The following is a 57671-nucleotide window of genomic DNA, read 5'->3' on the forward strand; positions in this document are numbered from 1 at the left end:
GATTTATATCGTTGGGAAGTATGTCTGCGAGAAACTGTTATTGTTGGTTTAGTCGGTGCTGGTGGTTTAGGAAGGTTACTCACCGAACAACTCAGTAGTTTTGATTATCAAAAAGTAGTAGTAACTTTGGGCTGTTTTGTCTGGTTAACTTTTGTGGTAGATTGGCTGAGTGGGCTAGCTAGACGAGGGCTGCGCTGATAACTTTCGGTGTTGCTGAATTGAAGACCTTGGTCTATTTTACTGTTATCCGTATTCTCTACGCTATTCGCTTCTTCCGCAAGTTCGATCTGTTTTTGTCCCGATTTGAGGTAAAATTCTTTCTTAAGCAAGAAAGCGATCGCACTTAAGTGCGATCGCCTTCTGAAGTTAGATTTAGACGCATCCCATTCTTAACAATTCTCAATTAGCATTCCTTTTGCTTGCGCTTGATTAATCCGGTAGCACCTAAAGCACCAAAAGCGAGTAAACTTAAGACAGTAGCGGGTTCGGGAACTGTTTCTGCTTCTTGGTATTGCAAGTAAGCAACAGCACCACTTCCAGGAAGGGTAACGTCGAGTTTAACTACATTCTCCAAGTTAAAAGCATACTCTCTCAAAGAGTTGTTTTTCGGACGACTGGGGTTAAGAAGAGTTACTCCAGCATCGCTGTCATTAAGATTACTAAAGACTTGTGTTAAACCATCAGCGAAAGTAAACTCAAATTTAGGCAGACCAGCTTCATCCAAATCTAGCAAAGCAATATTTTCAAACAAAACACTGCCTAAGCTAGAAAAATCAAAGGTAAATGTACCTCTACCATTATTATCATCCGGTTCTGCACCAGCACCAAGATTTTCTTGGATAATTAAAACATTACCTTGAGAGTCAGTACCAAAAGCAGCACCAGTTGCTAAGTCAGGATCGTCACCAGTACAAGTATTTCCTGAGCAATCACTATTGTACAGCCATAACTCTTTGGTACTAGAGCTAAATTTAACGCCATAATCAGCTTCCCACTGGTCGGTAACAGCAACGCCAGTACCAGGTGCAACTGCTTCGTCAAAATCAATTTTAACAGCTAAAGCCGAGTCTGCACCGAAAAGACCTAGTGCGGCGATCGCACTTCCTACTGCTAACTTAGTTAATTGCTTTGCTTGACTCATAAACGTTTGTTTCCTTGTTTTTCAAGTCCCTTAAATCCTTTGTATCAGGAAATCGAGGCTAATAAATCAAGTTATTGTAAAGATTCAGTGAAAATACTATCAAGTTTGATTTTTTCTTTGACCATAAATCTAACTAAATTTAAAATTATTTGATTTAATTAGGCGATCGCTTTAACTTAAAACTACTTGACAATTTTAGTCATTTTTCAGCTAGATTAGCAAAATCAACCAATTTTCAACGATATAGAAACCAACTAAGGTAATCTCCCCAAGCCACTCACCAACTGAGTTTGATACATCTAGCTTAAATTGTCGCCTGCAACCGGGCTGATAACAACCTATTTTACTTTGGTCAGAATTTTCTCTTCTAGTTAACAAAAGTAAGCAATTGACAACGGGAAAACAACAAAATTCAGCTTACTTGATGGTTGAGCCAAATTCAGTAATTTTGCTTAAACACTAGCTTAAAACAAACTCAGGAAGCATACAACTGCATCACCTCGGTTAATCCCATCCGCGAAGAGACACCGAGAGTAAGAGGTGAAACATCTCCTTTCTGGAAACGATCTGCGGCTGCACAAGCGATCATTGCTGCATTATCCGTGCAAAGCTTTAAAGGTGGGAAAAAAACGCGCAAGTCATGAGTTTCTGCTGCTGCTTGTAAATGCTGTCTCAAACCACTATTCGCGGCTACCCCACCACCAACAACAATCGTCTTTAAACCATAGTCTAAAGCACAAGCGATCGTTTTCTTCGTTAGCGATCGCGCCACTGTCTCTTGAAAACTAGCCGCTACGTCAGCCACAGGGACTTCTCCCCTCTCTTGTGCTAATTTTTGCACTAATCGCAAAACAGCCGTCTTCAAGCCGCTAAAACTCGAATCATAGGGATGATATCCACCATCGGGTAAGGAAACTCTGCCTTCGGGTAAAGCAAAGGCTCGTGGATTCCCCTCCTTTGCCAATTTATCAATTACTGGACCTCCCGGATAACCCAAATCCAACAATCTCGCTACCTTATCAAAAGCTTCACCTGCCGCATCGTCACGAGTCCTCCCCAAAGTTTCGTATATACCACAATCTTTGACATAAATCAAGCTCGTGTGACCGCCAGAAACCAATAAACATAAAAAAGGCGGCTCTAGATCGGGTTGGGCAAGATAAGAAGCGTAAATATGACCTTCCAGGTGATGAACGCCTAAAAACGGCTTTTCACGAACTATAGCCAAACTTTTTGCTGTCATTACCCCCACCAATAAAGCCCCCACCAACCCTGGCGCACAAGTTGCTGCTATACCATCAATAGCATCCCATGTCAAGTCAGCTTCAGCGAAAGCGCGATCGACACAAAAATTAATACTTTCTAAATGTTGACGAGAAGCCACCTCTGGAACCACGCCCCCGTATTGACGATGAATCTCAATCTGCGAGGCAACGACACTACTTAAAACTTTACGATTATTTACAATTGCGACGGCTGTTTCGTCACAACTTGTTTCTAATGCTAAAATTGCTGCCATTTTTGAAGAACTTAAATAAAAAAGCTACATTTAGTGACTGTTACTTTACTCAATTAACCACTCAGAGTAAGATTGCTTCTGTGTACAAATGATAACTCGATCTTTTTGTACAAATAACTTATTGTTTCGTAACAAAAGGAAACAATCTATGGCAAAAATATTGGCTTTCTTACTTGCATTCGTACTGTGGTTTGGCTTTGCGCCCACAGCAAATGCTGATGTGGCAGGATTAGTACCTTGTAGCGAATCTCCGGCTTTTCAGTCACGAGAATTCCGCAATACCACGGCAGACCCAGCATCCGGACAAAAGCGCAAAGAGCGTTACTCCGAAGCATACTGCGGTCCTGAAGGTTTACCCCACTTGATTGTAGACGGTCGCATCTCTCGTGCTGGCGACTTTATCATTCCTAGCATCCTCTTCCTGTATATTGCAGGCTGGATTGGTTGGGTTGGTCGTGCTTATTTGAGAACAGTCAGAGAAGATAAGAACTCTGAAATGAAAGAAATCATCATTGATGTGCCTTTAGCAATCAAATTTATGCTCAGTGGTTTCGCTTGGCCCCTCGCAGCGCTAGGACAACTAGCTTCTGGCGACTTAACCGCCAAAGAAACCGAAATTCCCGTTTCACCGCGCTAATTCTTTTCTTGAGTTTATATTTCGGAGCATAAAAGATGAAAAATTTCTTGACCTTTCTTTCCACCGCACCCGTGTTGTTCATGGCTTGGATGACAATTACTGCGGGAATTTTGATTGAATTTAACCGCTTTTTTCCAGACTTGCTTTTCCACCCAATGCCTTAGAGGTATTTGGTTAATGGTTGGGAGTCGAGAATAGAGAGTTTGTTTGCTGAACTCGCGATCGCGCGATCGCGAGTTTTTGTTATGATTTGGTAATTGGGAATTAAAATGACGACATTTTGGTAATATCAATAATCGAGAACGATCGCTGTTTTTCGAGTTGGTAAATTCGCTGGCGTAAATTGATGATTTCCTGAGAGTAATATTCTTGGCGCGATCGTTCAGTTGCTAAGTCTAATTTGTTCCACATTTCTACACAGTAACGTTTCCTTCCTTCCAAAACTGCTTGTTCGAGAGAATTCAAAGCAGCACGCATAATTAAAGGTGTACGGTCGATATCTTCTCCTTGTTTCCCGGTAATCTCTTCATCAATGTAAAACAATTGACTTACTTGGGTCATTTCTTCGGGATATTCTAACATTCGGTTTTGCACTTGAGAAATTAATTGATTTTCTTTATCTCCTAATAACTCTGGTTGTTCTGCTTGTAATTCGAGGATTTTTTCCCACAAAAAACTATGAGCATAAGAAAGGAAATTTAGGTCTTTTTCTTCAAGATTATTAATAATTTCTTCGCGATATTTCGGACAATGTAAATAAATTCTCAGCAATAAAGATTCCGCGACTCGAACCAAACTTTTTTGCTTATCAACGGGACGATTGATTGGTTCGCGCTCTTTCTTAATTTCAGGACGTAATTCGGGTTTCTTCAGTTGAATTAGTAAGTTTTTCCGGTTAAAATCAACGAGTTGAGAGTCTTTACCAGCAAGCAATTCAGCGCACTTTTGCAGATAATAGGTGCGTCCGTGAGGATTTTCCATACGGTTAAGTAACTTAACCATCGCCGCAGCCACTTGTTGATATTCGTAAGCATCTTTAAGATTTTTATCTACCAATAATTGCTGAAGTTGCCAATCCAACCACAAAGGAGAATTAGCGATTAAATAACGATATTTATCCACCGCGTCAGGACTAGATTTAAGAAATTCATCAGCATCTTTGCCATCAGGAAGATGAAGAATTCGCAATTGAACTTGTCCCGAATAAACTAAAGATTCAATTTCCGTAATTGCTCTTTGCGTCGCCGTAGTTCCCGCCGAATCCGCATCAAAATTAAGGATAACTTGTTTCGATTCGCTGTAGCGCAAAAGTAACTTAAGTTGATTTTCCGCTAAAGCAGTACCAAGAGAAGCAACCACATTAGTAATACCTACCGCATGAAGCGCGATCGCGTCAAAATATCCTTCCACAACGATCGCACAATCTTGCTTACTAATTTCATTTTTCGCTCGATTTAGCGCAAATAACGTCTTACTCTTATCAAAAAGTTGAGTTTCCGGAGAATTGAGATACTTAGGTTGTTCGTCACCGAGAGATCTTCCCCCAAAACCGATAATTCTCCCTTGATAATCATTAATCGGAATCATCAAACGATCTCGAAAGCGATCGATATAACCATCCCCCGACTTACGCGGTTTAATCAACCCCGCTTGTTCAACCAAACCCACCGGATAACGTTTCGCTTCCACCAAATAACGAGATAAAGTATCCCATCCCGCAGGTGCATAACCCAAACCAAACTGCTGAATAGTCGCTTCACTAAATTTTCGCTGAGACTGCAAATAAGCTAAAACAGACTCTCCCTGTGGTTGACGTAAAGCGTGTTGGTAAAAACTTGCAGTGACAGCCAAAATCTCATAGAGTTGCTCTCGGATTGATAACTGACGCTGAAATTCTTGATGTTCTTCCGGTGCTAAAGTTTGGATCGGGACTTGGTAACGTCGCGCGAGATCGAAAACTACCTCAGCAAACGATCGCTTATCGAGTTCAGTAAAGAATTTAAAGACATTCCCACTCGCACCGCAACCAAAACAGTGATACAACTGTTTGCTAGGACTGACAGTGAAACTCGGAGTCTTTTCCTCATGAAAAGGACACAAACCCTTAAACTCCCGTCCACTTTTACGCAGAATTACGCGATCGCTAATCGCTTCAACAATATCAACTCGTTGCTTAACTTCTTCAATTGTATTGGGATGTAGCCGAGGAACTTCCATATTGATTAGGGATTAGGGATTGGGGATTGGGGATTAGGGATTGGGGATTAGGGATTAGGGATTGGGGATTAGGTTCAGTTATCAGTTTATCTTCCCCATCCTCCCCATCTTCCCCATCCTCCCCCTCTCCCCATCTTCCCATCTTCCCCTCTTCCCCAATGACGTAGATTAATCTAAGTTAGAAACAATCTATTCCTTCTTGAGTGAACTAATGTTAAAGATTTACTATCCGGCTGGGGGTTAAAAAGAAAAATATGGGTAGAATTTTCCTTTCCGCAGGACATGGTGGTGTTGAAGCAGGAAGAATCGATCCGGGAGCGATCGCGGGTGGAACTACTGAAGCACAGCAAATGATCTTACTCCGAGATCAGATTGTACCGGAATTGCGATCGCGTGGTTTTGAGGTTTTTTACGTCCCTGACGATCTTAGTTTACGCCAAACTATCGACTGGATTAACATCCGGGCGCGTAATGATGATGTAGCTTTAGAAATTCACGCTGATGCTTTTTCTAATCCCGATGTACGCGGCGCGAGTGTATTTTACATTGCTGGTAACAATGCCCGCAAAAAACACGCTGAATTGCTGCTAGTTTCCTTATTACGGCGCGTCCCTCAGCTACCGAGTAGGGGGGTAAAGCCCGATACAGCTACGGCGGTAGGAAGCTTAGGTTTTTGTCGTCAAGTGGCGATTCCCTCGCTACTGATGGAAGTTGGTTTCCTGACTAATCCAGAAGATCGGGCGTTACTGAGAAATCAACGTCGGGAAATTGCGATGGGTATCGCTGATGGGTTAGCTGGTTGGAGTCGCGATGTTTCGGGAGTCGAACCACCTCCTGCTTATCCAGCGATTAATATTCGCGTGAACGGTCAAACTTACGCCGAACAGGGAATTCTCATTAACAATAACTCCTACATCCCCATTGATTTAGTAGACCGTTTGGGAGTCGATTTAACTCAAGAACCGACAATTCGTTTAGTTGAGTATCGCGGTGTGGTTTATGTCAAGGCTGTGGAATTACGCGATTTCAATGTTTCCATAAGCTGGGATAATGCCACTCGCAGTGTAGTTTTGCGTACCAACTTACAAATTTGTCCTGGTCAACTCGACCGCATTATGGGACATGGAAACACTTCTGAGGTACAGTTGATTGTCTTTTTGAAAGCGAATAACGAAAACGCCTTAACTTTGTTTCCCGACTTACCGAAACTTTACCGCGAAGAAGCTTCTATTGAGGGTGTGAACTACGATATCGCTTTCTCGCAAATGTGTTTGGAAACTAATTTCCTACGTTTTGGTGGTTCTCTCAGACCTTCTCAAAATAATTTTGCCGGATTGGGGACAGTTGGTGGCGGTTCCGAAGGGGCAACTTTTCCCAGTGCGAGGATTGGTGTTCGGGCGCACATCCAACATTTAAAAGCTTATGCTAGTGTTGAGCCTTTAGTGCAAGAGTTGGTTGACCCTCGCTTCGAGTTTGTCACTAGGGGAATTGCGCCATTGGTACAACAACTTTCCGGACGTTGGACAGCAAATCCGAACTACGGCGAACAAATTATGGCGATCGTGCGTCGTCTTTATGAATCGGCTAATTTGTTGTAATCATTCTGTCATTTAATTTTGTAGAGACGTAGCAATGCTACGTCTCTTTTAAATCATAATTAAGTTCACGCTTCTTTGAAAAATCGGACTAATTCGCGGGCGTGGTTGAGAAATTGACTGTCTTCGGTTAATTGCGCGATCGCGTTTTGATTCTCTCTGGAAAGGTTACGATGTTCGACTTCGTTTTTGGCTTCTATTTGTTCGACATTCGCCCGCAGTTGATGCAATTCTTTACGAGTTTCTGACCAGTTTCGTTGTATCGTAGCTACCCAGGAGTAAGGTTCTTCAGGATCTAGTTGTTCTTGGATACGTTTGACGGTTTCTTCGAGGGTATGGAAACGCTGACGTAGTTCAAAGATGTCTTCGCGAGGATATTTTACTTCTTGACGAATCATATTCAAACGCATGGCTAAGTATTGATAGCCGCGAATTGTGGGACGCAGGGCAGTTAAAAGGATTGTTGCCGCAGAACTAGCATAACCGACAACGCTGATTCCTGCGGCTGCTAACCAGTATAAGGCGATCGCGGAAATTAGATGCAGTGCGATCGCTACTACTAATGACCAGCGAGAAACTATTTTTACATAGTTAATTTTCTTTTGGTCAACGGGAATATTTTTTTCCTCCGATACCGCCGCTTCTGCTAATACTTCCCTCGCATCAAAATAAACGTTCCAAGGTACAGTTACAATTACCAATAACCACCAAAAAGAAGCAATTCCAATCAACCAATCAACTAAACTTCCCGCCGGAATATGCAGCCATTGCAAAATTCCATAGGTAAGTAAAATTATTATCCCGAAACCTATACTCGAACCGATGTAAGATAAATACATAAATCTTGTCCTGAAACTTAACTCTTCTCCCCGATTTTGAGGAGATTTTTCGTCAATATTTCCGAGTTATGTGATACTTTCTCAACTTGCACCTCAGTTGATAACTTCTCCCCTAACCCCTCTCCTGAAAGCAGAGGAGAGAAGTCGATTATTAAGCTATTCAAACAACAAATCTCTAATTTCGATAATTAACTATAATTAAAAACTATTTCAACCATTTTGGTAGTGCAGTCACCTCGATCTAGAAATAGTTAAGCCGATTTCATCTAATTACTCTCTCTTCCCTGCGAGGAAAGGTGGTTGGGGGGTTAGGTAATTCCTATTAGAAAATGAAACAGCCCTGACATTTTGTATTCTTACAAAAAACTTGCTCATGTGACAATCAAATAAGTGACACACCACAAACCAGATTTTTCCCATCGATGTAGTTTAGGCTATAGTCAACAAATACTAAACTTTAGATTGATGACAGAAATCTTTTTTTACCTTTTCGGTGAGTTAATTTTCTGGGGACTTTGTTATCTCACCGGACGAATTTTAATTCGCTTAATTTCTTTCGGAAAAGTTCGTGTCGCCCACAAACCACCTCGTCGCAGTTTAGTCAATAGTCAGTTAAATAATCTTAGTAATAATTCGCAGCTTTTAGTCAGAAATCGCGATTATATTTTACTCTCATTTACGGCAACTTGCTGGCTGGGTTTAATCGTTTGGTTATTAGTTTTTTTAACTATTATTTTCTCAATTCTTCTTAGCTAAATTCAGCGAATTATGCTAATTTTCTCTCAAAATTACCAGCCGCGAATTAAATAACTTCTCCACAAAGGTTCCTTATCGGGATCGCTTGCATCTCTTTTCAACAAACGCCAAGTTTTCCCTTCTATTTGTCGCTGTAAATAAATATCAAATTCATTTTGTTCTTGCGTAACTTTTTGATTCGGCAAATCCAGCTTAACTTTATAAATTCCTTGGAGATGATAAGTAGCTAACTTATTCACATAAAGTGGTTCCAAAAGATTCACCTTAACTCCAGCAATTTCAAACTCAGGATTTGCCGCATTTAACTGCTGACCAATTTGCTTTTGTACGAGTTCCAACTGAAGCGCGATCGCCTTTTTCACCAAATTCCCATCCGGTGCAGATTCAATCGGTGGTTTTGCCGCCCCGCAAGCAGTTAATAGTATAATTAAAATACCCGTTATCATCAACCGAAACCAGCTATTTTTCATCATAATTACCTCCGAAAAAATCAATGAAAAGAATTCTTGTAATTAGTCTACTTATTTCTTTAACTTTCAACTGCTTATTTACCTTACTAGGGGGAATATTTTTAGCCAAACGAGGCGGTTTACCTTACTTGTTCGATTACCTTTCCCGTTCGACCAAAAATAACTCTTCACCCCCATTATTAACTTCACCCACTTACCTGCATCAAACCAGTCAATTCGAGCTACTAACAATCAATAATGATAGCATAATCTTTTTAGGAGATAGTCTTACTGCTGAGGGAAAATGGTCGGAGTTATTTGCTAACCCAAAAATCAAAAATCGTGGTATTGGTGGCGACACTACAGTTGGCTTGTTAGCTAGATTAGATAAAATCATTGAATCTCAACCGCAGAAAATCTTTTTAATGATTGGGGTGAATGATATTTATCAAGGCGTTTCAGCAAATACAGTGTACAATAATTATCGCACAATTTTAGAGAGATTCACTCAAGAAACACCAAGAACTCAAGTATATATTCAAAGCATTTTACCAATCAACAAAAACTTAGTAATTTATCCCACAGCCGCCAATAATCAACAAATTAGCCAATTAAATAGTCAACTGAAACAACTAGCCGCCGAATTCAGTTATACTTATGTGGACATCTTTGACTCTTTAGCAGACGAAGAAAATAACCTCAAGCCAATTTATACTCATGATGGCATACATTTAAACGGTCAAGGATATCGACCGTGGAAAGAAATCCTCGCCGAATATGTAAACGATAATTAAGCAAGATTGCAAAAATTGAAAATATGAGCAAAAAAACTCTTAATTTGAACGAACAACTATATGATTATCTGTTAGCAACATCTTTGCGAGAGCCAGAAATTCTGCGGCAACTACGAGAGGAAACAGATAAATTACCTGGTAGTCAAATGCAGATAGCGCCCGAACAAGGTCAATTTATGGCTTTATTAGTGCAATTGTTGGGTGCGAAAAAGACTTTAGATATTGGTGTCTATACAGGTTATAGTTCATTAAGTGTAGCTTTAGCGCTTCCGGCTGAGGGAAAAGTCATTGCTTGCGATACCAGCGAAGAGTCTGTTGCGATCGCGCAACGTTATTGGAAACTAGCCGCAGTTGCCGATAAAATAGACTTACGCCTCGCACCAGCATTGGAGACTTTAGAAACACTGTTGGCTGGAGGAGAAGCAGAAACCTTTGATTTTGTCTTTATTGACGCAGATAAAGCTAATTACCCGAATTATTATGAAAAATCTTTGCAACTGATTCGTCAAGGAGGATTAATCGCCGTAGATAATGTTTTGTGGGGGGGAAAAGTCGCTGATTCCAGCATACAAGATCGCCGTACCCAAAATATCCGTGATTTTAACCAAAAATTACTTCAAGATGAACGAGTAGTTATCAGTTTAGTGCCGATCGCTGATGGACTTACCCTAGCATTAAAGAGATAAGCATATAAATTAATAAATGTCAAGAGCAAAAATGGCGTTGAAGAAATTAGCTGTCAAGTTTCTCGAACGATAATTTTCGCGTAAAAAATGGGCAAAATAAGCTCGTATCTACATCAGAAAAACCCACTTCACCTAACCAATATTTTGCTGAAGAGAGAGGCATCTAGCCATGCAACCACCCATTCCCACCGGAACAATCTTACAAAACCATTACCGGATTAAAAAAGTTCTCGGTAAAGGAGGATTTGGTCGAACTTATATTGCCGAAGATATCACCAGATTCGACGAAATTTGCGTTCTCAAAGAATATAATCCCGGGAAACAAGATGCTTATGTCTTAGAAAAATCGAAAGAACTATTTCAGAGAGAAGCCCAAGTTCTCTATAAAATTGACCATCCCCAAATTCCGAAATTTCGAGGTACATTTGCGGCAGGGAGACGATTATTTTTAGTCCAAGATTTTGTCGAAGGAACATCTTATAACAACTTACTCAAACGCCGACGTAAAGAAGGACAAACCTTTTCCCAAGTAGAAGCCTTTGAATTTCTCCAGCAAATGTTACCAGTATTGGAACATATCCACAGCAAAGGAATAATTCACCGCGATATCTCCCCAGATAATATCATTTTACGAAAACGCGATCGCCTGCCCGTACTGATCGATTTTGGCGCAGTCAAAGAAGGTGTCGCCAAAATTCAAGAAGGAGGACAACTCGAAGGAACAACCCTAGGAAAAATCGGTTATTCCCCCGACGAACAACTGCGAACCGGGAAAGTTTTCCCCAATAGCGACCTTTACGCATTAGGAGTAACCGCAGTCGTCTTAATGACCGGACGAGAACCCCAAGACTTACTCGACCAAAATACAATGACTTGGCGCTGGCAGCAATGGATACCCACACTTAACGTCCATTTTGGCGGTATTTTAAATCGAATGTTGAGCGCCAGACCACAAAATCGCTATCAGTCAGCCACCGAAGTAGCCCAAGCTTTGCGTTCCATTGCTTCCCTAATTACCACACCAACACCACCACCCGAACCAAATGCGGCAACTGTCATTAACAACAAAACTAAACTTTCACCTACAACTACTTTAAAATCTGGTACTCAGACAACTTACCAAAACCATACCCGGATGGGTACTTCCATCAGGAAAAAGAACTCCTTAGCCAGTCAAACGAAAACCCTTTGGGCTATTGGTATAGGTTCAATTTTATTCGTTATTGTCCTTTTTGGAGTATTAGTCAAAACCTTAGTCCCAACTGCGGAAGTAGCTTCCTCCAACCAGCCAAAAGTTGCCGATAATTCCCCATCCGAGTCAGTTAATCCCGTTGCAGAAAATTCTACCTCAACTTCAGGTCAATCTCCTGCCAAAACCTCCGAACCGAAAAGTCTTACTCCTTCCCCCGAACCCACTGTCACCATCAAACGCTTACCCTCAATACGTCTCAATTTGCAACCAGGTATCAATAAAGTAGCAGGTAGTTTAAACAAAAATGAAGCTAGATTTTACATTCTCTCTCTCGAAGAAGGACAAAACTTAAAAATCCAAAGTAGCGGTAGCGCGATTATGAATGTTTTAGCACCGAATCGAGAACCTGTAAACGACCGAGCCAACCAAGTGCAAGAATGGCAAGGTATTTTACCTACCAGTGGTAGTTACTATCTGGAATTGATTCTCCCAGAAGGAGTAAATGATAGCGATTATAAATTAGAAATGACTTTAAGTGAATAATAATTCACCAATGACCAAGAAATTGGGCGAACTAGGGGAAATACTGGTAGCCCAGTGGTTAAAAACCGAAGGCTGGACAATTTTACATTATCGCTGGCGTTGTCGCTGGGGAGAAATTGACTTAATTGCCCAAAAACAAGCTACTTTGTTGTTTATCGAGGTAAAAACGCGCAGTCGAGGAAATTGGGACGCTAACGGTTTATTAGCAATTACTCCTAGTAAACAAAGAAAACTTTTGCAAACCGCCGAATTATTTCTTGCCGAAAATCCCGATTTAGCTAATCTCAATTGTCAATTTGACCTAGCTTTAGTGAAAAGTAAAAGAGAATCAAAGTCATTAAATTCTAACTTGGAGGCTGATTCTTTACCCGCTCGAATTAAGCTAGGCAAACCTCTAGCTTACGGTGGCTATTTGCTGACCTTGGATAATTATATTCCGGCAATTTTAGCACAATAATTTTAGGAAAATTAATTAGCAAGATAAATCCCCTTTCCTAGCTAAGAAAGGGGATAAACTGTTTTTCTCCAAACCATCAATTTAAGAAACTTTGTCAGATAAATAGGTTGTACCAACACATCCTACCACGACCAAAAAAATTATCCACGCTTACTCTTGAGGCAGAAACTTAATTTTCATGATTTTCTCACTTAAGAAAAGCGTGGTGAGATCAAAATAGGCAATATGACTGAGACAATTTCACTTTTTAGGCTAAAGTTTCTGGACAATAGCCCAAGCCACGGGTAAACTGTTGACGGAAGGCTTCGATGTCACTGCGATCGGGAATTCCATGAGAAACTACAGCCAGTTGATAACGACGCATGACATCAATTGGAGATTGTCCGGTTTCTAAACTCCAAAGTGCCATTTGAAGGCGAATTTCTGGTTGGTAGGCAATTCCTAGTTCGTTCATATAAGCGCGAAAATCGCCATCATCTTGAGGAGAAACGGGGTTTTCAAGCTTTACTTTGACTATCCAACCATCAATTTTGTGAATGACAGTGATAAATTTAACGCTGAGACGATTGGTTGCACGTAGATGTTCTACGACTCGGAGAGTTAAGCTAGCATTTGCTAAAAAATAGAGGTAATCCATAGTTGCCTTTTTTGCTTACAGTCTGGGGAGGTGGTATATTTCTAGTTTCGCGGAAAAACCCTTGTAGCACTAGGGGAGAAGCCCCCGATTTATCATGGGGGAATTTACCCAATTAGTAGAGTAAACTAGGAATAATGAGTAGCGATCGCCTATTATCAAGTTACGATTACAATCTCCCTTCAGAGTTAATTGCCCAAACTCCAGCCGTCCCTAGAGATAGTTCCCGTTTGTTAGTAGTAAATTCCCCGACGACTCACGTTGATGCTGTTTTCCGGGATTTACCTAATTGGTTACAAGCTGGTGATTTACTGGTTTTGAATAATACTCGCGTGATTCCTGCGCGTTTGTTTGGGCGTAAATCCACTGGGGCTGAGGTAGAGGTATTATTACTTGAGGAACGGGAAAATAACTGTTGGTTGGCTTTGGTGAAGCCTGGTAAGCGTTTTAAACTGGGTACGGAGATTATTTTTGCTGCTCCGGGAGTTAATGAGGAGTGTCGTTTAAAAGCTACGGTAGTGGGTAGGGATGAGGAAACTTCGGGACGATTGTTAGAGTTTAATGTCAAATCTCGTCAGTCGTTTTTCGAGTTACTTGATTTACAGGGTGTTGTCCCGCTTCCGCCTTATATTACTTCTTCTGAGTCCCAGCCGGAACAATATCAAACTGTTTATGCTCGTCAACCGGGTGCGATCGCGGCTCCTACTGCTGGTTTACATTTTACCGCAGAACTGCTGCAACGACTTGAAGCCCAAGGAATTAAGACTGCTTATGTTACGCTTCATGTTGGTTTGGGGACGTTTCGCCCGGTGGAGGTGGATGATATTACTACCCACAAAATGCACCAGGAATGGGTGGAAGTACCCCACTCTACTGTAGAGCAAATTCGCGCAACTAAAGCTCAAGGTGGTCGGGTTATTGCTGTGGGGACAACGGTTGTCAGGGCTTTGGAAGGGGCGGCTGCTGCTTCAGAAGGCTTGACAATTGAAGAGTTTTGTGGTAATACGAATTTATTTATTTATCCTGGTTATGAGTGGCGGGTAGTCGATGGTTTAATTACCAATTTTCACTTACCGGGATCGACTTTATTAATGTTAGTCAGTGCGTTGATTGGTAGAGAGAGATTATTGTCATTGTATGAGAGTGCGATCGCGCAACGCTATCGTTTTTATTCTTTCGGCGATGCCATGTTAATTTTACCAGCAGCAGTAATTAAGTGATTGGGGACTGGTGATTGGGGACTGGTGATTGGGGATTGGGGACTGGTGATTGGGGATTGGGGATTGGTGATTGGGGACTGGAAAAACAAGGAAAAATTGTGGCATAAACTGGTAAACGTGATAACTGGTCACTGTTCACTGTTCACTGTTCACTGGTGTAGAGACGTTGCATTTTAGTCTCTACATACCCGAATCCCTAATCCCTAATCCCTAATCCCTAATCCCCAAACCAAGATAAACTTTAAATCGTAAAGCCTAATGTAGGGTTTTGGAGCAATGTGGAAACAAGACAAGGCGATAAAATTGTTAGCAGCGATCGCTATCTGTGTCGGAATGAGTGGTGGAGAAGCGATCGCGGGTAAACTTCCCCAGACATCTTCACCGGGAAGCAAACAAATAATTAACGGTATCTATACAGAAAATCTCCAAGCTGCGGAATATTTCCAACGGGGAGTATTGCAATACAAACAAGGAGACTATCCAGGTGCAGAAACAGCACTGCGTCAAGCTTTGCGCTTCGATCCGTTTATGCCTTTAGGATACTATTTATTAGCGAATTCCCTCGCCGAACAAGGAAATCTCGACGAAGCGATCGCCAATTACCTCCAAGCGATCGCCTACGATCCCAATTTGGCAGAAGCTTATTATAACTTGGGTCTGGCTTTATATCGCCAAGGAAATCCTTCGGCTGCGGCGGCTCAATTTCAAGAAGCCCTGACAATTAATCCTAAGTTTCAGCAAGCTTACTACAATCTGGGTTTAGCCCTAGAAGCACAAGAAAGATATGGGGAAGCATTGAGTGCTTACGAACAAGCATTAGCGCTCAATCCCGACAATGCCGCAGCTTATTATAATTTAGGCAGGCTGTTGGTGCGGGAAAATCGGGAAGCCAACGCGATCGCTACTTTCAAACAAGCGATTCGTGCTAACCCAGAATTCGCTAATGCCTATTATCAACTCGGATTGCTGTATTTGAAACAAAACGACCTCGAACAAGCAGCAGAGGCGCTAGGAACCGCCGTAGAACTCGATGCCAACAATCCCTTATCCCAATACGCTTTAGGCTACGTCTTCACCCAACAAGGCAAATATTCAGCCGCTAGAGATCGACTCGAAAGAGCAGCCGAACTCGATCCTGCCAACGCCGAAACCTTTTTACAATTAGGAGTAGTTCAAAGCCAAAGATCCGCCCCCGAAAACGCGATCGCCGCCTTAGAACAAGCCGTTCGCCTCGATCCCGAAGATGCCGAAGCGAGGTACAATCTCGGAGTAGTTTACCAACAACAACAGCGTTACGAAGAAGCGATCGCTCAATACCAAGAATCAATTTTGCTCGATCCTCGTCAGCCAGAAGCCTTTTATAACCTCGGCATAATTTTACAAGAGATTGGGCGATCGCCAGAAGCAGCCAGACTTCTCAACGAAGCCAAAGAACTTTATCTCCAGCAAGACAACCTCGTCAGAGTCGGCGAAATCAACCGCTATCTCAGAGAAATTGTTTTACCCTCGATTCTAGTTCCCAGTAACAACAACCAGGAAAATTAAATCGGTAAACGCTGAAGATCCTTATTCGAGCCAATTACCACCATTGCCGTACCTTTGTGTAATTTTAGATTAGGCAATGGATTGATCTCAAATTTCTCTCCCTCACCCACAGCCAGAATATTCAAACCATAACGGTTACGCAACTGCAATTCGGCGATCGTTTTACCATGAAATTCTTCAGGAACCAAAACTTCCACAATACTATTGTCAGGATCGAGATCGAAGCGATCTAAAATAGCTGGTTTAGTTAAAGTATGGGCAAGAGCGCAACCTGCTTCGTACTCTGGAAAAACGACTCGATCTGCCCCTACTCTCTCTAGCAACTTACCATGAATTTCCGAAGAAGCCTTAGCGACCACGTGAGCAACTCCTGCCTCTTTCACATTTAGAGTAGTGATAATACTTTCCTGGAGAAAATTCCCGATCGCAATAATCACCGTGTCAAACTCAAAAATCCCTGCTTCTTTCAGCGCAGTCGGTTCTGTCGAATCTAACTGTACCGCATGAGAAGCAATTCGATCTGTTAACACCTGAGCTACCAGCTTTTCGTCAATATCCGTACCCAAAACTTCATAACCCATTTTATGCAGCGACCCACAGACAGCGCGACCAAAACGTCCCAAGCCAATCACGGCAAACTGGCGATTTCCTTGGTTCAGGTTACTCAAAAAATTTAGCGATCGCACACTTCACTCCTACCTTCTTTGCCTGAGCAAACTAGAACTAATCGTTTACATCATTTATCTATCTTATTTCTACGTCGCCTTGCTTACAACTAACTTGAGCAGGAACAGTAGAGTCTCGCACCGATAACTGATTTCTAGCCAACTAAGAGAGTTTCTTCTGGGTATTTAATCACGCTAGGAGGCGAATCACCTAAGATTGCCGCCATAAACAGTAAAATGCCCACCCTACCCATATACATCATCATAATTAAAAGTAGTTTCCCTAGTCCAGAAATACTTGCTGTGATCCCCGTAGAAAGTCCTACCGTTGCAAAAGCCGATACCACCTCAAATAACAGAGAAATAAAGTCAAAATTAGCATCAGTTATCGAGAGGAAGATTGTCCCAGTCGCAATAGCAATTACCGAACCAACTAGAACGCCAATTGCTTTTAAAATCAGACTTAGAGGAACTTCACGTTGATAGAGAATTATCTCTTCTTTTCCCTGCAAAATTGAACGAGTACAACTGCTTAAAATCCGAACTGTTGTAGTTTTTGTCCCGCCACCCGTGCCGCTAGGACTAGCACCAATAAACATAAAAGCAATTGTGATAAATAAACCAGCAGTAGATAGTTGACCGATGTCGAGCGTATTAAATCCCGCAGTTCTCGTCGTTACCGATTGAAACCAAGCTGCAATTAACTTTTCTTGGAAACTTAGAGAACCGAAAACTTCTGGATTGCGTAACTCGGTAAAAAAGAAAGCGATCGTAGCTAAAATCAACAAACTTAAGGTCGTGCTGGTGACAACTTTAAAATTTAACGAGAAAACAAATCTAGCTTTTTTGCGACGAAGATTTTTGAGAATCCAAGAATAAAGTTCCATAATTACTTGATAGCCTAAACCACCAAAAATAATTAAGGCTGGAATAATTAAATTTATCGGAATCGAGGAACGATAGCGAACTAAACTATCGGCAAAGAGACTAAATCCGGCATTATTCCAAGCGCTAATACTATGAAAGATTGCTAACCAAAGACTTCGAGAAAAATCATAGTCAGCCGCAAATACTTGAAACAGTAAAATTACGCCTGTTAGCTCAAAAACTAGGGTGGTGGCAAGAATTGAACGGATTAGATTCTGACTTCCTTGTAAAAAAGGTCGGTCAAAAGATTCTTGAATAGCAAATTTTTGCCGCAAGTCAAATCGGCGTCCGACTAACAAAATTAAAAAGGTAGTAGTGGTCATATAACCTAATCCTCCTACCTGAATTAGCAGTAAGATAAATAACTGCCCCCAAAAGGAAAAATAACTGCCTGTATCAACGACTATTAAACCTGTGACACAAACCGCAGATGTGGAAGTGAAAAAAGCAACAATTGGGTCATTCCACGTGCCGCTACTGGTGGAAATGGGCAACATTAATAAGAAAGTTCCCATTGTTATGAGAGTAAGAAAACCTAAACAAATCGTTCGCGAGATACTCATGAGTTAGAGAGGCTAATTTTAGTTAGTTCCTAGGAAGCATTGTAAGTGAGACTGAGAAGATTTTCTTTCTTGTCTGCCTTTTTTGGTTATCTTCTTCCTCGGGTAAGATCTGTTTATTTTACTTTTTCTCGATCTCAAAATTTACTGCATAAAATTTATAATTTGTCAAGTAACAAATAAGTTTTCATTGTGCCTTTACCTTTAACTTCGATCGCACCTCGCTCTTCAAAGAGAAACTTATCTCGTAAGAGAGCATAAGTTGTCTGGCTAACTTGAATAGTACCGGGGATGCCGTGAGATTCCATGCGGCTAGCGGTATTAACAGCATCGCCCCAAAGATCGTAGGCGAATTTTTTGGTTCCGATTACCCCAGCGATGACTGAACCAGTATTGATCCCAATCCTTATGTTTAAATTAGTAACATGAGCCGCATTAAATTGATTCATGACTTGCTGCATATCCAAAGCCATTTGGGCGATCGCCTCAGCGTGGTTTGGCTTGGCAGTAGGAACTCCACCAACTACCATATAAGCATCACCGATCGTTTTGATTTTCTCTAAACCATGCTTTTCCGTGAGGCGATCGAAAGTAGAGAAAATATTATTAAGAGTGGAAATTAGTTGTTGGGGATAAACTCGACTTGCTAATTGAGTGAAATTAACTAGATCGGCAAAGAGAATGGTAACTTCTTCAAAAGTATCGGCAATTAAACTTGGTTTTTGTTTTAACCTTTTCGCGATCGCTTGAGGCAAAATATTCAGTAACAAGCCTTCAGTTTTGCGTTTTTCCAGTTTCAAAGCTGCTTCAGTACGCTTACGCTGAGTAATGTCATGAAAAAAGACTGAGACACCTTCATAAGAAGGAAAAGCTCTTACTTCCAACCAACGCTCGATCGGTTGGTAATATTCTTCAAAAGTAACGCTTACTTGTTGGGTAGCGGCTTTCCGATATTCCTGTTCCAAAGTTGAACCTAAAGTTTCGGGAAATTCTGCCCAAAGTATCTTACCTAAGAGTTCTTCTGGCTTTCTGTGGAGAATTTTGCTAGCAACTTGATTGACGTAGGTAAAACGCCATTGTCTGTCCAAAGCAAAAAAAGCATCAGTCATTCCTTCGAGGAGTTCGACAATTTGGCGATCGCTAGCGCGCAGTTTGTCTTCAACTTGCTTGGTTGTCTCGATTTGACGCTCTAAACGAGTTATTTTAATTCTTAACTCCATTTGCGCGATTACTTGACGACCTAATCTTTGCAGCGCTTCTAATTGTTCCGAACTCAGGTGACGAGGAATGCGATCGATCGCGCATAGTGTTCCTAAAGGATAACCATCGGGAGTCACTAACGGAGCACCTGCATAAAAGCGAATATTTGGATCGGAAGTTACTAAAGGATTGCCAGCAAAACGCTCGTCTTTGAGAGCATTGGGAATGACTAACACTCGATCGGGGTTGAGAATTGCATGAGCGCAAAAAGCTAACTCTCGTGGCGTTTCTTCGGCTTCTACACCCACTTTCGACTTAAACCACTGACGATTAGCATCCACCAGACTGACAAGCGCGATCGGTGTCCCGCAAATATAAGATGCTAAGGCGGTTAGATCGTCAAAAGCTTCTTCTGCCGAGGTGTCGAGTATATTGTAACGCTTCAAAGCTTCGAGTCTTTCCTCTTCATTACTCGGAAAAGGAGCCACTTGGTGTTGCGGATCTCGCCGAAAGTACGAAGTCTGAGGTCTTTTTATACCACTTTTCAGTTTCTTTGTCAAGCTTTTGACCAACTGAAATAAATTTTTCACTAACTTCGCCACTTTTTTATCTACCTTTCGTTGGCGAGTTTTGTGACGATAATTTGGCATTACCAACTTTGTTTACTCCCTTCTTTGCTGTTTATTTTCTTGGAAATATTCACCCTGAAATAAATTTAGACTGTAGTTTTGCCTGGTAAAAATCCATTATCTCAAAACTAAGAAAGCAGAATAACTCTCCCTTCACACTTTTTTACCCTCATTCTCGACTATCAGCGATAATTTTCCAACTTAATTAGGAAAAACTGGGGAAGATCTCGAACCTGGGAGCAGTTTTTTCAACTACTAAGATTTTAGACAATATTTTTCCCATAATGATTAGATTATTTTTTATTATCCCAAGGAAGATGTGTAGTTAGTAGCTACCGAAATCGATCGCTCTGATTTTCCCAATCGGGAATAGGTGAGGATCTCAGTCCCATCTGATGCTACGCTAAATCCGGTAAGGCTATGCGGACAATCCACGATGACATCTACCCTTTATCAACAAATTCAGCAATTTTATGATGCTTCTAGCGGACTTTGGGAACAAGTCTGGGGCGAACATATGCACCACGGTTACTATGGTAAGAATGGTAACTATAAGCTTAATCGCCGCCAGGCACAAATTAATTTAATTGAAGAACTGTTAATTTGGGCTGGTTTGACAAATTTAGAGAAACCACCGCAAACAATTGTCGATCTCGGTTGTGGGATTGGTGGTAGTACCTTGTATTTAGCGCAAAAGTATCGTGCAACAGCCACGGGAATTACTCTTTCGCCCGTACAAGCCGCTAGAGCCAAGGAAAGAGCGATTGAGGCTGGATTAGAATCAAGAGTGCAGTTTCAGGTCGCTGATGCCCAAAATACACCATTTGAGGACAATTCTTTTGACCTGGTATGGTCGCTTGAAAGTGGCGAACATATGCCGGATAAGGAGAAATTTGTGCGCGAGTGCGATCGCATTCTCAAACCTGGGGGAACTTTTATTATGGCAACTTGGTGTCATCGTCCCACCAATTCTTTAGCGGGTGAGTTAACTGAAAACGAAAAACGTCATCTAGAAAAGATTTATCAGGTTTATTGTTTACCTTATGTAATTTCTTTACCAGAATATGAAGAAATTGCCCGTAATTGTAACTTTAAAAATATTCGTTCTGATGATTGGTCGGAGGCGGTTGCTCCTTTCTGGAATGTGGTTATAGATTCTGCTTTCGATCCCCAAGCTATTATCGGTTTAATTAGTAGCGGTTGGCAAACTGTTGAAGCCGCTCTTTCTCTTGGTTTGATGAGTCGCGGTTACGAGCGCGGTTTGATTCGTTTTGGCTTACTTTGTGCGACTAAATGAGTTAATTGTCAGTGTTTCTTTTGAAAAAAGAAGGACTTAAGTCTTGATTATTTACTTTGAATAAAGAGGACTAAAGTCCTCACTACGAACTAAGTTGAAAGAATCAGGTCTTGATTATTTACCTTGAATAAAGAGGACTAAAGTCCTCACTACGAACTAAGTTGAAAGAATCAGGTCTTGATTATTTACTTTGAATAAAGAGGACTAAAGTCCTGAATACGAACTAACTTGAAAGAATCCGAGAATAATTTTGCTATGAGTCAAATTTCTGCAACGCCGAAAAACCTATTTCGAGAACCTTTTGCTTGGCTATACAGCCTGTGGAAATTTTCGCGTCCCCATACAATAATTGGTACTAGCTTAAGTGTATTTGCCTTGTACGCGATCGCCACAACTCTCACTACTAATACTGTCACTATAGCCAGTTTACTGCATCTACTCGGTGCTTGGATTGCTTGTCTGGGCGGTAATGTTTACATTGTCGGACTAAATCAGTTAGAAGATATTGCTATTGACGAAATTAATAAACCCCATCTTCCTGTGGCTGCGGGAGAATTTACGCCTCCACAAGCGACGCGGATTGTCGCGATTAGTGGCATTTTAGCATTACTATTAGCAGCATGGTTGGGATTTTGGCTGTTAGCAACGGTAGGAATTAGTTTAATTATCGGTACGGCTTATTCTTTACCACCGATACGTTTAAAACGCTTTCCCTTTTTAGCAGCTTTATGTATTTTTACCGTGCGAGGAATAATTGTCAATGTCGGGCTATTTTTCTATTTCAGCAAAGTCTTTGGCTACAGCGAGTTTTTCCCCTTAGAGGTATGGACGCTAACTATTTTTGTCGTCGTGTTTACAGTAGCGATCGCTATTTTCAAAGATGTCCCTGACATGGAAGGTGATAAGCAGTTTAATATTACCACTTTTACTTTACTCCTAGGCAAATCAACAATTTTTAATCTTGCTCGCGGAATAATTACAGTTTGTTATCTGGGTACGATTATCGCGGGAGTTTTCTGGTTAAATAACGTTAATCTACTTTTCTTGACTATTTCTCATTTCGTCTTGCTAGGATTACTTTGGTGGCGAAGTCAGAATGTAAATTTACAGTCAAAGCCAGAAATTGCTAGCTTTTATCAATTTATCTGGAAATTATTCTTTTTGGAATATCTAATTTTCCCGCTAGCTTGTTTTCTAGCTTGAATGCGATAAGGTGGTAAATGCGGGTACGCGATAACTGTTAACTGTCAAGAGGAATTGCTAACACCCAATCTTGATAATCAGGATCGCGATTTTCGGTAATTGCCGTTAGTTTTTCCCGCAGTTTCTCAGTTAGGGGACGCTCGGTTGATAATTGATAGTTTTCAACTTTTTTAACTGGACTAATTTTTGCCGCCGTTCCACAAAGAAACACTTCGTCAGCAATAAAAAGTTCTGATTTATCAATTGGTCTTTGGATGGTTTCAATTCCTAAATCTCGAGCAATTTTAATGACGCTGTCCCTCGTAATTCCTTCCAAAATATCTTCTTCAAAACCAGGCGTAATTAACTTGCCATTTCTGACAATAAAAACATTCATTCCTGAAGCTTCGCAAACTTTTCCGCGAGAATTCATTAAAATTGCTTCGTCAAAACCGGATTCTACAGCTTCAGTTTTTGCTAATGCCGAAGTTATATAGGCGCCACTAATTTTACCTCGTAAAGGTAAGCTGCGGTCTTCTTGACGATACCAAGAACTAATGCGACAACTAACTCCGTTGGGAGACATATAATCTCCTAATTCCAAGCCATAGACAAAAAAGTCTTTTTCAATATTATGAATTCTCGGAGAAAGTCCTAAACCGGAATTATAAACAAAAGGTCGGAGATAAAAAGATTGCTTTGGCTGATTTTTCTTGACAAATTCAACTAAAATATGCCGTATTTTATCTGCTGGTAAATCGTAGCCAAGAAATTTCGCGCTGTTGCTCAATCTTTGACAATGGTCGTCTAAGCGAAATAACAAAATCTGTTGGGAATTTTGGGGATCGCGAATGCCGCGCATACCGCCAAAAGCTCCTGTACCATAGTGTAAGGCGTGGGTAGCTATGGAAACTTTGGCTTCGCTAAAGGGGACAAATTGGTTTTCAAAGTAGGCAATTGGTAAAAAATTAGGCATTTTCGGCATTAATGAGGATTTGAGTCGTGAGGATGAAAATGTTGCACTTGGGCATTAATTTATTAATTTACCTTATCCGCAGTTCTATTCCTAGTAGCGATCGGTTGGCTAACAAATGAATAATCAGCAAAAAGGCAAAGTTTACTTGGTTGGTGCGGGACCGGGAAGCATCGGCTATCTTACCCTGAAAGCACGAGAATTACTCGCTGAGGCGGAAGTTTTGGTTTATGATGCTTTGGTAGACCCACAGCTATTAGATTTGGTTTCTCACGATTGTCTCCGGTTGAATGTGGGGAAACGTGGTGGAAAACCGAGTACGCCTCAAACTGAGATTAATCAAATTTTAGTTAGGTATTGTCAAAAAGGCAAAAATGTGGTAAGACTCAAAAGTGGCGATCCGTTAATTTTCGGACGCTCTCGCGAGGAAAGGGAAGCTTTGAGAGCGGCGAATTGCGAGTTTGAGTTAGTTCCGGGCATTTCTTCAGTGTTAGCCGCACCTTTGTTAGCAGGAATTCCTTTAACTGATAAACACTTGAGTAGTGCTTTTGCGGTGGTTACGGCACATCAACCAGAAATTCTTGATTGGGAAGCACTCGCCCGACTCGATACTCTGGTAATTTTAATGGGAGGTCGTAATTTGAGAGAAATTGTTTCTCAGTTACGCAAACACGGACGGGATGAGTCTACTCCCGTAGCGATCGCGCGAGCGGTTGCTCGTCCCGAACAACAATTTTGGTTTGGGACTTTGGCTGATATTGTCGAGCAAACTGCTGGTATTTCTCTCTCCCCGACAGTCACGATCGTTGGCGAAGTCGTTTCACTAAGCGATCGCTTAACACCCGATCTCTTTTAATTCCTTCTTGTCTTCATCTCACCTCTAACCTCTTATGAAACAACCCTTAACCGGAAAAACCGTTCTCGTAACTCGTGCGGCACGTCAGTCAAGTAAATTTAGCGAACTTTTGCAACAACAGGGAGCAAAAGTTGTCGAAATGCCTGCGTTAGAAATTCGCCCCCCTTCGAGTTGGGTAGAGTTAGATCGGGCGATCGCGCATCTCGATGATTTTCACTGGCTAATTCTTACTTCTAGTAACGGTGTAGAATATTTTTACCAACGCTTGACAAATTGTGGTAAAAGCGAGCGAAACTTAGCAAATATTAAAATTGCTGTTGTTGGCAAGAAAACTGCTACGAGTTTAAGACAACAAGGTGGGCAGCCAAATTTTATTCCACCAGACTTTATTGCTGACTCTCTTGTCGAGCATTTTCCCGAAGCTTTAGCCGGCAAAAAAATCCTCTTTCCTCGCGTGGAAACAGGCGGAAGAGAACTTTTAGTTCAAGAGTTAACTAACCAAGGTGCAGAAGTAGTAGAAGTTCCTGCTTATCAATCAGGATGTCCAGAACAAATTGCCCCAGAAGCTTTAGAGACATTACAAAAACAAACAGTAGACTTTCTTACTTTTGCGAGTGGAAAAACCGTCAACAACTTCTGTAAATTATTAGCTAACGTTACTCCTGAATTGCTAATAAGCTCAGAAAAATTATTGGCAAATGTTTGCATTGCTTCTATTGGTCCGCAAACTTCTCAAAGTTGTCGTCAATTGCTCGGACGAGTCGATCTAGAAGCTCAAGAATATACTTTAGAAGGTTTAACGCAAGCAATTTTAGACTATGTGGAAAATCAAAGTTTTGCTCGTCATCTCTAAGCAAAATTAACGATCTTAATAAGCGTAAATCTCGTAACTTTTTGATAGGAAAATCAGTTATTAGGATTTTTTTACTCTTAAATAAGAGATAACTATGCGACTAAATTTCGGGCAAACTCAAATCAGTATAAGAGGTTACAATTATCAACATTACCTTTAAGGTTAAAAGATAGCATCCCCCTTGGGGGGAGTATTTCCAACCATGTGAATGTAGAATACGAATAAGTTATTTCCTAAGATCTTTCTTCAGATGGTTAGCTCGTTCAAGATAATCTGTATTTAACCCTTGTCCAATAAAATTATTGTTGATCTGTCTCACAGCAAAAAAAACCAAGAAGCCGTAAGCTTTCAAGAAAGTCGAGTGAAACTCGTGAAGACTGAACAAAAGGTCATGAATAACCTACCCCTCTTTAACCTACGGCTTACTAGCTCTTGCTATATTGTCGGTATTTATGCCTTCTTAGGTAGTCTCTGGATTAGCTTTTCTGATGCTCTTATAGTTAAATTGACAAATGATATGGTTTTGCTGAGTAAATTACAGAGTATTAAAGGTTGGGGGTTTGTTTTCTTAAGTAGTTGTTTGCTTTATTTACTTTTAAGTCGTAAGGATCGCACTAAGTCCGAATCAGCAATAGTAACTGAGTTAGAATTAGCAGCTTGGGTAGGGGCAATGACTGATATTGTGCTAATTTTAGACAAGCAAGGTTGCTGTCAAAAAATACTTTCGACACAGACAATTGCTTCCGAGCAACGCAGACAAGAATTAATAGGTAAAAGTTTCCGCGAAGTTTTATCTTTAGAGCAAGCAGAATTATTTGAGGAGCAAATTTGCCAAGTCCTAGAAAAGCAACAAATTGCGCAAATTAAATACAGTTTATTAGTAGAAAGTAAGTTACTTTGGTTTGTTGCTAAAATTGTGCCACTATCAAAAGATACGGTAATTTGGGTAGCGAGAGATATTACCGAACAAACACAGACAGAAGCAGAATTAGAACAAAAAGAACAGCAATGTCGTTTGCTAGCGAACAACTTTCCGGAGAGTTTAGTGATGTTTTTTGATAGAAATTTACGCTACACCCTTGTCGAAGGTACTGGTTTGGAGATAGGAGATTTAAGTAAAAATAGAATAGAAGGAAAAACAATTTGGGAAGCTTTACCAGTAGACATTTGTGAGTTAGTGGAGCCATTGTATTGGAAAGCGATCGCGGGAAAAACAAGTTTTGCTGAAATTCCTGACGGCTCTCGCGTTTATTTACTTCAAGTACAGCCAATTACTGATAGTCAAGGGGAAATTTTTGGGGGAATGACGATCGCTCAAGAAATTACGGCGCAAATCGAAATTGAAGAACATTTACAAGAATATGCTTTTTGTGATTCGCTAACAGGTTTACCCAACAAAACTTGGTTTTTAGAGCGTTTGAGTAGAACTTTAGAAGAGACTTTATCGGGCAAAAATGACTTATTTGCGGTTTTTTACATTCAATTAGAACGCTTTTCCATTGTTAAATATAGTCTCGGACACGAACTCGCCGATAAATTGGCGATCGCGACTGCTCACCGTTTGCAAGGATGCTTGCGTTTAAGGGAACCAGTTGCACAGGTAGGAGACAGCGCTTTGGCAATTTTGCTGGCAAATCTGGAAGATGTTAGCGAAGCTACTTGCATCGCGGAGCGCATTCAAGAGCTGTTAAATTTACCTTTAAGTTTGCGCGGACATGAAATTTATTCTCCAGTCACGATTGGTATTGCTTTCGGAAACTATCAACTTCGAGATCGCGAGTGGCATTTTCAACGCCCAGAAGATTTGCTGCGCGGTGCGGATACGGCGATGAACCATGCTAAGAGTAATGGCAAGCTGCACTATGCCGTTTTTCACCCAGAGATGCACAGTTTGGCGATCGCACGCTTGCAGTTAGAAACTGAGTTACGCAAGGCGATCGAATCTGGTCAATTGCAAATTTTTTATCAACCAATTGTCTGTTTAAAAACTGGCAAAATTATTGGTTTTGAAGCTTTGGTACGTTGGTTACATCCTCTTCGCGGCAAAATTGCTCCCAGTGAGTTTATTTCTTTAGCTGAGGAAACAGGATTAATTGGTGCAATTGATTGGTGGATGCTGCGCGAAGCTTGCCAACAATTAAGTATTTGGCAGCAAGATCGGCAGGAAAGCGAACCTTTAACCATGAGCGTTAATATGTCCCACAAAATCTTATCCCAGGTTAATTTAGTGGCTGAGATTAAGAAAATTTTGTCCTCGACTGGGATTGCTCCGAGTAGTTTGAAACTAGAGGTTACGGAAAGAGCAATTATGGAAGATGGCGCTGCGGAAGCTAACACTCTTGAGGAATTGAAAAGTTTGGGAATCAAACTTTCGATCGATGATTTTGGTACGGGTTATTCTTGTTTAGAACGCTTGCATCAGTTGCCGATTGATACGTTAAAAATCGATCGTTCTTTTGTCAGTCGAATGCTCCAAGATCCTAATAATTGGCAAATTATCAGCACAATTATTACCCTAGCTCATAGTTTAAATATGGACGCGATCGCTGAAGGCATCGAAACTGCTGCGGAGTTTGCTGAATTGCGATCGCTTGCTGCTGAATATGGACAGGGTTACTTTTTCTCCAAACCTCTCTCCCATCAAGAAGCAGAAGCTTTACTCAAACAAAAATTACAATGGTAATTATCATTGATCAGCGTAAATGAGATGAAAATGCAACGCATCATTGGTTTAACAGGTGGTATTGCCACAGGCAAAACCACTGTCTCAAATTACCTTGCTAATAACTATAATTTCCCCGTTTTCGATGCCGACATTTATGCCCGAGAAGCAGTTCAATCGGATTCTTTTATTTTGACAGAACTTGCCCAACGATACAGCCCTAATATTCTTTTATCTAACGGCGAACTAGATCGTCAAGCTTTAGCGAAAATTATCTTCCATAATCCTCAAGAACGTAGTTGGGTGGAGCAAAAAATTCATCCTTACGTGCGTCAGCGCATCCAAGCTCAACTGAGGACATTTTCTGGTTATATAGCAGTCTTAGCTATTCCTTTATTATTTGAAGCTAAAATGACTGATTTATGTAACGAAATTTGGGTGGTAAGTTGCCACTTACAACAGCAAATAAAACGCCTGATCGAGCGCAACAATTTTACTTTAGCACAAGCACAAGCTCGGATCGATAGCCAAATGCCTCTAGGGGAAAAAATAGCTGCTGCTGACGTAGTTTTAGACAACTCGGCAACTTTAGATTACTTGTATAAACAAATTGATGCTCAACTAATTTCCCGGCAATTATGATATAATTCATTTGCTTTTAGTTTCCTAGAGAATTAGGCGATAAATGTATTTTTTGCAGGACACTAATATCAGAATACCGATCGCTATAGAAATTGTCCGGTCAACCCCGACACAACTTTTGCTCAGAGTTCGCCCAATTTATTTATGGTTAGTGGGAATTTTTGTCGCGATCGCGGCATTATATCTAATTATTTCTTATCGCTATGAAGTCGAACAACTGTGGTTGCTTTATTTGCTTTTAGGTGGTTGGTTGGTTTTAACTTTTCTCTTTCTAATCTCTAGCGAAGTTATAACCTGTCGCTTTGATAAAGTTTTGGGTATGATGACTCTCAAACAAAAAACATTGCTAGGTACTAAAGTTACCAAATACCCACTTTGGGAAATTCGTCAAGTAGGTTTAGACAAATTAGTCTCTTCTTATCGAGTAGTAATCTTATTTCATGACGGTAATTATGTCTTCCTTCCTGGCTATTACAGCAGCGAGAAAAACACTAAACAACACGCCGTTCTCTCTATTGCTAAGTTTCTCAACATCGAGGCTTTGTTTGACTTATCTTTAGCTGTTAAGTCATAAGCGGGTGCGTTAAATAACCCACCCTAGTTACTTAACTTGTTGTCGTTGTCATTATTTCATTATACTTGTCTTTTCCTGCTTGATAATTTTTACTTTCGTAGCCTAAAATATTATGGATAATCCATTTTTGGGGATATCCCTCCTTCAGCAATAAAGAAATTCCTCTTTGCAAAGTTTTTTCTTCGTCCAAAAATTTATTTGCCAACCATTCGCTTGTTTTCGCAAAAGCGGTTTTGTCGTTTTCGGTATGGTAATCAACGTAAATTGCACCTAATAAGGGCTTAAATGGCTTGACGGGAACTACTTCATCTCCTAGTTTAAGTACGGCCAAATCCTGTTTAGTTAGTTGGGAATTGTACTCATTTACCTTTTCTTTTTTGAGCAGATTGTTTGCTAACGAACTTAATCCTTTTTCCTTCATTCCCGGTAAAAGATTGTACAAATATTCGGCAACAATTGCTTTTAACAGAGCATTACCAAGTAATTGCAACTGCTTGTTGTGAGAAAAACGTTCTTTGATATCTTTTTGATAACGCTCTAACAAGGGTGCAATTAAATGTTTATCGATCCATTTTCGAGTTTGGAGATAGCCTCGATCTAGATAAATTGCACCTACTAAAGCTTTGAAGGCACTTGCAAAAGGATTGTTACTTTTTTGACGTAGTTGATACCTTTCTTCTTTGAGTGCTAAAAAAGGGTAAGAAGCGCCTAATTCCATTTGAAACCACAGTTTGGTTAACCTTTCTCCTTCAACCAATTTGTCCCGTAATTTAGAAAGTTTACCAGCTTCTAGATAAGGACAATTACGATATAAGTAGTCAATGCAAGCTAAATTAAGCATTGACTTACCTAAAAATTCTAAGCGTTCGTTGTTTTCTTCGGGTTTTCCAAGTTGTTCTGCGTAAGAGGGATGCGTTAAAGCAAGTCGTAGGTAGTCACTATGTTTAAATTTGATGCCAATTTTACTTTCTACTTGCGACCAGTTGATTTCCATTTTGATACCACTTATACAACAAATTTAGCGATAGTTAAGTTACGATGAGATCGGGATAAAGCCTTGACTGGGAACTGGCGATTACCAATTAACTCTGAATCTATTTTTGGCTTGCATTCACAATTGTAACTGGATTGAGGGGAGAAAAGCGAGTTAGTTGGGCTACTGGGGTTGAACGTGCGATATTTAGTTGTAAAATACGGTAATTCCAATTGCGATTTTGCAACCAATTGAGGGTAAGATTGAGGTGTTCTAAGGTGGCTAAGGCTAAGACTAAAATTCCTTCAGTTAACAGTTTAGTTGCACAAAAATCTAGAATTGACTCTAAGTTGCCGCCGCTCCCGCCGATGAAAATGCGATTTGGGGCGGGTAAATCTGTTAAAATCTTGGGGGCAATACCGTGGAGAGAATAAACGTTATTTACTTGTAAGCGCTGACAGTTTTGTTCGATTAAGGCTTTTCCCATTGCGGTTTTTTCGATCGCGTACACTTGCGAATTTGGACATAAACGCGCTATTTCGATCGCTACCGAGCCGGTACCTGCTCCAATATCCCACACGGTTTGTCCGCATTTTAAGGCTAACTCTCCTAATATTACCAGACGCACTTCTCGTTTGGTCATGAGTCCGGGGCGATCGCGTAAACTTAAAAAGGTTCGATCTGGTAATCCAATTAGCGGTAATTCCTTGACATTTAACTCATTTTGTGCAGTAAGTTCGCCTTTAATTAGAACAACGACATTGAGTTTAGCAAAGGTTTTTCTCTCTAAGGTTTCAGGGGAGTAGCAATTAACATTTTCTTCAGTAGCGCCCAGATTTTCACAGACCCAAAAATCGTAGGAAGTTGGTAAATCGAGAGCTAGATAAAGATTCGCGATCGCGCCGGGCGTATTTTTCCCATCGGTGAGGATAGCAATTTTGTCAATACCTTGTTGTAAAGCTTTACTTAACTCATCGAGGGAACGTCCGTGAGCGCTAATAATTTTAGCATCTTGCCAGGGAACTTTGAGGCGATTAAAAGCTAATTGGACGGAAGATAAATGAGGATGAAAATGCAGTTTTTCTGGTGGTAACTTCGAGAGTAACAAACGTCCCAAACCGAAAAATAAAGGATCGCCAGAGACTAAAATCACAATCGAATCAGAATTATCGAGACGCTGACGAATTTCAGTAATTGCGGTAGTAAAATTTCCCAGAACTAGACGCAGAGCCGGATGTTGAGGAAAATAAGTTAAATGGCGATCGCTACCTACTAATAAAGTCGCCCGCTCGACAATTTCGCGTACACTTTCAGTTAAGCCCGCAGCACCATCCAAACCAATTCCGACCACATTTATTTCACTCATCAGAGTCAAATTCGCTCGCTTCCCAAGCTAAAATAATTAAAGCATTAAGAATAGCTGCGGCAACAGCAGAACCACCTTGACGACCTTGAATAAGAATATGAGGAAGAGAGGTTTCCGCCAAAGCTTGTTTCGACTCTACCACATTCACGAAACCCACAGGCGCACCAATTACAAAAGCAGGTTTTCTAGTTAAATGTGGTAACTGAGAACAAAGTGCAAACAAAGCAGTTGGCGCATTACCAAAAACGTAAATCGCTTGGGGAAAACTGTCAAGACATTGTAATAAACCCGTTTCCGTGCGAGTTTTTCCCGGAATAGCAGTCGGTGCGAGTTCAACTGCGGAAATCAAAGGATTTTGCCAAGTTTTTTTAACTAAAGTAGCCACGCCAATTTTAACCATTGTCACATCAGTAACAATCGGCACAGCTTGACGTAGAGAAGAAATAGCAGAGGCGATCGCACCAGGAGTAAACTGAATTAAGCGGGAATATTCAAAATCCGCCGTAGCGTGAATAACCCGCCGCGCGATCGCGTATTCCGCAGCAGTAAAATTATGTTTGCCAATTTCGCGATCGATAATGGCAAAACTTTGCTGAAGAATAGGATGGTTTAAATCGTTCAAAACTCGATCGCGGGTAAATCCGAATCTCGATAATAACCTGTCATGTTAGCAAATTTACGCAACTCAGCTCGACGGACAGTTAAAATTTGTGCTTCAGCTTCGAGCAATTGGTCATTTAAACTGGTTAAAATTTGTTGGAGACGATCGCGGTCAAGATCGGCAGGAATCGTGCCAAAATAGCCCAAAGTAATATGACCCATAAAAGTATATTGCTGTTCGACACCCAAACCAATTAGACCAGGATTTTGATAAATTGAGCGACGTAATTGGAGGATGCGCGTATAACCCGCTTCATCAACAGGGATAAAACAAACAGCGATCGCGCGAGGTCTAACAGTTAATCCTAGCAAACGCAATTCAATCGGTTTACCAAGACTAACCAACTCCTGAGACTGCTGAAAACTTTCAGCAATGCAATCTCGTAACTCCCGTTCAAAATTAGGATTCTCCTTAAGTGCATCTCGATAAGCACTGTCCCAAATCAAATCTGCTAGCGTCAAGTGAAAACTTTCTGGTGGTACAGTAGCGATCGACCCTGAATCGAGTTGTTCGTGTAATTGGGACTGAACAACCTTTAAATTGCCGTAAATATCGCGATTATACTCATCCTCGCACCAAGGGGGTGTCATAACTGTATAACCCGGAAAATCCACTGGTTGTTCCCCACAAAACTTAGGAGACTCCTGGATATTTTGGAGTTGCCCGCTATAAGCTGAGGGTAGGGTTAGCCGAGCTACTCGATTAAGATAAGTTTGATATGCTTCGTCCAATCTGGTGTGCCTCGCTCTTAGATACTATAAGTAGTTTCTCTTATGCCAATTTACCTTTTCTGGGGGGAAGATGACTTCGCGATCGCCAAAGCTGTTGAGAAACTTCGCAAACAAGTCCTCGATCCCAACTGGTTACAATTTAACTACGAAAAAATTTTCGGCGATCGCCAAGATCGAGTCATTCAAGCATTTGATACTGCTATGACTCCCGTTTTTGGGCTGGGAGGACGTTTAGTTTGGTTAGCTGATACTACCATCTGTCAACATTGTACGGAAGAATTACTCGCGCAATTACAGCGAACTTTACCCGCTCTACCACCAGATTCTCATTTATTGTTCACCACTAGCAAGAAACCCGATAAACGCCTTAAATCTACCAAACTGCTCCAAGAATACGCCCAAATACAAGAATTTAGTTTAATTCCCCCTTGGGAAACTGAGAAACTCTTACAGCAACTCAAGCAACTCTCCGGTGAGTTTAACGTCCAACTTACCCCAAAAGCCGAAAAATTCCTCGCCGAATCTGTGGGTAACGATACCAGACAACTAGCCAGCGAACTCGAAAAATTACAAATCTACGGACAAAATCAGACAGGATCTCTCGATCTCGAGACAGTTTCCAGCTTAGTTACCTCAAATAGCCAGAATAGTTTACACTTAGCAACAGCAATTAAAGAAAAAGACGAAGCTCGTGTCTTAGGGTTAGTCAACGAGTTGCTAAACCGTAACGAACCCGCTTTAAAGATTGTCGCTACCTTAGTTGGACAATTTCGGATTTGGGCGATCGTCAAGCTAATGGTTGAAACGGTCGAAAGAGACGAAAAAAAGATCGCTGCGGTAGCGCAAATTGGCAATCCCAAGCGCATTTACTTTCTGCGTAAAGAAGTCCAAAACCTGAAAGCACGGCAGCTACTCGCTATTTTACCAGTTTTGTTAGACTTAGAAATTAGCTTGAAAACAGGTGCAGAGCCGTTATCTACTTTACAAGCAAAAGCGATCGAAATGTGTCATCTTCTCCGAAAGTAGTGGGGACTGGGGAGGTGGTGACTGGGAGACTAGGGAGAGGGGGAGGAATTAGGGGATAAACTGATAACTTTTAACTGTTCCCTAATCGCTAGTCAATGTTAACTGGTAACTGTTCACTGATAACTGGTAACTGTTCACTGTTAACTGAACCCAATCCAAGGGTCCCCAACTAATACTCGGAACTTCTCACGGCTAACACAGTTCAAACACAATAGAAGATCCAAATTACGGATTTTATTACTTTATAATTCAAGTTGGCACTAATGTTGACTACATTGTTTCCCCGATTTTACTTAAATAAAAAGATTAGCCGTCCGTTAATTGTCGCTTCCTTAGCGACAATGGGCGTAATGTTGGGAATTGTTCCCAGTATTTCGGAACAATCTTTTAGCTTATCTTTCCAAACTTCAGCTTACGCGCAAGAGTTTACCGACCAAGATATACTTAATTATGCGCGAGCAATTTTGGATATGGAATCATTGCGTCAGCAAGCTTACGACGATATCAAGCAAATTATTGGTACTCAACCACCAACAATTGCTTGTAACGATCGCCGGAGTTTGCGTAATCTTCCTCGAGATGCTGAAGCGATCGCTGTCAATTACTGTAACGGTTCTCGTCGTATTGTTCAAAGTAGTGGTTTGAGTGTTTCTCAATTTAATGAGATGACTGCTAGAGTACAATCCGATTCGAGGCTGAAAGAAAGGGTTCAACAAGCAATGATTCGACTACAAAGACGTTAATCTTTAATCTTTTGTCCGACTTTCACCCCGATGCTAACTCTTACCCAATTTGTCTCTACCACCAATGACGTTAAAGACGTTAAAGTTGATTTTACCCTCTTTCTGAATGCCGAAGAACGCACCCGCAGCCGCTATCGTTTTCAAACCGAAGATGGTCAAGTTTTTTGGCTGCGTTTACCGAGGGGAACAGTTTTTCAGGATGGAGATCAACTGATCTCGCTAACCGGAGAAGTCGTGCAAATTTTAGCTAAACCCGAACCTGTACTAACAATCACAGCAAAATCTCCCCTCGATTTACTTCGTGCAGCTTACCATCTCGGTAATCGTCACGTACCTCTAGAAATTACTTCTACCTATTTAAGATTTTCCCCCGATTCTGTTCTAGAAGCAATGCTTTTACAACTAGGTTTAGAAGTAAAAAAAGAGGTCGTACCTTTTCATCCTGAAATTGGCGCTTATTCTCATTCTCATTAGGGGATTGTTGATTGGGGGAGGATAAACTGTTCGCTGCTAACTAACCATCATGTTAAATCATACAGCCTTGCTGAATTTATTACAACTAGCTAGTTCTACTTTACCTGTAGGTTCTTATAGCTATTCAGAAGGTTTAGAAGCGTTGGTAGATTCGGAGATTATTAACAATCAAGACCAATTTTATTTATGGTTAGAAAATGAATTAACTTATGGAGCAATTCGGATTGAGACAGCAGTAATGTTGAGATCCTATGATTGTCTGAGTAAGAGCGACTTGACTGGTTTAAATAGTTGGAATGGTTGGTTATCGGCGGCGAGAGAAACAAAAGAATTAAGACAGCAAAGTTGGCAAATGGGTCAATCTTTACTTGAATTATTGATTAGTTTACAACCCAGTTTGCAATTCTTAAAAGATGTAATAGAAGATGAATGTAACTACGCGATCGCTTTTGGGATCGCGGCTTCTTATTGGCAAATAAATGTTGAAGCTACAACAATAGGTTATTTATACAGTTGGCTAAATAATACAATTAATTCAGGAGTAAAATTAATTCCTTTGGGACAAACAACTGGTCAAAAATTATTGTTTAAATTACGTCCCTTAATTGTGAAAATAACTGAAGAAATTTTTGCTTTATCAGATGAAGAATTGGCAAGTTGTAGTTGGGGATTAGCACTTGCGAGTATGGAACATGAAACTCAGTATAGCCGCTTATTCCGTAGTTGAAACTTTAGTTAATCGAAGCTGTAAAATGGTACTATAGCTTAAGCAAGAGCGACTATAACGCCAATGAATCGAAACAAATTATTACTTCCAGTGTTAGATATCTCAGTGTTAATTTTCTGGGGTATCTTGTTGCTAAAATTTTGGCTTACCTCAAATTTAGACTTGCTGATGCACCCCGAATATGGATGGTTAGCGATCGCTGCGGGTTTCCTTCTCTTAGCGATCGGTATTCTTAAGGGTATTCAACTTAACTGGAGGCTGCGTCAGCAACGTTGGGGTTATATTAATGAAATGCCAGTGGTTACTCATGTTAGTTTACTACCACCCGTGTTAACTTCCGCTCTCCTGTTATTAGTAGCAATAATTGGCTTATTGACAACACCTCAAGTAGTAAGCACATCAAAATTAGTCGATGAAGGTGTTAGCAAGTCTCTAGCTTTAAATGCTAATGTTTCTCCCTCTTTTCTCCCTGCGACTAACCCCGAAGATCGCACTCTCATCGATTGGATTGCTAGTCTTAATCGAAATCCCGAACCCGATTCATACATCGGCAAAAAAGTCAAGATAACGGGATTAATTGTTAACGAAACTCAACTACCAGAAGAATATTTATTATTATCGAGTTTAGTAATAAATTGTTGTACTCCCGATCTTTATCCAGTGGCTTTACCAGTAAAATTACCAGAAAATCATCGCCAAAGTTATGCAGCTAATACTTGGCTAGAAATAGAAGGTACAGTAATAAGCGATACTTTACAAGGCAGACGACAATTAACAATTGATGCGGCTAATATTCAAGAAATAACTCGTCCAGACAATCCTTATAATCGCTCGTGGTAAATTAATTTAATTGGCAAAATGAATTCAGAATTAAAAGCAAAACTAATTAATAGATTCAAAAAAATACCCTCTTTAGATCGGCTTGTTTTAAGTACCAGTGGCGTAGTAATATTTTTGATTTTACTTAATTTAATTACCGGAAATCGCGCCTCTCCTCGCGTGCGTAATTTTAGTTGGCAAAATCAACAAATAGGTGCAAAAGATAAATCATTCATCATCACTTTTAACCGTCCCGTAGAACATTCTAGCGTCGAAGCCAACCTGCAAATTAAGCCTTTGCTACCGGGGAAAATTAGCTGGATGGGTAATAAAATGGCATATACTCTTACTCAGCCTCCTCTCTACGAAAATACCTACGAAATCAAGTTAGAAGGGGCAAAAATAAGTAACGATCCAGAAAAAGAAATAGCCCCTTTCCAGACAAAATTTCAAACCCGCGATCGCGCTTTTGCTTACTTAGGTGTAGACGGAGAAGAACAAGGACGTTTAATTCTGTATAATTTAACACAGCAGAAAAAAACAGTTCTCACTCCTGGCGATCTAGTAGTAATTGATTTTGAAGGCTATCCTCATGGAGAAAAGATTTTATTTTCTGCCCTAAATAAAAACAGTGAAAGTCAAGATTTAGGCTCGCAAAAACTTTATACTGTCACCACAGGAATTAACTTTGCTAACCCAAAGAAAGCTCAACCTCCAGGTAAAATCAAAGAAATTTTAGACTCCGAAAATTATCACAATCTGGAATTCGATCTCGCAGCCGACGCGAAGAATATTGTAGTGCGACGAATTAATAAAGAAAATGCTGCTGATTTTGGTTTGTGGTTAATCCCAGAGTCAGGAAAACCTCAATCTTTAGAAATTCAGGGAGGAAAAATAAATATTGCCCCTGACGGAAAAACCGTAGCAGTAACCCAAACCGAAGGAATAGCGATCGCGCCATTAACTGCGACGGAAACTTCCGGGAAATTATTATCGGGTTACAATCAAATTATCGCTTACGACCAAACCAGCGAGCGGACAATTTTAGTTAAATATGAGCCAGATTATACAGCATCGCTATTTGTCCAAAATAAGCGAGGAGAAGAACAAAAAATTCTGACCACACCAAGAACAATCATCGAATGCGAATTAGAACCAAAAAAGGAAAAAATCCTTTATTGTTTGACCAGCGAAGCCAGAAAAAACCAAGCAGAAGCAATGATATTTCTGGCAGCAATTAATTTAGAAACGGCGGAAATAATTGACTTATTAGCCTTACCTTATCAAGGAGAAGCCCAAATTAGTATTTCCCCAGACGGAATCGGCTTACTCTTCGATCGCCTCGTTCCCGCAACTGAAGTAGATAACGAAACCTTAACCACCGAAGACGGAGTAGCGATCGCCACTGGGCGTTTGTGGCTGTTACCTTTACCAGAAACACTCGACAACGAAAATCTCCAGAATCTCGCCCCCCAAGAGTTAATTCCCGGTTTTCATCCCCATTGGTTGCCTTAAACAGGTGTAAAATTAAAGCGATCGCTCAAGGAGAATTTAGCAAAATGCCCCCAAAGTGGCCCCGTCAACCAACTCGCGAAGATCCCGAATATCGACGTTTAGATGACCGCATGAATTTTGCTGTCCATGTCGCCTTATTTGCCGCTTGTAATAGCGGATTGCTATTTTTTCACCAACTCCACGTTACGAATTGGGCTTGGGGCAAATGGATTACACTTGTATGGTCGATAATTTTATTAATCCATCTGATTTATATCTTTGGCATAGTAGATTATTCAACGAAATCCAATGGCTAATCCCACAACTCAAGAAATCGAAGCACTAGCTGCGGAAATTGGCGAAAATGTTTATATCGATGTAGCTAAGTGGCATTTATATTTAGCTGATGCTCATTTGCATACTCTTGTCGCCGAAAGAGTTTATCCTTTACTCACCCAAGATTCGGCGATTAACGAAGACGCAGTTCTACAAATTTTGCGCGATATTCCGGTTAAATTAGGTGGAGGTAAAAAGGAACTACCCTTAGTTGAATTACTTCCCATGCAATCCCAAGTTAATTTAATCGATTTGCTCGAAGAATATCAACGAAAAATGTAGTTATTATTTTTCTCTCCCTACCCTATCTTTTGACTTCTGGTGGTAAACATTCACAATTAAGGATGGGGTAGGGTAGAAAAACTCAAGAAATTAATTATTTACGAAATCGGATGGATAAGACTTTTTTGATATGACCATCCCGCCGTTTGATGAATTGGGCAATCTTCCTCCAGGTATTCATTATTGCACCTGGGACGAATTGGTAGCAAGATACGATCTTACCTTACAGCGATCGCGCCTGATAGATGGACTCAAACGAGCAATTAAGCATCTTCAAGCAGCAGGGTGTCGAACTATCTATATTAATGGTAGTTTTGTTAGCGATAAACTGAATCCAAATGACTTTGATGCTTGCTGGGATGCTGAAGGGGTAGATATGGATTATCTCAAAATTCATGCTCCTAGTTTGCTTGATTTTTCTAATAAACGAGCAGCACAAAAAGCTCAATATAGAGGAGAACTTTTTCCCTCTGAATTACTCGCTGACGATAGTGGATTAAGTTTTTTAGAACTTTTTCAATTTGATAAAAAACAAAACCGCAAAGGTCTAATTGCCATAGATTTATTAAGGTGGGAATGATGATTTTAAATGACTTGGAATATCAAACCACGAAGGAACGTATAGCAGGATTTCAACGAGCATTGACAGAGTTAAATACGCCCGATAATAAGTTGAAAAAGACTAATCCCGTACTTTGGCAACTTAATGTAGATGGAGTACAAAGTTTGTTGGCTGATTTTAGTGAACAAATACAAGAATATGAAGCCTTAATTTCTAGAAAGCAACATGAACCTCTTGTTTTTGAAATTGATTCCCTTGCACAACTTCCCCAAATTTTAATTAAAGCTCGTCTTGCAGCGAAAATTAGTCAGTCTGAATTAGCTAATCGACTGGGAATAGAAGCAAGTCTTCTTCAACGATATGAAGATCGAGAATATGAATCAGCAACGTTGACACAATTACTCGAAATTAGTCAAATTTTGGGCATTTCCATCCTCCAAAAAGTAACTCTAGAAGTTACTACACCAGCAGTTAGTTAATCTGATGAATGAAGGCGTACAGTTGTACATCCTAATTATGATAAAGGGTTAGATACTCTTTGAAAACAGAAGACACGGTAAAGGACTGGCGATCGCTTTCTTCTTGAGTTAACAGAAAACGTTTGTTTAATGACTGTAAGCCATTAATGAGATCGTTTGATGATAACGATAACGATTGTCTGATATTTTCTCTAGATATAGACTGTTCCTGAGAAACTACCCATAATAAAATTTTCTTTTCTACATCGGATAACCTAAGCCAAACTATATCCAATAGAGATTTAATGTCTTCAGTTAATATTACAGAGTTCTCTTGAGTAAATTCGTCTACTTTGCCTTCAAAAATATCCTTAATTAAAGTGCTGATATACTGTAAATATTTCGGATTACCTTCATACAAACTAATTAACTGTGACCAACTCTCCTCCCTATTTAAGCCACGATCGCGTAAAATCAATTTAGCTGAATCATCTAATCCTGACAATTCCAAGCAGTGCGTTGGATACAGTTCAAAATCTAAGGATATCATTTCTTGACACTTTTCCTGACTAATGAGCAGGAGACAACTTGAATGTTGTACTTCTGCTATCATTTGCAAAAATATTCTGTAACCTTGATATTCAGGCTTATATTGTCCTGAAAATTGATTCTCGGTAAATATTTCCTGAACATTATCGAGAACAATTAAGCATCGTTTTTTATTAAATAACTGTAAACATTGATTTAATAAAGTTTTTGATATTTTATCTCTATCACTTTGTGATAATTCGGTTACAATTTCGGTAAGTATAGAATCTAAAGAGGAGTAGAGTTTTATATTTTTCCAGACGATCGCTTCAAATGGTAATTTATAGGTATCAATTAGTTGTCTCACCAACGCAGTTTTTCCAATCCCTGTAAATCCTAAAACTGAGATTAAACGAGTATTGGTATTTTCTAGCCATTCAGATAAATTTGCTAATTCACTTTCTCTACCATAAAAAGAAATTATTTGAGGAGATTGTGTTACATTGTAATAAATTTCTTTTGTGTTAACTTCTTGATCGCTACTAGCTATTTTATTTTGAGGATTAGAGGAATTAATATATAAATCAACATCATTATTAATTATCCCTACTACCTGCTGTGACGAATTAGATAAATTAAACGAATTTGCTAATCTTTCAACTGTCCAACAAAAATTAGATTTGTTAACATCTTCGTTTTCTCCTAACGCTTTTAACTCTTGAGATAGTATTTTATATAAACCACGGCTAACATTACCGATATGATTTTCACTGTTATAATCAATTTCTCCTGCAATCTCAGCATAGGTTTTACCTTGCCAAATTCCCTTAATTACATTTGTCTCTAAGTCATTAAGGTGTTTTTCTGTATGCTTGAAGACTAGCCGATCTACTAACTGTAAAACTTCAGTAACATTCATAGAAACTAGATATAGCTTGATTTTTAGCTATTATAGCCTAGCACTCAGTTAGATTATCAAGGGTTTTTGAGGGTCACTCTTAATATTTTTTGACTAAATTCAGAATAAAAACAATGATTTTCAGTTGTTAGTAGGTATGTAATATGATGTAGTTTAAAAAAAACTTACTTGCTATCAAAAAAAATGCAATGGATTTAAGAGGATTAGTTCAAGGCTTGGCAAGAGACATTTTGGGCGATCAACAGATGTCTGAAGAAGATTTTGAGAAAATTTACCGTCAGATTGAGGACAGGGTAGATAATGAACCTCCACCTCGTTTTGCTTTTATTGGCGAAGCTGGGGTAGGAAAGTCTTCTACATTGAATGCACTCTTTAATGCAGGTGTAGCAGTTAGTCATATTGAAGCCTGTACTCGAATCGCTGATAAAATTGAATGCCTGAATGGGGCATTAATTGCTTATGATATGCCCGGATTGGGTGAGAGTCGTTTAAAACAAAGAGAACATATTGCTTTGTATGAACGAGTTTTAAAAGATGTTGATGTTGCGTTGTGGATTTTAGATGCACAAAATAGAGCGATCGCTTCAGTACAAGAATATTTAGAAGCAGAACTCCAATCTATTAATCCCAGATTATTAGAACGAATGGTGATTGCTTTAAACAAAGTTGATTTAGTTTATCCGGGAGAATTAGCTTGGCATCCGTTAGCTAATTTGCCCAGTGAAGAACAAGAAGAAAACATCAAAGGAAGAATCCGAGACGTTAAAAGAAGAATTCGAGAAGTCATCCCGAACTGGAAAGGTAAAATCATAGGTTATTCTGCGAACAAACGCTATAACTTACCACATCTTTTTGATGCAATGATGGATGCTGTTCCCAATAAAAGAAAATGGGTGGTTGCATCTCGTAAAGCATTAGCCGATTTTCTAGAATTAGTCGATCCTCAACTTCTACCGCCAGAGAAAAGACGAGAAAGAGCAACCAATCCAGTGCCTCAACCTTCAAAAATGTCTGATGTTGTTTCTAGTATGCCACCGGAAGAATTTGCTAAATTTGCTGGCAATCAAAAAGCATTTATAGCATGGTTAAAGCAACAAGGACAATAAATCATTTTCTGTTTAACTATCCATCAAGGAGAAATTAAAAATGAAATACGTTCCTGACGAGACTTATATCCCCACTTCTACTCGCAGAGCAATAGAAACTGAACTGAAAAACAGATTTGACTCCTATCTTACTGAATTAGATGACCATCAACTAAGCATATTACAGAAATCAGAAAAAGATTTTAGAAGTTTTGTCGCTGATATATTCGTTTCTATTGCAGCAATTTTTGGTTATGTAGTAGGGCAAGTTGTTGGCTTTGTCGAAGATATAGGTAGAGGTATTAAGAGAGGTTGGAATGATGGATTTAAAGCTGGACGTGGTCGTTAAATAACCAACTTATTATATGAGTGAATGGATATCCTTACCGTTCCCGAAATGCCCAAGATGCCAACAATCTTGGGTAAGAAGTTACCATGATTGCTTGTGGACTGGCGAAGCTTTAGTTGAGCCTTATCAAAGACAAGCAAAATGTCAAGGTTGTGGTCAGCAATGGCTTTTACTCAATAGTAATTTTAATTGCTCTTGTGGCTATAGTTTTAGCGCATGGGAAGTAGAAAATGCTCTTTCTACGACTCAACTACTAAGAAATCGGTTGCTTGAAAAACTTAATGAAATGGATAGTTACGAAAGAACTATTATTTCTAAATCTCAAAGTTCATTTCAGCAATGGATTTACGATATCAGCTACGAAATAGGCAGAGTATTAGGGACAACAGTTTCAAAAACACAAGAGTTAATTAAAAATTTCTTCGATAAGTGGTCATTTTAGCCATTTTAAGGCGATCGCCTTCATTATTCCAACGCGATCGCTTCCTATTCTACACGGCATCAAGTTTGATTGAAATATGTGATTATTCGGAGTCGTCTTCAGACGACTTTAGCTTTTAGCCAGTGACTTAAACTGGCTATATAGTTAACTTAAACTACCGTAAAATCGACACCGAAAACAAAATCGTTGTAATCTAAATCGCCGCCATTAGCACCATCTTCAAAACCAACTTTATTGTCTCCCAGCAAAGCTACTTGGTCAACAATACCTGGATTTGCTTCGCGGAAGGGGAAGTAAGCGGTTTCACCATCAACGAGGAAGTAAGCTGCATACAAACCTGAGTCTAGCTCTACAGGATTTGTCCCATTTTCACCTAACTCGACGACACTTTGCGCGATCGCGGCTTCTTGATAACCGGTATCCCCCGGTGCAAGCAAATTACCCGATACTGGATCTTGGACTCGTCCCGATTCATCAGCTAACTGATACAATCCTGCACGATTGTCTAAACGAGATTCGGTGCTGGGGAAGACGGTAAACTCTGCTAACGCCTTTTTCCCAGTGGCTAAATCCCGTAAATCAAATACTTCTAGTTGTTCATTACCTTGTAAAATTGCTCCCAGAGGGGTTGCTTTATTCGTGACTTCGACTTTCACGGTTAAATCGTTAAAGTCGCGATCGCCGCCGCCGAATTGGTCTTCCCAGTTTAAAAGATAGGCGCTATTGCCCAAATCTTCCACTTCTAGGTGGTCGAAATTGTCTTGATTTCCTCCTGGTGCAAAGAAGATATTGCTGCTTAAATCCTCTCCTAGAGCCAACTCAGCCAACACTGTATCGGTGGTTCCATCCGTAACCATGTAAAATCCTAGCAAGTCATTAGTTTGGAATTCTCGAATCGTCATCGGAGACTTACAATCTTGTAAACCCTCACCAGCAAGCGCAGAAAAGATTACTTGTGAGGAATTTAAAGCAGCTTCTAAATAACCTCGATCTCCTGGTAAAAAGTCAGTTACTTCGTCTCCGTCAACATCGATACCACCGTTAAGATCGTTAAAGACAAACACTCCTATTTCATTCGTTACCGCAGCGTCGTAGATTTCTTCGAGGGTAAATTTCAGGTTTGCTGTCCGTCCGATTTCTCCTTCAATTTGGAAGATATTGTCATTGTCCTCCAAGTTATTTAGGGTAATACCTAAGTCAGAAATATCGGTATCGAAATCAATTTTGAAGACAATATCGTTGTAATCTTCCTCACTGGTAGCTAAGACATCTTCAAAACTAAAGGTATTATCTCCTAACAACAAAAGTTGGTCAGTTTCATTAGGATTTGCTTCTAAGAATGGGAAGTAAACATCGCCATCATCGGTGAAAATATAAGGAGCATATAATCCTTCCCGGATAAATTCGCGACCAGTTCCCAACTCCCCAAATTCAAATTGTGTTTGAGAAAGCGCAGCGCGTCTGTAACCGATTTCTCCTGGTGCAATCAGATTACCAGTAAAGCGATCGCGTACCACCCCCGATTCATCTACTAAGCGATACAAACCAACTTTATTCTCTAATAAAGACTCGGTACTGGGTAAGACTTCTGCACTGACGCGGATGAATTCGTTCGAGGTGACATCCCGGACATCAAAGACTTCTTGTTCTTCCTCACCCTGGAGACTCGCACCCAAAGGACGATTTTCCGTAGTAATCTCCACATCTACCACAAAATCGTCAAAATCGCGATCGCCACCACCAACAACATCTTCCCAATTTAAAGTATAAGAACTGTCAGTTATATTCGTAACATTGAGATGATCTAAATTGTCAGGATTCGCTGCAACTGAACCGAAGAAAACATTACTTGTTGGGTTATTTCCAGCCGCTAAAGCAGCTAAAATGCTATCTGTTGTTCCATCTTGAACCAAATAATAACTCAATAAATCTCCGATTTGAAAATCGCGAATTGTCATCGGAGGTTCGCAATCTTTCAAACCACCAGGAAGCGCGGAAAAGACTACTTCTCCACTTTGTAAAGCAGCAGCTAAATACCCCTCATCATCAGGAGTTAAATCAGTTACTCCATCTCCATCGAGGTCAATTCCCCCTTCTGTGTCGTTAACTCGAAATACTCCTAATTCATTGATTAAACTTACTTCCGTATCTTCATCCAGAGTATACTTAATCCGCGCAACTACATCAGCAGGTCCATCAATTTCAAAGACATTATTTGGATTCGGAGTAATTTCAAAATCATCGAGACTAACAACAGTTAACTCGTCAGTTGTCTCATCTTCCCCAACATTTCCTGCTTCATCGATCGCTGTTACCTCAAGATTATAAGTATCAGGATCGAGAGAAATATCGATTGTATCATCCGGTAGCGTCCAAGTACCGTCACCATTATTAATCGCTTCGTATTCGACACCATTAACTGTGACAATCACCGTCGCATTTGGATCGTCAATTGTCCCTGTCAATTGAGGAGTTAAATCGAGAGTAGTTAAGAAATCTACCGTTACCGTCGGTGGAATTAGATCGATAATTAGTTCATCTTCAGTAGGATCGTTAACCGTCGTATTTCCCGCTTCATCGATCGCATTAACCACGATATCGTAACTACCGGGATCTAAAGGAGTCTCAATCGTATCATCCGGTAGCGTCCAAGTTCCGTCACCATTATTAATTGCTTCGTATTCGACACCATTAACTGTGACAATCACCGTCGCATTTGGGTCGTCGATTGTTCCCGTTAACTCTGGAGTGCGATCGCTAGTTTGCAGAGGATTTATAGTTACCGTTGGGGGAGTAGTATCGACAACTAACTCACCAGAAGTATCAGCAGTATCAGTATTCCCATCGCGATCGGTAGCAACTACTTCAACATCATAAGTCCCTTCCGGTAAAGGAGCGATCGTATTATCCGGAATTGTCCAAGTTCCATCTCCATTATTAATTGCGGGATAGTCTACACCATTGATGGTAACAATCACATCTGCATTGGGATCGTTAACCGTTCCTGTTAACGGAGGAGTATTATCTCCTGTAACTAAGGGATCGATTGTCACCTCTAAGGGTGCGATAATCGTCAATTCGTCGTCAGTATCATCTTCTCCCGTATTTCCTAAAGGATCTGTTGCTGTTACCTCAACATCATAAGTTTCATTGAGGAGAGGAATATCGATGGTATCGTCGGGTAAGGTCCAAGTTCCATCTCCATTGTTAATTGCAGGATAGTCTACACCATTAATTGTCACGACTACATCTGCATTTGGGTCATCTACAGTTCCGGTTAATTGTGGGGTAGGATCTTCAGTCGTTAAAAAGTTGACTGTTACTTCCGGAGGTGTGGTATCGATGGTTAACTCATCAGTAGTCTCATCTTCCCCTGTATTTCCCGAAGGATCTGTCGCGGTGACTACAACATCATAAGTTCCATCTTCGAGTGGAGCGATCGTATTATCTGGAATCGTCCAAGTTCCATCTCCATTGTTAATTGCAGGATAGTCTACACCATTAATTGTCACAACTACATCTGCATTTGGGTCATCTACAGTTCCGGTTAATTGTGGAGTTGGGTCATCTGTAGTTAAAGGATTAATTGTAACTACTGGTGGTGTGGTATCAGTTTCATCATCAATAATCGTACCCGTTGCTGGTTCGTCATCCAAACGAACATTGACTGGATTAAACAAACTGATGGTAAAGTCTTCTGAGGGTTCTTCTAGTTCGTCGTCTAGAATCGGTACGGTAATTGTGACAGTGGTTTGACCTGCGGGTATATTAAGCGTACCGGAGGTTGGGGTGAAGTCTTGACCTCCTGTAGCTGTACCGTTGTTGGTGGTAAAGTCTACACTGATATCTTGTTGGGATGGTGTATCGAGATTGAGTGTAAAGGTAATTATTCCATCAGTTTCGTTAACGATGACGTTAGGATTCTCGAAAGATAGCGTGGGTGTCGCATCATCGTCGATAATTGTTGCAATCCCAGTATTGTCACCAAATCGCGCGTTATTGCTAGGGTTAGAGAGATTAAGATTAAAGGTTTCGTCAGCTTCGTCAATCCCATCTTGTAAAATATCAACGCTGACAGTTGCGGATGTCTCTCCTGGAGAAATGGTTAAGGTTCCAGTAGTAGGAGTATAGTCATTATCCGCGATCGCGTCTCCATCTGCTGTACTAAAGTCTACTGTAACTGCTTGGGAGATTGCTTGGTCGATACTGACGGTAAAGTTAGCGACTCCATCTGCTTCGTTAACAATAATATCGTCAATCGCAATCTCGACAGGTAAATCGTTATCAACAATTGTACCTGTTGCTTGTTCGTCTTCGATCCGAACGTTGACTGGATTGGATAAGCTAACGGTAAATTCTTCTGCTGGTTCGTCGTTTAAATCTTCTAAAATCGGGACGGTAATTGTCGCGGTGGTTTGTCCTGCGGGTATATTAATTGTACCGGAGGTTGGGGTGAAGTCTTGATTACCTGTTGCTGTACCGTTGTTGGTGGTAAAGTCTACACTGATATCTTGTTCGGATGGTGTATCGAGATTAAGTGTAAAGGTAATCGTTCCATCAGCTTCGTTAACGACAACGTTGAGATTCTCGAAAGATAGCGTGGGTGTCGCATCATCGTCGATAATTGTTGCAATTCCGGTATTGTCACCAAATCGCGCGTTATTGCTAGGGTTAGCAAGATTGACACTGAAAGTTTCGTCTAGTTCGTCAATCTGATCTTCTACCAGATTAACGCTAATTGTCGTTGCAGTTTGACCTGCGGGAATAACAATCGTACCAGAAGCAGTTCGATAGTCATTTTCGGCGATCGCGTCTCCATCTGCTGTGCTAAAGTCTACTGTAACTGCTTGGGAGATTGCTTGGTCGATACTGACGGTAAAGTTAGCGACTCCATCTGCTTCGTTAACAATAATATCGTTAATCGCAATCTCGACAGGTATGTCATTATCGGTAATTGTTCCGACACCTCGATCGTCTACAATATCTGCATTTGTCGCATTGGTGAGATCGACGGTAAATGTTTCGCTGGGTTCGTCGATGGTATCCTCTAAAATGGGGACGCTAATTGTTGCTGAGGTTTCACCTGCGGTAATCGTAACACTACCCGAATTAGGAGTATAGTCAGCAGACGCGATCGCACTTTCATCATTGGTTGTAAAATTAACGATGACATCTTGGGATGTTTCCCCGGTTAAGCTAACTGTAAATGTCGCTTCTGCGTCAGCTTCGGAAACAGTTACGTCATTGATACTTATTTCTGGTAGTCCGTCATTGTCGTTAATTGTCGCAGTTGCAGTATCGTCGCTAAGATTAACGTTACTCGGATTATCTAATTGAATGCTAAATGTTTCGTCAGGTTCGTCGAGATTATCGTCTAAAATCTCCACCGTAATTGTAGCTGTCGTTTGACCTTCCGGGATGAACAGAGTACCAGAATTAGGCGTAAAATCGTTATTAGTTGCAGTTCCGCTTACGGTAGTAAAGTCTACACTAAGATCTTGTCCGCTTGGTGCATCTAAGTTAACGGTAAAGACAGCGACACCATCATCTTCATTGACAATAATATCGTCGATCGTTAAATTCGGTTTACCATCATCATCTTCAATTGTCGCAGTACCAGTATCGTCAACGATATTAGCATTACTCGGATTAGCTAACTCGACGCTAAAAGTTTCCTCAGCTTCGTCAAGATTATCGTCAGTAATCTCTACCGTAATTGTAGTGAAAGTTTCACCCGGAGCGATCGTCACAGTACCAGAATTTCCGGTAAAATCTGCTTCTGTCGCACTTCCGGTTACTGTAGTAAAGTCTACCGTAATCTCTTGTCCGCTTGCTGCGTCTGAGGAAACGGTAAAGACAGCGACACCATCATCTTCATTGACAGTAATATCTTCAATAGTCAGATTTGGTTGTCCGTCGTTGTCCAGAATTGTCGCAGTACCAGTATCGTCTGCAATATTAGCATTACTCGGATCGCTTAACTCGACGGTAAAGGTTTCGTCAACTTCATCCAGATTATCGTCTAAAATCTCTACAGGAATATTAACTGATGTTTGTCCTGCGGGAATGACTACAGTACCGGAAGTTGGTGTAAAATCACCATCACCTGCACTTCCGGGTGCTGTGGTATAGTCTACACTAACATCTTGTCCACTCGGTGCGTCTAAACTAACGCTAAAGAGAACATCTCCATCGTCTTCGTTAACGGTAAGATCGTTGATGCTGATATTTGGTTGTTCATCATCGTCGGTAATCGTCGCAGTCGCAGTATCATTAGTAATCGTTGCATTACTGGGATTTTCTAGTTGAATGCTGAAAGTTTCATTCAGTTCGTCAAGCAGATCGTCTACAATCGGTACGGTAATTGTTACCGCAGTTTCTCCAGCCGCGATGTTTAAAGTACCGTTGGTCGGAGTATAATCGTCCTCGGTTGCTGTTCCTGGTACGGTGGTAAAGTCTACGCTGACATTTTCAGAACTTGGTGTATCTAGTAAAACGGTAAAGACAGCTACCCCGTCACTTTCGTCAACTGTAATGTTGTCAATGCTTAAACCAGGTAGTCCATCGTCATTGACAATTGTACCCACACTTTCATCTGCATTCGGGTCAATAGTCGCATCACCAGTAACGCTATCTAAATTGACAGTAAATGTTTCATCGGGTTCAAACGTGGTATCACCGTTAACTTCAACGGTAATTGTTTGTGTCGTTTCACCTACGTTAAACGTGACACTACCATCATTATCGAGATAATCACCATTAGCAACTGTAGCCGTTCCATCATTCGTCGAATAATTAACTGTGACTGGTTGCGATACAGGTGCAGACAATGTAATTTCAAAAGTATAGGCTGTAGTTCCTGTATTTCCTTCGTTTTGAGAGATAGTAGGGGGAGTTATACTAACTAGAGGTTGGTCATCATCGTTGAGAATTGTCGCAAGACTATCATCTGCATTAGGGTCAACGGTTGCATTCCCGGTAACGCTGTCTAAACTTACAGTAAACGTTTCATCGGGTTCAAAATCTGTATCACCATTAACTTCAACGGTAATTGTTTGAGTTAAGGTTTCACCAGGGTTGAAAGTTAAACTACCGTCGTTATCGTTGTAGTCACCATCAGCAACCGTAGCTGTACCATCATTAGTGCTGTAGTTAACAATAACAGGTTGCGACGGATCTGCCGAGAGCGTAACTTGATAAATATAGAGGGTAGTTCCTGTATCTCCTTCGTTTTGGGAAATAGTCGCGGGACTAATACTGACTATTGAGGGAGTTACATCATCATCAATAATTGTAGCTGTTCCGGTGTCATCGGCGATCGCTGCATTATCTGCATTATTTAAGCTAACACTGAAGGTTTCGTCATCTTCGTCTAAGGTGTCATTAATTACAGGAATTGTAATTGTCGCAATGGTTTCTNTACGGTAATTTCTTGACTACTTGCGGTATCTAAAGTAACTGTAAAGACTGCTTCTCCATCTATTTCAGAAACAGTTACATCATTAATATTGAGATTTGCTACATCATCATCGAGAATAGTTCCAGTACCTAAACCATTAGCTAAATCTGTACCATTTTGGGTAGATAATTGAATAGTAAAAGTTTCTGTTGCTTCGGCTAAAGTATCATCAGTGATATCAATAGTAATTGTAGCTGTATTAGTTCCAGCATCAATTGTAAAACTTCCCGAACCAACAACATAATCATTACCCGCAGTTGCGGTGTCATCACTAGTAGCAAAGCTAAAATTAACAGGTTGAGGAGTACTGCTATCTAAGGAAACAGTAAATACTAATTCACCGTCGGTTTCTGAGACAGTAACACTATCAATACTAACCTCAAGTGGAGCGCCGGAAAATTCTGAAGTATCGTTAGTATTAAGATTAGTTGCAGTTGCCGTTAGGACGGGTAAACCCACAGGTAAGGTAGCAGTATCAAATTCAAATTCGGCGATTCCATTTGCATCAGTTGTGACATTTTGTGCTAAAATAAATTGTTGTCCTTCACCGGCTCCGAGCGGATCTTCGGTAGCATTGGCAAATAATTCGATGCGGAAATTGGTATTAGGTAAACTGTTGAGAATGGTGGTAACAATTGTCCCATCTTTAAGAATTAAAACTGGAGCATTCTGAAGGTTATTCGCTCCTGTATCGCTATCATCTGGGTCATTTTCTGTGATGCCATCGCTAGTAAGGTCGATCGCTAAATCACCATTATCAAAAATACTATTAGTGGAAATTTCGTTACCAGTACCACCAAAAACTATCACACCCTTATTAGTATTGTTGGCAATAGTATTTCCTTCGTCAGTTCCTGTACCTCCAATAGTGTTATTGGAACCAAGAATTTGTATCCCATCTCCACCATTACCTAGGGGGTCGCCATTGATATCTGTACCAATTGAATTACCTTGAACGATGTTGTTGCTTGCAGGAGCTAAAACCTCAAAAATACCCACCCCAGAACCAGTATTACCGGAGAGAATGTTTTCGGCTCCGTCTGCGGTACCACCTACGGTGTTATTGCTAGCACTGACGATAACTATTCCAGCACCATCATTAGCGATCGCTGTTGTACCATTAAGATCTGTACCGATTAAGTTACCTTGAATGGTGTTGTTAGCAGCAGTTCCGTTGTTACTACCAAGAATTACTAATCCGTCTAAATTTCCGCTTAAACCATTACCCGAAATGAGGTTGCCTTCGCCTGGATTAACTCCTCCAATTAAATTACCATCGGTACTGCCAGTGGAACTGTCCTCAAATCTACCAATATATATTCCTTCTCGCTGATTACCAAGTCCAACTGTACCTGTTATGTCAGTACCGATATAGTTACCTTGGACAATATTATCATCAGCGTTGCCATCGCGATAAACAATCGATAAACCTGTTAATTGATTACCGGAAATCAGATTACGTGCGGCATCGATATCACCACCAATGGTATTGTTAGAAGCGTTTTCCAGACGAATACCATCTCCTAAATTACCGATATCGCTGGTACCGTTAAGGTCGGTACCAATATAGTTTCCTTGGATAATGTTACCAGTTGCACTTCCTGCACTAGCCGAGATAAAAATACCAGCGACTTCGTTTCCAGAGATAATGTTGCGATCGCCAGGATCTGTCCCACCAATTGTGTTATTATTCCCCTCAAAGATAAAGACACCACTGTTTCCGTTTCCTTGTGTTGTCTGTCCATCTACGTCTACACCGAGGTAGTTACCGCGAATAACATTCCCATCTCCTTGAATTTCAATCGCGCTACCGCTAAATGTGCGCGTGGGGGGAGAACCATTAGCGTCGTTAAAGTTAATAATTGCTAATCCCTGGACAGTGCTATTATCGGCTTGAATTAACAAAGCGTTGGGAGCTTTATCATCTACATCGTTGGGTATTTGACTACCGTCGAGGACAATTTGGATATTAGCATCGTTCCCGACTGCTAAAGTATTTTCACTTGACCCAGGTTGAGTGTAACCGTCGATGGTAACAGTTTCAATAATATCGTCTAATGCTGTTTGTAGCTGAATTACATGAGGACCTGTCCCAGGAATATTAAACTCGATTGTATCTGCTACACCGTTAGCATTAGCATCAGCGATCGCTTGTCTGAGTGAACCTGCACCTGTATCGTTGGTGTTAGTCACTATAAATGTCGCTAAAACACCTGCATACGCTTCGGTTGTAGCTGAGTCAAATGCTAGGGGTGCGGTAATTTTACCTGTCGTTACTGCTAAATTCCAGTTACCACCAAAAGCAGCGTTACCTGTAACATCGACAGAAGCAGCAATTTTGGCTTTGGTTAGTTCTTGAACTCGCCAAAGTAATCTATCTGACAACTTGGCTACGTTACAACCATAAAGCAAAATCTCGCCCTGTTCAACTAAGGCTTCGCCCCATTTTTTGATTTGAGAGGTATATTTTTCGATTGTGTCTAGGGTAAGCTTTTGATTGCCTAAATACAAGCAACCTGGGGAACCGTGAGAGACAATGTGAATGCTGCTAATGTCTCGATAATTTGCCAGTGTTTTTGCTATTTGTGCTACCCCGTCTCTATCTTTATCTAGAAGAATGATTTCTGTATTTGGGATTACACCAGCAACCAAATTTTGATAGTCTTCTACTGCTTGGTCGATGAATACAACTTGGTTTACATGGCTTTTTGCTGACAGAATAATATTTTTTAACGATCCTGGCATAATTCGCTTTTCCCTTTGGTAGACACGGAATTTACACGCCCGTCGTTGAATTTCGGACGATGAAGATTAACTGAATTTTTCAAACCTAAATTAAGTTAACACACTTTTTCCTTATTTATCTTTATAGAAAAAATTTTTTACATTTTTGCTGATGGTTTATTAACTTAAAATTATTGAGCTTTGAATTGTACTCTACCTTCCGCAATAAATTTCCGATAAGTTCGCCATTTTCCTCTCGTAAATAAATAATATTTAACTTAACTAAAACTTTTAATAGGGAGATTCACAAAACAATTCTTCACAAGATGTGAAACTGAGCAGCCAAATGAAATTTTTCTGCTCAACTTAGCTAAGACCAATGTCTATGAAGTAGCAGTTAATATAGGTCTACGAGATAATCCCATCTACTTAAAGAGACGTAGGCTTAGACCGTCATTAGACATCATATATTCGCTCAACCACTTCCGAGCTCATTTTACCTCGCGGTTTCCTCAACTGTCCAGTGATGGGGAGGACAAATAATCCCTTTTTCTTCTTTGGCTGCACGAATTGACAACGGATAAACCTGCCAGTGATAATCGTAGGTAGAAGCCCAATTTTGCTCGTAAGCCCCCACATCTATATAATATTGTCCGGCATTTAAGTCAAGTCTCTCAAGATAGAGTTTAATTCGTCCTTTTCTGGCAATTTGCAGCGATAACTCTGTTGCTGATGTGTGAGTATCGTAGCAAACTAAACCATCTACACGACTAATTTTTACCCCAAAAATTGGGTTATTAATCTCTTCGTTAGCCCGGTATTCAAGAATTATTGCTAAAAAAGTTCCACAATCGATTGCTGTTACTAACTCTCCAGCTAGATTCAATAAATTAACTTCAATTATTTCTAATTTTAAGGAACCAAAACGATTTTTCCCAATGCTTAACTCGCTTATCTCTGTAGTGGTGACAGCCGGATTTTGTTCTTTGATTTGCTGTTGAGTATCTTTGTCTATTTGAGGAATTTTACTCAGATAAATTTGCGGATGAACTATTGACAATTGAGCCAAACTAGTATCTTTAATTTCCGCAGCTAAGCGAGGATACTGGGAGAGAGAATTTCCTGGCAAAAAAACTAGCAGATTTTGTGCGTACCAAGGTTCAATTCGCGGATTATCCCAAATCTTTCTGCGCAAACAATCTATTACTTGAAAACCACGCTGTTGAAACAATTTTAACCAATAATCTGCCCATTGTTCGTTAAGATGTTCCGTTCCTCCTTGATAAGGTATAGCCGCAGAGAAAACAATAATTTCTCCTAGTTTAGTCAGAGAATCTATGAAAATTTCCGCGTCTGATTCGGGGAGATGTTCGGCTACTTCTAAAGACAAGACCAAATCGAAGGTTTTGTCAAGATGTAAAGGCTGTTTTAAATCTTTAGCTAAGAATTTTTCTGGAGAGATTTGTAACATTTCTGGTTTGAGATAATCTCCATCGATTCCTAAATATTCAGTAATCCCATTTTCGGCAAAAACCGATAACCAAGTTCCATCACCGCAGCCAACATCGACAACAGTTTGCGGTTGAATTAAATCTAAAAGTAAAGGAACAATTTCTCTGGCTGATTGAAGAGAACCTGCTTGTAATTCTGTAAAAAATTCTTGGTTATAAGGAGTTGGGGATGACATAATTAATTGGCACCTATTTTAACTAAAATTGCTGCTTGACTGGGAACAGTCAAATTAACTTGACCTTGAGTAATATTTGTGCTATTAACTATTTCGTCTCGGTGTTGTTGACTAAATTCCCAAATTGTGCCAATTCCCTCGGTGAAAAAGTCAGAAAAATCGGCATTAATAGGATAAGATTCTTGACTACTATTAATCACAAGGAGATAAATATCGCTGTTATTATCTTGAGTTGCAATCGCTATTAAATCGCTGTTGCTAGTGGAAGTTACCCAGGTTTTTTTCCCTCCTTGTAAGCCGCGTATTCCCATTCGTAAAGCATAATAACCGAGACTGCGTTTTCCCTCGGCGGAAATGAGTCCGCGATATATTCCTGACTGTCCCCAATCGTAGAGGGAAAAAACATGACTACCGTAAATATAATTATCGCCCGGAAGAGAACCACGCAGCAAATTTTTTATTAAATTAAGCGCGAAATCTAGATTTTCGTAATCAGTTTGATAAGTTCCCCATTCACCTAACCAAATTGGCGAGTTAGCATGAATAGTGGAATTCATCCAAGTATGTACTTGCTGAGTATAAACAGAAATATCGGCTTGGTAATCATGAATATTAATACTGTCGAAATAAGTCGGGATTTGCTGTAAAGCGTCGAGTACCCAAGTGCTATTTTCTATGGTGACAGGGGCGTGGATGTGATAGTTTCTGTTAGGTAAATAATTTTTGTAGACAAAATCAAGAGCATCTTTGGCTACTTTTACCAATTCAAAATAATCAGCTTGGTTTCCTCCCCAACCTTGAGGACGATTATCAGGTTCGTTATGAATTTCAAACTCGTCAACTTGATAATCATTGCGGACATTTAACCAATAAACTGTGGCAAAAATATGTTCCCACCATTCATTCCAATCTGCTTCATTTCGGGGTGGATTGAGTTGTAATGCCCAGGAGGGATTCCAAGCGTCATCGGTGTTGCGTAGAGTTACAACTGGGCGAATATTTGCTTGTTTTAACTGACTAAAAATTGTTCTGGCGTTACCTTGCCAAGTGTCATTTCCTGACCACCAATAGTCGCTGTTATTTGGTGGTTCGGTCATAATTTTGTCCCACCAATCCCAGTTGATAATGTTAGGATTAGCTTTAATTTCGCTAATTGTTGGTTGTCCGTAGATACCGTCATCGTCTTCTGCTTCCCAACGGGACATTCCGCCATAAATCCGATAAGTATTGATGCCTAAATCTTGTAAATCTTTGATGTCAAAGTTGACGTTACCTTCGACAGCGCCAATGTAGCGGGTACTAACGCCCATTGGTTGCTTAGAAATTGCAATAGTTACTAGGTTTTGGGCGTTGACATGAAGAAATGAGTTGAGAAGTATGTAGGTTAAAATACCTGTTAAAAAAAGTAGCAATAACTTTTTGAAGTACATTTGAGTTGAGATTTAGCGTTGGACTAATGAGGGAGAAAATTCCCAATGTTGGGGTGGGTTGAGAAAGCCTTTTTTGCTGATGCTAGAGTTAATTAAGAGGGGATAAACGCGCCAATGATAGTCATAAGCGTAAGCCCATTTTTGTTCGTAAATTCCAACGTCAATAAAGTATTTGCCACCATTTAAGTCTAAGCGTTCGAGGTGGAGTTGAATCTGTCCGTTGGTAGAAATTTCTGGTAAAGTTAAATTCATGGCTTCGGTGTTGGTATCGAGACAGGTTTGTCCGTCTTCGCTATTAATGGTTACGCCAAAAATAGGTGCAGAAATGGTTTGGTTGGGTTGATATTCGATGGAGATTGTGAGAGATTCGCCGCTTTTTATTTCAGGTTGTGGTAAAATACGGACATCGATGATTTCAATTTCTTGGGAACCGAAACGATTTTCATTGACTCGCAATTCTACGCCGGATTTGGTAAACTGAGGTGGTTTGGGGGGAGTGAGTTTTTGGGTTTGGGAAATCATTTCGCTTTTGTATTGTCCGGTAACTATTTCTGGTTCCCCATAAGCGACGATTTTACCTTGTTTGAGCCAAAGGGCGCGATCGCATAACTCCTCGATTTGTTCGGGACTGTGAGATATTAAGACTATGGCGCATCCTTGGGCTTTTAATTGGGAAATTCTCTCTAAACATTTGGCTTGAAACGCTAAGTCCCCCACGGAAAGAAATTCATCGACTAACATTATTTGGGGATTTGTATACACGGCTACAGAAAATGCTAACCGCATCTGCATTCCTGTACTATAAGTGCGGACGGGATTATCGATAAAATCGTTTAACTCGGCAAATTCGACAATATCTGCAAAACGTCTGGTGACTTGCTGACGAGTTAAACCTGCAACGACACCTGTGACAAAGACATTTTCTCTTCCGGTTAAGTCAGGAGAGAAACCCGCACCTAAATCCAGTAATGCTCCGATTCTACCATTAACTTTCACTCTTCCCGCATCAGGACGAGTAACGCCGCCGATAAGTTGTAGTAAAGTTGACTTACCTGCACCATTATGACCGATAATTCCCAACATTTCCCCAGGAGACACGGTAAAACTGATATCTTGCAACGCCCAAAAACGTTCCACTGCTTGCATTCGTCT

Annotated in this window: 50 protein-coding genes and 1 pseudogene (1 of these 51 running past the window's edge); 31 read left to right on the forward strand and 20 right to left on the reverse strand. The window is 40.4% G+C overall.

Annotation, left to right across the window (positions count from 1 at the left end; all coding sequences use genetic code 11):
• Positions 1 to 198, forward strand: a pseudogene (locus G3T18_RS07490) (phosphate ABC transporter permease); the annotation flags it as partial.
• 205 nt (positions 199 to 403) lie between these two features.
• Here G3T18_RS07490 and G3T18_RS07495 read toward each other — a convergent pair.
• On the reverse strand, positions 404 to 1141 hold the full coding sequence (locus G3T18_RS07495; protein WP_224409923.1) for a PEP-CTERM sorting domain-containing protein: 738 nt from the start codon (positions 1139 to 1141) through the stop codon (positions 404 to 406).
• Positions 1142 to 1616: 475 nt separating this feature from the next.
• Positions 1617 to 2660 (reverse strand): tRNA (adenosine(37)-N6)-threonylcarbamoyltransferase complex transferase subunit TsaD, encoded by a 1044-nt coding sequence (gene tsaD / locus G3T18_RS07500; RefSeq protein WP_224409924.1) that lies wholly within the window; start codon positions 2658 to 2660, stop codon positions 1617 to 1619.
• A gap of 148 nt (positions 2661 to 2808) precedes the next feature.
• Here tsaD and G3T18_RS07505 point away from each other — a divergent pair, with 148 nt between their 5' ends.
• The gene (locus tag G3T18_RS07505; RefSeq protein ID WP_224409925.1) at positions 2809 to 3297 is read left to right on the forward strand and encodes a Photosystem I reaction center subunit III; all 489 of its coding nucleotides are present in this window, start codon (positions 2809 to 2811) and stop codon (positions 3295 to 3297) included.
• A gap of 35 nt (positions 3298 to 3332) precedes the next feature.
• Positions 3333 to 3461: a photosystem I reaction center subunit IX gene (gene psaJ / locus G3T18_RS07510; RefSeq protein WP_224409926.1), complete on the forward strand. Its 129-nt coding sequence runs from the start codon at positions 3333 to 3335 to the stop codon at positions 3459 to 3461.
• 100 nt (positions 3462 to 3561) lie between these two features.
• On the opposite strand, the gene dnaG is transcribed toward psaJ, so the two are convergent.
• Positions 3562 to 5514: a DNA primase gene (gene dnaG, locus G3T18_RS07515; RefSeq protein ID WP_224409927.1), complete on the reverse strand. Its 1953-nt coding sequence runs from the start codon at positions 5512 to 5514 to the stop codon at positions 3562 to 3564.
• A gap of 254 nt (positions 5515 to 5768) precedes the next feature.
• Here dnaG and tftA point away from each other — a divergent pair, with 254 nt between their 5' ends.
• Complete coding sequence (tftA, locus tag G3T18_RS07520; RefSeq protein WP_224409928.1) at positions 5769 to 7112, forward strand: hormogonium tapered terminus morphoprotein TftA; 1344 nt, start codon at positions 5769 to 5771, stop codon at positions 7110 to 7112.
• A gap of 65 nt (positions 7113 to 7177) precedes the next feature.
• Here the strand turns inward: tftA and G3T18_RS07525 are convergent, their stop codons facing one another.
• The gene (locus G3T18_RS07525) at positions 7178 to 7948 is read right to left on the reverse strand and encodes a hypothetical protein (protein ID WP_224409929.1); all 771 of its coding nucleotides are present in this window, start codon (positions 7946 to 7948) and stop codon (positions 7178 to 7180) included.
• 465 nt (positions 7949 to 8413) lie between these two features.
• Between G3T18_RS07525 and G3T18_RS07530 the strand changes: the two genes are divergently transcribed.
• A complete protein-coding gene (locus G3T18_RS07530; RefSeq protein WP_224409930.1) occupies positions 8414 to 8704 on the forward strand; it encodes a hypothetical protein in 291 nt (96 codons plus the stop codon).
• A gap of 32 nt (positions 8705 to 8736) precedes the next feature.
• Here G3T18_RS07530 and G3T18_RS07535 read toward each other — a convergent pair whose 3' ends face one another.
• Positions 8737 to 9177, reverse strand: a complete 441-nt coding sequence (locus G3T18_RS07535; protein WP_224409931.1) for a hypothetical protein — start codon at positions 9175 to 9177, stop codon at positions 8737 to 8739.
• Between the two features lie 20 nt (positions 9178 to 9197).
• Here G3T18_RS07535 and G3T18_RS07540 point away from each other — a divergent pair, with 20 nt between their 5' ends.
• From G3T18_RS07540 to G3T18_RS07555, 4 genes are all read left to right on the forward strand, one after another.
• Positions 9198 to 9947, forward strand: a complete 750-nt coding sequence (locus G3T18_RS07540) for a GDSL-type esterase/lipase family protein (protein WP_224409932.1) — start codon at positions 9198 to 9200, stop codon at positions 9945 to 9947.
• Between the two features lie 23 nt (positions 9948 to 9970).
• A complete protein-coding gene (locus G3T18_RS07545; RefSeq protein WP_224409933.1) occupies positions 9971 to 10633 on the forward strand; it encodes a class I SAM-dependent methyltransferase in 663 nt (220 codons plus the stop codon).
• A 169-nt stretch (positions 10634 to 10802) separates the two neighbouring features.
• The gene (locus G3T18_RS07550) at positions 10803 to 12368 is read left to right on the forward strand and encodes a protein kinase domain-containing protein (RefSeq protein ID WP_224409934.1); all 1566 of its coding nucleotides are present in this window, start codon (positions 10803 to 10805) and stop codon (positions 12366 to 12368) included.
• A 10-nt stretch (positions 12369 to 12378) separates the two neighbouring features.
• Complete coding sequence (locus tag G3T18_RS07555) at positions 12379 to 12825, forward strand: YraN family protein (protein ID WP_224409935.1); 447 nt, start codon at positions 12379 to 12381, stop codon at positions 12823 to 12825.
• Positions 12826 to 13072: 247 nt separating this feature from the next.
• On the opposite strand, the gene G3T18_RS07560 is transcribed toward G3T18_RS07555, so the two are convergent.
• A complete protein-coding gene (locus tag G3T18_RS07560; protein ID WP_224409936.1) occupies positions 13073 to 13462 on the reverse strand; it encodes a hypothetical protein in 390 nt (129 codons plus the stop codon).
• Between the two features lie 134 nt (positions 13463 to 13596).
• Here G3T18_RS07560 and queA point away from each other — a divergent pair, with 134 nt between their 5' ends.
• Both queA and G3T18_RS07570 read left to right on the forward strand, forming a co-directional pair.
• Positions 13597 to 14679, forward strand: coding sequence for a tRNA preQ1(34) S-adenosylmethionine ribosyltransferase-isomerase QueA (gene queA / locus G3T18_RS07565; RefSeq protein ID WP_224409937.1), 1083 nt, complete (start codon positions 13597 to 13599; stop codon positions 14677 to 14679).
• Positions 14680 to 14955: 276 nt separating this feature from the next.
• Entirely contained in the window at positions 14956 to 16224 is a 1269-nt protein-coding gene (locus tag G3T18_RS07570; protein WP_224409938.1) for a tetratricopeptide repeat protein, read from the forward strand.
• On the opposite strand, the gene G3T18_RS07575 is transcribed toward G3T18_RS07570, so the two are convergent.
• The 3 genes from G3T18_RS07575 to G3T18_RS07585 all read right to left on the reverse strand — a co-directional run bounded on the left by G3T18_RS07575 (position 16221) and on the right by G3T18_RS07585 (position 20226).
• Positions 16221 to 16892, reverse strand: coding sequence for a potassium channel family protein (locus G3T18_RS07575; protein ID WP_224409939.1), 672 nt, complete (start codon positions 16890 to 16892; stop codon positions 16221 to 16223). The two genes, G3T18_RS07570 and G3T18_RS07575, sit on opposite strands and share 4 nt — an antisense overlap.
• A gap of 152 nt (positions 16893 to 17044) precedes the next feature.
• Positions 17045 to 18379 carry a TrkH family potassium uptake protein gene (locus G3T18_RS07580; RefSeq protein WP_224409940.1) on the reverse strand — a complete coding sequence of 445 codons (1335 nt, stop codon included), beginning with the start codon at positions 18377 to 18379 and terminating at the stop codon, positions 17045 to 17047.
• 155 nt (positions 18380 to 18534) lie between these two features.
• Positions 18535 to 20226, reverse strand: coding sequence for an adenylate/guanylate cyclase domain-containing protein (locus tag G3T18_RS07585; protein WP_224409992.1), 1692 nt, complete (start codon positions 20224 to 20226; stop codon positions 18535 to 18537).
• A gap of 415 nt (positions 20227 to 20641) precedes the next feature.
• Between G3T18_RS07585 and G3T18_RS07590 the strand changes: the two genes are divergently transcribed.
• Positions 20642 to 21502, forward strand: a complete 861-nt coding sequence (locus G3T18_RS07590) for a methyltransferase domain-containing protein (RefSeq protein ID WP_224409941.1) — start codon at positions 20642 to 20644, stop codon at positions 21500 to 21502.
• Between the two features lie 255 nt (positions 21503 to 21757).
• Entirely contained in the window at positions 21758 to 22705 is a 948-nt protein-coding gene (locus G3T18_RS07595) for a homogentisate phytyltransferase (protein ID WP_224409942.1), read from the forward strand.
• A gap of 37 nt (positions 22706 to 22742) precedes the next feature.
• Here the strand turns inward: G3T18_RS07595 and G3T18_RS07600 are convergent, their stop codons facing one another.
• Positions 22743 to 23660: a branched-chain amino acid transaminase gene (locus G3T18_RS07600; protein WP_224409943.1), complete on the reverse strand. Its 918-nt coding sequence runs from the start codon at positions 23658 to 23660 to the stop codon at positions 22743 to 22745.
• A 115-nt stretch (positions 23661 to 23775) separates the two neighbouring features.
• Between G3T18_RS07600 and cobA the strand changes: the two genes are divergently transcribed.
• From cobA to G3T18_RS07625, 5 genes are all read left to right on the forward strand, one after another.
• A complete protein-coding gene (gene cobA, locus G3T18_RS07605) occupies positions 23776 to 24513 on the forward strand; it encodes a uroporphyrinogen-III C-methyltransferase (protein ID WP_224409944.1) in 738 nt (245 codons plus the stop codon).
• A 34-nt stretch (positions 24514 to 24547) separates the two neighbouring features.
• On the forward strand, positions 24548 to 25366 hold the full coding sequence (locus G3T18_RS07610) for a uroporphyrinogen-III synthase (RefSeq protein WP_224409945.1): 819 nt from the start codon (positions 24548 to 24550) through the stop codon (positions 25364 to 25366).
• A gap of 370 nt (positions 25367 to 25736) precedes the next feature.
• Complete coding sequence (locus G3T18_RS07615) at positions 25737 to 28049, forward strand: putative bifunctional diguanylate cyclase/phosphodiesterase (protein WP_224409946.1); 2313 nt, start codon at positions 25737 to 25739, stop codon at positions 28047 to 28049.
• Positions 28050 to 28073: 24 nt separating this feature from the next.
• Complete coding sequence (gene coaE / locus G3T18_RS07620; protein ID WP_224409947.1) at positions 28074 to 28670, forward strand: dephospho-CoA kinase; 597 nt, start codon at positions 28074 to 28076, stop codon at positions 28668 to 28670.
• 43 nt (positions 28671 to 28713) lie between these two features.
• Entirely contained in the window at positions 28714 to 29244 is a 531-nt protein-coding gene (locus G3T18_RS07625; RefSeq protein ID WP_224409948.1) for a hypothetical protein, read from the forward strand.
• A 31-nt stretch (positions 29245 to 29275) separates the two neighbouring features.
• Here G3T18_RS07625 and G3T18_RS07630 read toward each other — a convergent pair whose 3' ends face one another.
• The 4 genes from G3T18_RS07630 to G3T18_RS07645 all read right to left on the reverse strand — a co-directional run bounded on the left by G3T18_RS07630 (position 29276) and on the right by G3T18_RS07645 (position 32975).
• The gene (locus G3T18_RS07630) at positions 29276 to 30238 is read right to left on the reverse strand and encodes a ribonuclease III domain-containing protein (RefSeq protein WP_224409949.1); all 963 of its coding nucleotides are present in this window, start codon (positions 30236 to 30238) and stop codon (positions 29276 to 29278) included.
• Positions 30239 to 30338: 100 nt separating this feature from the next.
• Positions 30339 to 31583, reverse strand: a complete 1245-nt coding sequence (gene cbiE, locus G3T18_RS07635; protein ID WP_224409950.1) for a precorrin-6y C5,15-methyltransferase (decarboxylating) subunit CbiE — start codon at positions 31581 to 31583, stop codon at positions 30339 to 30341.
• The gene (locus G3T18_RS07640) at positions 31576 to 32205 is read right to left on the reverse strand and encodes a precorrin-8X methylmutase (RefSeq protein WP_224409951.1); all 630 of its coding nucleotides are present in this window, start codon (positions 32203 to 32205) and stop codon (positions 31576 to 31578) included. The genes cbiE and G3T18_RS07640 overlap by 8 nt, the downstream gene beginning before the upstream one ends.
• On the reverse strand, positions 32202 to 32975 hold the full coding sequence (locus G3T18_RS07645; protein ID WP_224409952.1) for an AKAP7-like phosphoesterase domain-containing protein: 774 nt from the start codon (positions 32973 to 32975) through the stop codon (positions 32202 to 32204). Before G3T18_RS07645 ends, G3T18_RS07640 begins: the two co-directional genes overlap by 4 nt.
• A 42-nt stretch (positions 32976 to 33017) precedes the next feature.
• On the opposite strand from G3T18_RS07645, the gene holA reads away from it, so the two are divergent.
• From holA to G3T18_RS07695, 10 genes are all read left to right on the forward strand, one after another.
• Entirely contained in the window at positions 33018 to 34001 is a 984-nt protein-coding gene (holA, locus tag G3T18_RS07650) for a DNA polymerase III subunit delta (protein WP_224409953.1), read from the forward strand.
• Between the two features lie 263 nt (positions 34002 to 34264).
• Positions 34265 to 34744: a DUF4168 domain-containing protein gene (locus G3T18_RS07655; RefSeq protein WP_224409954.1), complete on the forward strand. Its 480-nt coding sequence runs from the start codon at positions 34265 to 34267 to the stop codon at positions 34742 to 34744.
• A gap of 30 nt (positions 34745 to 34774) precedes the next feature.
• Positions 34775 to 35218, forward strand: a complete 444-nt coding sequence (gene ureE / locus G3T18_RS07660) for an urease accessory protein UreE (protein WP_224409955.1) — start codon at positions 34775 to 34777, stop codon at positions 35216 to 35218.
• A 49-nt stretch (positions 35219 to 35267) separates the two neighbouring features.
• Positions 35268 to 35945, forward strand: a complete 678-nt coding sequence (locus G3T18_RS07665; protein WP_224409956.1) for an urease accessory protein UreF — start codon at positions 35268 to 35270, stop codon at positions 35943 to 35945.
• Between the two features lie 63 nt (positions 35946 to 36008).
• A complete protein-coding gene (locus tag G3T18_RS07670) occupies positions 36009 to 36785 on the forward strand; it encodes a TIGR03943 family putative permease subunit (RefSeq protein WP_224409957.1) in 777 nt (258 codons plus the stop codon).
• An 18-nt stretch (positions 36786 to 36803) separates the two neighbouring features.
• A complete protein-coding gene (locus G3T18_RS07675) occupies positions 36804 to 38279 on the forward strand; it encodes a hypothetical protein (protein ID WP_224409958.1) in 1476 nt (491 codons plus the stop codon).
• Between the two features lie 44 nt (positions 38280 to 38323).
• Complete coding sequence (locus G3T18_RS07680) at positions 38324 to 38575, forward strand: 2TM domain-containing protein (RefSeq protein WP_224409959.1); 252 nt, start codon at positions 38324 to 38326, stop codon at positions 38573 to 38575.
• The gene (locus G3T18_RS07685; RefSeq protein ID WP_224409960.1) at positions 38568 to 38876 is read left to right on the forward strand and encodes a DUF3181 family protein; all 309 of its coding nucleotides are present in this window, start codon (positions 38568 to 38570) and stop codon (positions 38874 to 38876) included. The genes G3T18_RS07680 and G3T18_RS07685 overlap by 8 nt, the downstream gene beginning before the upstream one ends.
• Positions 38877 to 39006: 130 nt before the next feature.
• Entirely contained in the window at positions 39007 to 39456 is a 450-nt protein-coding gene (locus G3T18_RS07690; RefSeq protein ID WP_224409961.1) for a DUF6932 family protein, read from the forward strand.
• Positions 39453 to 39917: a helix-turn-helix domain-containing protein gene (locus tag G3T18_RS07695; RefSeq protein WP_224409962.1), complete on the forward strand. Its 465-nt coding sequence runs from the start codon at positions 39453 to 39455 to the stop codon at positions 39915 to 39917. Before G3T18_RS07690 ends, G3T18_RS07695 begins: the two co-directional genes overlap by 4 nt.
• A gap of 31 nt (positions 39918 to 39948) precedes the next feature.
• Here the strand turns inward: G3T18_RS07695 and G3T18_RS07700 are convergent, their stop codons facing one another.
• The gene (locus tag G3T18_RS07700) at positions 39949 to 41343 is read right to left on the reverse strand and encodes an NB-ARC domain-containing protein (RefSeq protein WP_224409963.1); all 1395 of its coding nucleotides are present in this window, start codon (positions 41341 to 41343) and stop codon (positions 39949 to 39951) included.
• Between the two features lie 188 nt (positions 41344 to 41531).
• Here G3T18_RS07700 and G3T18_RS07705 point away from each other — a divergent pair, with 188 nt between their 5' ends.
• Genes G3T18_RS07705 through G3T18_RS07715 form a run of 3 tightly spaced genes read left to right on the forward strand, consistent with a single transcriptional unit; the run spans position 41532 to position 43219 of the window.
• Positions 41532 to 42449, forward strand: a complete 918-nt coding sequence (locus G3T18_RS07705) for a GTPase family protein (protein WP_224409964.1) — start codon at positions 41532 to 41534, stop codon at positions 42447 to 42449.
• 40 nt (positions 42450 to 42489) lie between these two features.
• Positions 42490 to 42777, forward strand: coding sequence for a hypothetical protein (locus tag G3T18_RS07710; RefSeq protein WP_224409965.1), 288 nt, complete (start codon positions 42490 to 42492; stop codon positions 42775 to 42777).
• A 16-nt stretch (positions 42778 to 42793) separates the two neighbouring features.
• A complete protein-coding gene (locus tag G3T18_RS07715) occupies positions 42794 to 43219 on the forward strand; it encodes a hypothetical protein (RefSeq protein ID WP_224409966.1) in 426 nt (141 codons plus the stop codon).
• A 149-nt stretch (positions 43220 to 43368) separates the two neighbouring features.
• Here the strand turns inward: G3T18_RS07715 and G3T18_RS25730 are convergent, their stop codons facing one another.
• The 5 genes from G3T18_RS25730 to G3T18_RS07740 form a co-directional block, all read right to left on the reverse strand.
• Positions 43369 to 50631, reverse strand: coding sequence for a Calx-beta domain-containing protein (locus tag G3T18_RS25730; protein WP_318013941.1), 7263 nt, complete (start codon positions 50629 to 50631; stop codon positions 43369 to 43371).
• Positions 50607 to 53423, reverse strand: coding sequence for a DUF4347 domain-containing protein (locus G3T18_RS07725; RefSeq protein ID WP_224409967.1), 2817 nt, complete (start codon positions 53421 to 53423; stop codon positions 50607 to 50609). The genes G3T18_RS25730 and G3T18_RS07725 overlap by 25 nt, the downstream gene beginning before the upstream one ends.
• A gap of 475 nt (positions 53424 to 53898) precedes the next feature.
• A complete protein-coding gene (locus G3T18_RS07730; protein ID WP_224409968.1) occupies positions 53899 to 55089 on the reverse strand; it encodes a Wzt carbohydrate-binding domain-containing protein in 1191 nt (396 codons plus the stop codon).
• A gap of 2 nt (positions 55090 to 55091) precedes the next feature.
• Positions 55092 to 56519 (reverse strand): hypothetical protein, encoded by a 1428-nt coding sequence (locus tag G3T18_RS07735; RefSeq protein ID WP_224409969.1) that lies wholly within the window; start codon positions 56517 to 56519, stop codon positions 55092 to 55094.
• A 12-nt stretch (positions 56520 to 56531) separates the two neighbouring features.
• Positions 56532 to 57671: the 3' portion of an ABC transporter ATP-binding protein gene (locus G3T18_RS07740; RefSeq protein WP_224409970.1), read on the reverse strand. Its footprint extends 99 nt past the window's final position; only the last 1140 of its 1239 coding nucleotides appear in the window; the start codon falls outside the window, past its right edge; the stop codon is at positions 56532 to 56534.

It is taken from the genome of Oscillatoria salina IIICB1, assembly GCF_020144665.1.
GTDB lineage: Bacteria > Cyanobacteriota > Cyanobacteriia > Cyanobacteriales > SIO1D9 > IIICB1.

Coding starts and splice junctions, on each gene's coding strand:
- G3T18_RS07495 (WP_224409923.1), bottom strand. CDS start 1,141: ATGAGTCAAGCAAAGCAATTAACTAAGTTAGCAGTAGGAAGTGCGATC.
- tsaD (WP_224409924.1), bottom strand. CDS start 2,660: ATGGCAGCAATTTTAGCATTAGAAACAAGTTGTGACGAAACAGCCGTC.
- G3T18_RS07505 (WP_224409925.1), top strand. CDS start 2,809: ATGGCAAAAATATTGGCTTTCTTACTTGCATTCGTACTGTGGTTTGGC.
- psaJ (WP_224409926.1), top strand. CDS start 3,333: ATGAAAAATTTCTTGACCTTTCTTTCCACCGCACCCGTGTTGTTCATG.
- dnaG (WP_224409927.1), bottom strand. CDS start 5,514: ATGGAAGTTCCTCGGCTACATCCCAATACAATTGAAGAAGTTAAGCAA.
- tftA (WP_224409928.1), top strand. CDS start 5,769: ATGGGTAGAATTTTCCTTTCCGCAGGACATGGTGGTGTTGAAGCAGGA.
- G3T18_RS07525 (WP_224409929.1), bottom strand. CDS start 7,948: ATGTATTTATCTTACATCGGTTCGAGTATAGGTTTCGGGATAATAATT.
- G3T18_RS07530 (WP_224409930.1), top strand. CDS start 8,414: ATGACAGAAATCTTTTTTTACCTTTTCGGTGAGTTAATTTTCTGGGGA.
- G3T18_RS07535 (WP_224409931.1), bottom strand. CDS start 9,177: ATGATGAAAAATAGCTGGTTTCGGTTGATGATAACGGGTATTTTAATT.
- G3T18_RS07540 (WP_224409932.1), top strand. CDS start 9,198: ATGAAAAGAATTCTTGTAATTAGTCTACTTATTTCTTTAACTTTCAAC.
- G3T18_RS07545 (WP_224409933.1), top strand. CDS start 9,971: ATGAGCAAAAAAACTCTTAATTTGAACGAACAACTATATGATTATCTG.
- G3T18_RS07550 (WP_224409934.1), top strand. CDS start 10,803: ATGCAACCACCCATTCCCACCGGAACAATCTTACAAAACCATTACCGG.
- G3T18_RS07555 (WP_224409935.1), top strand. CDS start 12,379: ATGACCAAGAAATTGGGCGAACTAGGGGAAATACTGGTAGCCCAGTGG.
- G3T18_RS07560 (WP_224409936.1), bottom strand. CDS start 13,462: ATGGATTACCTCTATTTTTTAGCAAATGCTAGCTTAACTCTCCGAGTC.
- queA (WP_224409937.1), top strand. CDS start 13,597: ATGAGTAGCGATCGCCTATTATCAAGTTACGATTACAATCTCCCTTCA.
- G3T18_RS07570 (WP_224409938.1), top strand. CDS start 14,956: ATGTGGAAACAAGACAAGGCGATAAAATTGTTAGCAGCGATCGCTATC.
- G3T18_RS07580 (WP_224409940.1), bottom strand. CDS start 18,379: ATGAGTATCTCGCGAACGATTTGTTTAGGTTTTCTTACTCTCATAACA.
- G3T18_RS07585 (WP_224409992.1), bottom strand. CDS start 20,226: ATGCCAAATTATCGTCACAAAACTCGCCAACGAAAGGTAGATAAAAAA.
- G3T18_RS07590 (WP_224409941.1), top strand. CDS start 20,642: ATGACATCTACCCTTTATCAACAAATTCAGCAATTTTATGATGCTTCT.
- G3T18_RS07595 (WP_224409942.1), top strand. CDS start 21,758: ATGAGTCAAATTTCTGCAACGCCGAAAAACCTATTTCGAGAACCTTTT.
- G3T18_RS07600 (WP_224409943.1), bottom strand. CDS start 23,660: ATGCCTAATTTTTTACCAATTGCCTACTTTGAAAACCAATTTGTCCCC.
- cobA (WP_224409944.1), top strand. CDS start 23,776: ATGAATAATCAGCAAAAAGGCAAAGTTTACTTGGTTGGTGCGGGACCG.
- G3T18_RS07610 (WP_224409945.1), top strand. CDS start 24,548: ATGAAACAACCCTTAACCGGAAAAACCGTTCTCGTAACTCGTGCGGCA.
- coaE (WP_224409947.1), top strand. CDS start 28,074: ATGAAAATGCAACGCATCATTGGTTTAACAGGTGGTATTGCCACAGGC.
- G3T18_RS07625 (WP_224409948.1), top strand. CDS start 28,714: ATGTATTTTTTGCAGGACACTAATATCAGAATACCGATCGCTATAGAA.
- G3T18_RS07630 (WP_224409949.1), bottom strand. CDS start 30,238: ATGGAAATCAACTGGTCGCAAGTAGAAAGTAAAATTGGCATCAAATTT.
- cbiE (WP_224409950.1), bottom strand. CDS start 31,583: ATGAGTGAAATAAATGTGGTCGGAATTGGTTTGGATGGTGCTGCGGGC.
- holA (WP_224409953.1), top strand. CDS start 33,018: ATGCCAATTTACCTTTTCTGGGGGGAAGATGACTTCGCGATCGCCAAA.
- G3T18_RS07655 (WP_224409954.1), top strand. CDS start 34,265: ATGTTGACTACATTGTTTCCCCGATTTTACTTAAATAAAAAGATTAGC.
- ureE (WP_224409955.1), top strand. CDS start 34,775: ATGCTAACTCTTACCCAATTTGTCTCTACCACCAATGACGTTAAAGAC.
- G3T18_RS07665 (WP_224409956.1), top strand. CDS start 35,268: ATGTTAAATCATACAGCCTTGCTGAATTTATTACAACTAGCTAGTTCT.
- G3T18_RS07670 (WP_224409957.1), top strand. CDS start 36,009: ATGAATCGAAACAAATTATTACTTCCAGTGTTAGATATCTCAGTGTTA.
- G3T18_RS07675 (WP_224409958.1), top strand. CDS start 36,804: ATGAATTCAGAATTAAAAGCAAAACTAATTAATAGATTCAAAAAAATA.
- G3T18_RS07680 (WP_224409959.1), top strand. CDS start 38,324: ATGCCCCCAAAGTGGCCCCGTCAACCAACTCGCGAAGATCCCGAATAT.
- G3T18_RS07685 (WP_224409960.1), top strand. CDS start 38,568: ATGGCTAATCCCACAACTCAAGAAATCGAAGCACTAGCTGCGGAAATT.
- G3T18_RS07690 (WP_224409961.1), top strand. CDS start 39,007: ATGACCATCCCGCCGTTTGATGAATTGGGCAATCTTCCTCCAGGTATT.
- G3T18_RS07695 (WP_224409962.1), top strand. CDS start 39,453: ATGATGATTTTAAATGACTTGGAATATCAAACCACGAAGGAACGTATA.
- G3T18_RS07700 (WP_224409963.1), bottom strand. CDS start 41,343: ATGAATGTTACTGAAGTTTTACAGTTAGTAGATCGGCTAGTCTTCAAG.
- G3T18_RS07705 (WP_224409964.1), top strand. CDS start 41,532: ATGGATTTAAGAGGATTAGTTCAAGGCTTGGCAAGAGACATTTTGGGC.
- G3T18_RS07710 (WP_224409965.1), top strand. CDS start 42,490: ATGAAATACGTTCCTGACGAGACTTATATCCCCACTTCTACTCGCAGA.
- G3T18_RS07715 (WP_224409966.1), top strand. CDS start 42,794: ATGAGTGAATGGATATCCTTACCGTTCCCGAAATGCCCAAGATGCCAA.
- G3T18_RS07730 (WP_224409968.1), bottom strand. CDS start 55,089: ATGTCATCCCCAACTCCTTATAACCAAGAATTTTTTACAGAATTACAA.
- G3T18_RS07735 (WP_224409969.1), bottom strand. CDS start 56,519: ATGTACTTCAAAAAGTTATTGCTACTTTTTTTAACAGGTATTTTAACC.